Source organism: Allobosea sp. 05T438 (genome assembly GCF_056396025.1).
The window spans coordinates 833773-887450 of the sequence record NZ_JBFTKQ010000002.1 but is presented as its reverse complement, the minus strand read 5'-3'; the positions used below and the strand labels follow the sequence as shown (position 1 = coordinate 887450).

Below are 53678 nucleotides of genomic sequence, written 5' to 3'. Positions count from 1 at the left end.
TCCAGAACGAGGCCGGCTTCCGCTTGCAGCAGACCCGGCTCTCGGCCGCGGCCAGCGCCGATCAGGCGACCCAGTGCCGGGCTTTTCGCGAGCATGTCGGCTATCTCCAGAAGGCTCGCTCGGTCTTCGCCGCCTGCCAGAGCGGGGCGGAGCGCGAGCGCAATGTCGCGGAGATGGATTCCGAGTTGGTGAACTACCGCGCCCTCCTCGCCAATCGCTGCGGCGGGCGCTGAGGCCCTTTCGTATCGCTCGAACCGAAGGCTCTCCGATGACCGACCAGCCCGAAGCGCCGCTCCAGATCGCCGTCGTGCCGGTGACGGCGTTCCAGCAGAACTGCTCCATCCTCTGGGACACGAAGACCAAGCAGGCCGCCATCGTCGATCCCGGCGGCGACGCGCCGCGCTTGCAGGAAGCCCTTAAGGAGCTCGGCGTCACGCCGGTCGCGATCTGGCTGACGCATGGCCATCTCGACCATGCCGGCGGCGCCACCGAGCTCGCCGAGGCGCTCTCGCTGCCGATCATCGGCCCGCATGAGGCCGACCGGTTCCTGCTCGATGCCCTGCCGGAGCAGGGCCTGCGCTTCGATATCCTTGGCATGAAGGCGGTGAAGCCGACGCGCTGGCTGCAGGAGGGCGACGAAGTCTCGCTCGGCGGCCTGACCTTCTCGGTCCAGCACGTCCCCGGCCATACGCCGGGCCATGTCACCTTCTTCCAGAAGGATCTGCGCTTCCTGCTCGCCGGCGATACGGTCTTCGCCGGCTCCGTCGGCCGCACCGATTTCCCTTATGGCAATCACGAGACGCTGATCTCGGGGATCAGGGAAAAGCTCCTGCCGCTCGGTGACGACGTGCAGTTCCTGCCCGGACACGGCCAGGCCAGCACGTTGGGCGAGGAGCGGCTGAACAACCCCTTCCTGCAGGGCTAGAGCCGGATGCGATCAGGTTGAAACAACCTGATCGGCGCGTGCTCCAGCGTCTGTTTTGGAGTGTGGAGCCATCATCATTCGAGACGCCGTTCCTGCCGGAACGGCTCCTCAGGACGAGGGCTGAGCAGATCCTAGAGGCCGGGCGCTGCTTCAGGCTGCCGGGGCGGCGAACTGATCGAAGGCGCGCAGCGCATCCGCAGCATACATCAGGGCCGGGCCGCCGCCCATATAGACCGACATCGCCGCGACTTCGGCGATCTCCTGGCGCGAGGCGCCGAGCCCGGCCAAGGCTTTGGCATGGAAGCCGATGCAGCCGTCGCAGCGCTGCGTGATGCCGATGGCGAGCGCGATGAACTCCTTGCTCTTCTTGTCGAGCGCGCCATCGGCGCCGGCCGCCTGCGCGAGGGTGCTGAAGCCCTTCATCGCCTCCGGCTGGAGCCCACGCAGCTCGCGCATATAGGCGGAAATATCCTGGGTGATGGTGCGGTAGTCCTTGCTCATGGTGATGTCGATCCTTGACAGTTCATATTTTTCTAATATCATAAAAACATGAATTATGAAGCGAAGCAAGAGCCGGCGCTGGCCGAGGCGATGGCTGAGAAGGCCGAAGGCGTGGCGGGCTTCCTGAAGGGACTCGCCAATCCGCAGCGACTGCTGATCCTGTGCGCCTTGTCGAAGGGCGAGCGCAGCGTCGGCGAGCTGATCGCCGAAACCGCCATCGCGCAGACCTCGATGTCCCAGCATCTGGCGAAGCTGAAGGCGGAGGGCATCGTCGATTTCCGGCGTGACCACCGAACCCTGCACTATTTCATCGCCCATCCGGCCGTGATGGAGCTGATGGGGGTGCTCTACGTCCACTTCTGCGGAAGGCAGCCATCATGACCCGTTCCCTTTCCCCGCAAGAGGCGCAGCGTCAGCTGGCCGCTGGCGAAGCGCTCCTGATCGATGTGCGCGAGCCGGCCGAATTTGCCGCCAGCCATATCCCGCTCGCCGTCTCCCTGCCGCTGAGCGGTCTGCAGGGCGCGCTGGCGCAGCTGCCCCGTGACCGGACGCTGATCTTCCAGTGCCAGAGCGGTATGCGAAGTGCTCAGGCCTGCGCGCTTGCCGCCCAGCGGGCGGAGAGCGTCAGCCTCGATGGCGGCATCGTCGCCTGGCGGGCCGCTGGCTTGCCGATCGTCGGCAACGCCGGTCCTCGGCTGTCGATCTTCCGCCAGGTTCAGATGATCGTCGGAATGATGGTCGCGCTGCTGGTCCTCGCCGGCTTTGCCGGTCTGACTGTGGCTTTCGCCATTGCCGGGATCATGGGGGCGATGCTGGCCTTCGCCGGTGCGACGGGCTGGTGCGGACTGGCCATGCTGCTCGCGCGCATGCCCTGGAACCGCGCGGCGCCCACATCATAGCGGCGCCAAAACGCCAACGGCCATGCGGCGGGAACGGTGCACGTGCATCGGCGTCACATGTTCGGCTCATGGTCGTCGTCAATCGCGATGAGACGCCGCACGATCGCTTACTGCGAGCGTGACCGGCACATCCGCATCGCTTCGCGGCGGTGCGGGCCGCCGCGGCTGAAGCTGTCGCGCGCCGTGAAGGGCCGTGTCACTGGCAGACCAGCACGCGGCGAGCGACGACATAGCCCCACGGATCGAAACTGCGCCGCCACACATAGTAGCAGTCGTCGCCATAATAGCTGTTGTAGTAGTAGGGCGCTCCCACGCCGAACGCGAAGGCCGGACCGTAGAAGAAGCGATTATTGTAGAACCGCCGGTCATGGAAGAACACCGCCCGGTTGGCAAAGCCTGGCCGGACGAAGCCGGGGCCCACGAATGCCGGGCGCGCAAAACCCTGACGCGCGAACCCGCCGCCCCCGAAACCGCGCATCGGGACACCGCCGCCGCGGAAGGCCATGCCGCCACCATGAAAGCTGCCGCCGCCATGGAACGCCATGCCGCCACCGCCAAAGCCGCCGCCACCGAACCGCGCCTCGGCGGGGGCCGACCATGCGATGACGCCTATGGAGAGCGCTGCCGCGGCGAAAGCCGTGACAACCATCTTGTTGCTGCTGAAGGTTGAGATCATGACGAACCTCCCATCAAATGAGCCTCGCCTCATACTCAATCTGCGCTTTTTGATATGAACATACAATGAACATTGCGCGCGCTTCCGTCCCCGGGCGCAAGAAAAAGCCCGCAGCGCCAGGGCGCTACGGGCATTCTAAAAGCCAACGGCCATGTCCGGAACGGGCGCGCGTACATCCGGCGTCACACGTTCGGCTCATGGCCGTCTTCAACGAAGATGGAGAGCAGTGGAACGCCCTCGATACATCATCGTGACCCTGAGATGGGAAGGCTGGTCGCCGATTACAAGCCCTCGGTGGCCGACGATTTCCGCCACTCGTAAAGCGCGTCTGGCTCGCCCTCCTCGTTGCGCGTGCCGTCATTGAGATCGACGAGGCGGAAGCCATGGCGTTCATAGAAGGCCCGCGCGGCCGTATTCCGCTGGAAAGTGAACAGGCTGAGGCCGTCGGGGCTGCGTTCTCTGGCCTTGGCAAGCAGGAGCGAGCCGATGCCGCGCCTGAAATGCCCGGGCAGCAGATAGAGCTTGTCGAGTTCCCCGCCGTCGAGTGACAAGAAGCCGAGGATGCGCCCGGCCTCGCGTGCGACCCAGGTCTCGCCCGTGGGCAGCCTCACGGCCTCGATCCAGCCCCGTATCTCCTCGTCGCTATGGCAGCGGCGCAGATAGGGCAGGGCTTCAGCGCGTGAGGCCAGATAAAGCGCGGCAATCTCCCCGGCGTCCCGGGGAGAGGCGCGTTCGATCGTGATCGCAGGCGCCGCGGGCATGCCCCGGCCCGTTCTACCTCAGGCGTCGAAGACGCCGAGCAGGAAGTCCTGCTTGCCGATCTGGAAGCCGTTCTCGCGCAGGATGTCGTAGGCCGTCGTGGCGTGGAAATAGAAGTTCGGGATGGCGAAGCGGGTGAGATAGGCCTCGCCTGTCATCGTCACGGTTGCCGAGGGGCCACGCGGGAAGGTGACCTCACGGGAAAGCCCGGCATCGAGAGCGGCGCTGTCGGCGGCGGCGACGAAGGCCAGCGTCTTGGCGATGCGCTCCTTCAGCTCCGGGAAGCTCTTCTCCTCGTCGGGGAAGCGCGGGTTGTCGCCGCCCGAGAGCCGCGCCACCGCGTTCTTGGCGAAATCGCAGCAGAGCTGGATCTGGCGGGTGAAGGCCAGCATGTCGGGAGCGAGACGCGCCGTCAGCAGCACTTCGGGCTGGATCTTGCGGGTCTCGGCCTGCTCCAGGGCTTTGTCGAGAATGGCGTCGAGCGCCTTGAGCGTCTGCACGAAGCCGGAAAGGGCGGCGGCCTGGACTGTGAGTGGCATGGGAAACCTCGAAACGACAACGGGCCCGGAAAGGGCCCGCTGCGCATCGTTATAAAGAATATTCTTTCAGCTTGCTCTGCTCCAGCAGATCAATCCTTCGCGCGCTCGACATAGGAGCCGTCGGCCGTCATCACGACGATGCGGGTGCCGACGCCGACATGCGGCGGCACGGCGCTGCGCACGCCGTTGGAGAGGATCGCCGGCTTGTAGGAGGAGGAGGCCGTCTGGCCCTTGGTCACCGGCTCGGTCTCGACGACCTCGAGCGTCACGCGCTGCGGCAGCTCGATCGCCACGGCCTTGTCCTCGAACACCGAGAGCGAGACCTTCATGTTCTCCTGGAGATAAGGGGCCGCGTCGCCCACGACGTCCTTGTCGACATGGATCTGGTCGTAGGTCTCCGGGTTCATGAAGACGTACTGTTCGCCGTCCTGATAGAGATAGGTGAAGTCGCGGTCTTCGACATAGGCGCGCTCGACCTGCTCGGTCGTCTTGTAGCGCTGCGTCATCTTCACGCCGTCGGCGATGCGGCGCATGTCGATCTGCGTCGTCGGCGTGCCCTTGCCGGGGAAGAAGCTCTCGGCCGAAATGACGGTGCAGAGATGCCCGTCGAGCTCGAGGACGTTGCCCTTGCGGACGGAAGAGGCGATGACCTTGACCACGTGAATGTCCTTGCTGGTGCGCGGCGTTCTCGCGCGCTATGCGAATTCCTGTCGCCGCGCAACTACCGCATTCGCGCGCGAAACGGAAGCTTCCCGACGGTTCCGACGCGAGATTCGATGAGTTCGTCCCCCACGCCGTTCTGGCGGCCCGATGTTCATGCCGACCGCCGCCCGGCCCTGCTCGCCCGCGGGCGGATCAAGGCGGCGCTGCGGCGCTGGTTCGAGGCGCGCGACTTTACTGAGGTCGAGGCGGCGATCCTGCAGCGCTCGCCCGGCAACGAGACGCATCTGCACGGCTTCGGCACGACGCTGATCGACAATGCCGCGCAGTCGCATCCCTATTACCTGCATACCTCGCCGGAATTTGCGGCCAAGAAGCTGCTGGCGGCCGGCGAGACGCGCATCTTCGATTTCGCCCGCGTCTTCCGCAACCGCGAGCGCACGGCCCTGCACCACCCCGAATTTACGATGCTCGAATGGTATCGCGCCGGCGAGGATTACGCGGTGCTGATGCAGGATTGCGCCGCACTGATGGCCGAGGCGGCCCTCGCCGCCGGGGCGACCCTGCTGCGCTGGCGCGACAGCGAGGCTGATCCCTTCGCCGAGCCCGAGCGGCTCACGCTGCACGATGCGTTCGCGCGCCATGCCGGCATCGACCTGCTTGCGACCGTCTCGCTCAACGGCGCGACGGACCGCGCCGCGCTGGCCGCTCAGGCCGCCGCCGCCGGCATCCGGCTGGCTGACGACGATAGCTGGTCGGACATCTTCAGCCGTGTGCTGTCCGAGCGCGTCGAACCGCATCTCGGCCGCGGCCGTGCCACGATCCTCTGCGAATACCCGATCAGCGAGGCCGCGCTCGCCCGGCCGAAGCCCGGCGATCCGCGCGTGGCCGAGCGCTTCGAGTTCTATGCCTGCGGTGTCGAGCTCGCCAATGCCTTCGGCGAGCTCACCGACCCGGCCGAGCAGCGCCGCCGTTTCGAGGCCGACATGGACGAGAAGGAGCGCATCTATGGCGAGCGCTATCCGATCGATGCCGATTTCCTGGAAGCGCTGGCGCTGATGCCGGCGGCGTCCGGCATTGCGCTCGGCTTCGACCGGCTCGTCATGCTCTGCACGGCTGCGCGTCGGATCGAGGATGTGCTCTGGACGCCGGTTGCGGAACCGGGCAGGGGAGGCGCATGACCGTTCACCAGCCCCCCGGAGGCCAGCCGCTACGCAGCATCGACGCGCTCGTCGAGGCCCGCCTGACTGCGCCCGCGCGCCGCGAGGCGTTGCAGGCGGTGGCGGAGCGCTATGCCGTTTCGGTGACATCAGCAGTTGCCGGGCTGATCGATCCTGTCGATCCGGCAGACCCGATCGCGCGACAGTTTATCCCGGACGCGGCCGAACTCGTGACGCTGCCGCAGGAGCTGGCCGATCCGATCGGCGACGACGCCCATTCCCCGGTCGAGGGCGTGGTGCATCGCTACCCCGACCGCGCTTTGCTCAAGCTCGTCCATGCCTGCCCGGTCTATTGCCGCTTCTGCTTCCGCCGCGAGATGGTCGGCCCCGGCGGCGACGCGCTGACCGGCGCGAAGTTCGATGCTGCGCTCGCCTATCTCGCCTCCCGCCCCGAGATCTGGGAGGTGATCATGACGGGCGGCGACCCCTTCATCCTCTCCGCCCGCCGCGTCCGCGAGGTCGCCAAGCGCCTGGCCAGCATCTCGCATATCAAGGTCGCGCGCTGGCACACCCGCGTGCCCGTCGTCGATCCCGGCCGGATCACGCCGGACTATGCCAGGGCGCTGCGCATCCCCGGCAAGGCGAGCTATATCGCCATTCACGCCAACCATCCGCGCGAGTTCACCGAGGATGCCCGCGCCGCGATCGCGACGCTGGCCGATGCTGGTCACGTGCTGCTGAGTCAGTCCGTGCTGCTCAGGGGCGTCAACGCCGATGTCGAAACGCTCGGCGCCCTCATGCGGGCCTTCGTCGAGAACCGCATCAAGCCCTACTATCTGCATCATCCCGATCTCGCGCCCGGCACCTCGCATTTCCGGCTGACTCTGGAAGAGGGGCAGGCGCTGGTCAAAAGCCTGCGCGGACACCTTTCGGGGCTGTGCCAGCCGACCTATATCCTCGACATCCCCGGCGGCGCCGGCAAGATTCCGGTCGGCCCTTCCTTCCTCTCCGGTTGCGAGATGCCGGGTGCGGAAGCCATCGCCGAAGACCGACATGGCGGGCAGCATCGCTATCCGCCCGCCTGATACGAAGGACATCGACATGCAGGACAAGCTGCCGCTCGTGATCGTCTCGGACATTGCCTGTCCGTGGTGCTTCATCGGCAAGACGCGGCTGGAGACGGCGCTTGCCCGCCATGGGCTGACCGAGCGCTTCGCCATCACCTGGCTGCCCTATGAGCTCAACCCGGACATGCCCGAGGAGGGCGTGGACCGCACGCAGTATCTCGAGGCCAAGTTCGGCCCGGGCAAGCGCAAGGAAATCGAGCTGCGGCTGTCGGAAGCGGCGCTGGAGAGCGGCGTCACCTTCAACTGGGCGAAGGTGACGAAGAGCGTCAACACGCGCATGGCCCATATGCTGATCGCGGCTGCCTCGACGGTGCAGCGCGGCGGCGATATGGCAGCCGCCCTGTTCAAGGCCTATTGGCAGGATGGGCGTGACATTGGCGATATCGAGACGCTGGTCCAGATCGCCGTCGAACAGGGTTTCGACGAGCAGGCCGCCCGCGACGAACTCGCCAATGACGAGCTGCGCGAGACCGTGATCGGGCTGGAGGATCACGCCCGCAAGGTCGGCGTCAACGGCGTGCCCTTCTTCATCGTCGACGGCAAGCTCGCAATCTCGGGCGCGCAGCCGCCGGAGGTCTGGGCTCAGGCCTTCCAGCAGGTTCTGGCAGCGCAGCAGCAGCCGGAGATGCCGCAGTTCTGAGCGGCCGTGATCCTGGGGCGCGCCGTCAGGCGCGCGCCAGATGAACCAGGCCCGGCGCCGCGAGCGCGACGCCCGACAGGAACAGCAGGATGAAGACGATCCGCCGCAGCGCCGTTGGCGAGATGGCGGGTGGATAGCGCCGAGCGAGATGCGTCGCGGCCATGACGACCGGCACGGCCAGCAGCCCCGAGAGGACCGAGGGCGAGGGGATGTGGCCTGATGCAGCCACCAGCCCGGTGCGGCTGAGCGCATTGAGGGCGAACACCGTCACCAGCGTCTCGCGGATCGTCACCAGCGTCATCGGCTGCCGGTAGAAGTGGTAGACCAGCGGCGGGCCGGAGGTCGAGAACATCCCGCCCATCAGCCCGGCGACGCTGCCGAAGAACAGGAAGCTCGGCGCGCCGGACAGCCGCTCCCGCGGATGCGGCTTGCGCGCGAGCTGCAGGCTCGAGACGATGATGACGAAACCCAGGGCCAGCCTCAGCAGATCGGCCTGGCTGTCGGCCAGCCATTCGAGCAACCGGTAGCCGATGAAGAGCGCGGGCAGGCTCGCGGCCATCACCATCCAGAATTCGCGCCAGGCGACGTCGCGCCAGCCCTTCAGCAGCATTTGCGTCGCGTTGACCAGGGTCAGCAGGCTGACGAGCATCGCTGCGTCGGGCAGCGAGATCAGCCCGGACAGTCCGACGCCGCCCATGGTGATCAGGCCGAAGGCGAAGCCCGTCAGCGTCTGGGCATAGGCGGCAACGCCGGTCAGCAGCAGGAAGCCGATCAGCGCGGCCACGGACATCGTCGGCTGTCTCCAGAGAACGGAGCGCGAGCCCTAAAGCATCGGCGCCTCCGCCGGAATCCGTTTTCCGGCAAAGCTGATGTGCGCTGGCGGATCGCCATCGCCCTGTCATGGCGTTGTCGCGGTTGCGTTGCGATCAGGCCACGCCCGCGACCGTTCTGCCTCCCGCGAATGCGGCCAAAGGTTGACTCGACGGGGGCAGGGCGGGCACCATCGGCCCGCTCGCGATCAATCTACAGCAGGAGCGGCGAAGATGCTGTCGATCCCGAACCGCGCAGCCGTATGTATTTTCGGCTTTGCGCTTTCCGGCTGCATGCAGTCGATGCCGACCGCCGAGACGATCACTCGGCCGACTATGGAGGCCTTCACGCGGCTGAGTTCGTGGACGCCGTGGCGCGCGTCTCCCGAACAGCCTCCGCCGGCCGTCGTCACCGCGCAGAACCCGCCTCAGGTAACCGAGCCGGTCGAGGAGCCGCCGGTGCTGCCAGCGGTCCGGCCCCAACCGAAGCCCAAGCCCGTCCTCCACCACGCGCCGCAGCTGGCCTCGTCGCGCACCCGGCCTGCGACGCTGGCTCCGGTCCCCGTCATCATCCCAGCTGCCGTGGTGACTCCGGTCAAGACGGCCGCACCGACGGGATCGACGCCGACGGCCTCGCCGCTACTGCCGGCCAGGGTGAGCTGTCAGACAGCGAGCCAGCCCGGCGAGCGCGTGCGGATGGAGTGCACGCCGGTCGAGTGACGAGCTGATCGGCATTCGGCGTGGTCCAGCCTGCAGAGGTGTCTCCGATCGACGCATTGGCCAGTCGCAGGCAGTCCCTGCTGCGGCCTTCTGCCCGGGAAATCACTTGGTAAGGAACAACCCCTGCGATCCGGGCTTCCTAAGGTATGCCTCCTCGTAGGAAACCGCCTCTGGATTTTTGGCTTTGGCTCGCGGTCATCGGGCTCGTCGCGCTTGTGGGTGCGGTATCGCTGCAGTTTCCCGCGCGCATCGCGCCGCCGCTCCCGGCCGCGGCCGGCCAGGGCCAAGGGCGATAGATCGGAAAGTCCCCCATGGGCCGGGGCCTTCGATCGTCAGGTTGTGTGGCGATATCGCTCGACCGCGCGCCGCCTCAGATCGTCCTCGTCTTCTGCGACCGCGACCAGCGCTGCGACGATATAGGCCAGTCTGGTCCGCCCTCGCTCGTCAAACACGTCGACATTGGCCGGTTTGACGTCCTGCCAGGCAGCTTCCAGCGCTGCCTGCGCGCGAGCGAGGTCAACAGGATCATTCAGCGATGAGAATGGCACGTCCCCTGCTCCCCCAAGCCCTCGATGCCAACAGATTTAGGAGCCCGATCGCGGTCCGCAAGCATGAAAAAGGGACAGAGCGTCTCTTCGCGAAAAAGCGTGATCCACTACTCGTCGGACCCAAACAGGAAGCGGCCAGCGCGCCGACTTCGGAGAGAAGCCAGAGACCTGGCGGGACAGGAAGCTTCCGACCATCAGTTGCGGACCTAATGCCTGCATGCCTAAATGCTTGACATTAAAAGGGGGGCATATGCGGCTCATTACGGCTTTGGTCGGCGCTCTTGCTGTCCCGACTGCCTGTCTAGCGCAACAGAAACGCGACGTGATGCGGCCGAATGAGGCGGCTTTCCAGTGCGGGTCCGCGTTTGCGATTGTTGGACAGGCATACGCCGATGCGGGCAAGAGCAAAGAGTCAGCAAAATTCCAGGGCAAGGCGCAGAGGCTCTTTATCATGGCGGAGGCAGAGTTCGCACGACGAGGTAAGACAAAGCTCGAAGCAGAGGCGCATATGCAGAAGCATGTCGATTCTTTGGTCCGCATGGAGCCCGCCATGGACCCTCGTATGTTCGCCACCTATATTAAACACTGCGAGACGCGCTTTCCTGATTGACGTTTCTGATCCTTAAGCGACATTCGTCAAAACGGCTTGACACTCATGGCCCAATAGAAATGCCCCGCCTGCATGCGCGGGCGGGGCATCGATTTATCGGCAGGCCCTTCGCGGAGATCATCTCTCCGCGAAGGGCTGCTCAGCTCTTAGCTGCGATACCAGGCTGCGAGGTTCCAGGTGTCGACGTCCCAGCCGGAATGGTCGTGGGAGAGGTTGTTCGCCGCTGCGACGACCTTCTTGCGCGACAGGATCGGCAGGATGACGTTGGCCTCGCAGAAGATCTCGTTGACCTTGATCAGCAGCGCGGCGCGCTTGGCCGGATCGAGCTCCTTCTGGGCGGCCTTGTAGGCCTCGTCGGCAGCCGGATCGGTATAGCGCGAGACGTTGCGGCCCAGCCACTTGTTCTCCTTGTTGGCGACTTCCCAGGAGACGAACTGGTTGAGGAAGCGCTCCGGATCGGGCTGCGGCTGCGTGGTCGTGTACATCTCCATGTCGACATAGAGCTTGGTGTAGGTGTCGGGATTGGCGACGTCCGACGAGAAGAACACCGAAGCCGTGACCGACTTGAGCTCGAGGTCGATGCCGGCGCGCTGGCAGGCCTGCTTGATGATGGCCTGGACCTTCTGGCGCGGGGCGTTGATCGAGGTCTGGTAGACGTATTTGAGCTTCTTGCCGTCCTTCTCGCGGATGCCGTCCGAGCCCTTCTTCCAGCCGGCGTCGTCGAGGATCTTGTTGGCCTTGTCGATGCTGAACTCGTATTTCAGCTTCTGCGACTTGAACTGCTTGGGCTCGTTGACGAAGCTCGCCGTGGCGCTGCCGGCGCGGCCATAGATGAACTTCTGGATCGAGTCGCGGTCGATCAGCAGGTTGATCGCCTGGCGCACGGCCGGATCCGACAGCGTCGGGTGCTTGGTCTTGACGCTCGAGCGCTCGCCGTCGACCTCGGTCCACGGATCGGTCGTGTTCAGCGTGATGAACTCGATGTCGCCAGCCGCCGCTGCGCTGATCTTGCCGCGGCCACCGGTTTCCATGCGCTTGAGGACCTCGTCCTCGACCAGCGTGTCCCAGGCGTAGTCGTATTCGCCGGTCTGGAGCACGGCACGCGCTGCCGAGACCGCGTCACCGCCGCCCTTGATCTCGAACGTGTCGAAATGCGGCTGGTTCTTGACGTGGTAGTCGGGGTTCAGGGTGCCGGTGAGGATGTCGCCCGGCTTGAAGTCCGCGAACTTGTAGGGGCCGGTGCCGACCGGCTTCAGGTTCGCCGGCGCCTCGCGCGACTTGGCGCCCTTGTAGTCGCCGAAGTGATGCTTCGGAATGATCATGCCGGCGACGCCGACGAAGGGATCGGCCCAGAACGGCGTCGGCTTGGCGAAGATCACCTTGACGGTGAGGTCGTCGACCTTCTCGACCTTGATGTCCTTGTAGGCACCGGTGGTGTAGGCGGCCGTCGCCGGATCGGCAGCGTATTCCCAGGTGAAGACGACGTCGTCGGCGGTGAGCGGCTTGCCGTCATGCCACTTCACGCCCGGCTTCAGCTTCCAGGTGACGGTGGTGCCGTCCTCCGAGAGGCCGCCATTGGCGCGGGTCGGGACTTCAGCAGCAAGCTGCGGGGTGAGGTTGCCTTCCTTGTCCCAGCCGGCGAGCGGCTCGTAGAAAACGCGCGAGGCGATCTGATCCTTGGTGCCGGAGGCGAAATGCGGGTTGAGCAGGGTCGGGGCCTGCCAGAGCAGCATCTTCAGCGGACCGCCGCCGCCGGCCTTGGTCGGCTTGTATTCGAGCGTGGCGTTCGCCATCGCCACATCGTTCCATGCCAGGATCTGGCTCGCGATCGGGGCGGCGATGCCCAGCGCAGCCATCCGCTGCATGAAGGAGCGTCGCGACAGGCGGCCCTCTTTCAGATTATCGACCATTCCCTGGATATATTGACTGCTCATAACTGACCTTCGCATTACGCCGGCTAGATATCGACCAGAAATAGATCAGTATCAGCCTTGTTTTTACTGAGTCCAAGGCACGGTAATGCCTTGATCGCGACTCATCTCGTACGGGCCGCGACCTTAAGCCCATCTTAAGGCGTTTTGATGGGATGGTAGGGTTGCTTGCGGCGCATGGCAGTCGCCCGCGTTCCGTTGGGCGCCATGGCCAAGTGCGGTGCAGCACAGGCGTCGGGATGTCATTGTCTACGGAGGGAGCGACCGGCGGGAGAGGCAGGTGCGGGTATCCAGGGGGCCGCCGCAAGCTTCGCGTCCGGTACACCGGCGGAGGGCCGGTCAGCCCTCCGCTTTTGTCATGGAAGCTTAGCTCCAGAAGCCTTCTTGATAGGTGCGAGGCGAGAACTCCTTGTCGTCCCGCTGTTCCTCGCAATCCTCCCGACGCTCGCTTTGTGTCTCGCATGCGCAGTCGGAATCGTGCCGTTCCAGCATCAGATCTCTCCTTTCAGTTGTGAGGGAGGGTGCCTTGGGCTTCACGAATATGGGCATTTATGCTGCAGCGCACAAGGCGTGAGTGGCATGGGTGGGTTGCCAACAATGTTGGAACAATCCAGCTAGGACTACGTTGGTGCGGTTCGCCGCAACGCGGCCTGAGGATTGGATACCAGATGAAGCAAGCGACCTATTTTTTGACCATTGCCGGTGCTTTTGCGATCGCTGGCGCGGTGATCGCCTCGCCCATGGCGGCCAGCGCCCAGGATTTGCCTGCGGGCGTTGCCTCCGGCCTCGATAGGCAGCCGGTCGAGTACAGCATGACTGCCGCCAAGGAGCGCAGGCTGATGATCATGCAGGAAACCATGCGCCAGCAGCAGCACGGCCGCGGCAGGCCCGGATACGGGCGCGGCTACGGCCCGCGGCCTCACCCCGGCTACGGCCCCGGCTATGGTCCCCGTCCTGGCCCGCGTCCCGGTTATGGCTATGGGCGCGGCTACGAGCGTTGGTGATCGGTAGCCTCCAATTGGGGCTCCCGCGCGGAGGGAACTGATCCTCCGCGCCGCTTCCCGCGCGGCGCCGGCGCTCACCGGTGGCCTCGCTTGCATCCGGCTTCGAATCGTGCGCCTTCCCGCAAAACGCAGGGAGCCGGTGGATGATGCAGAAGATCAACGATGTCCGCGACCGCCTGATCGTCGCCCTCGACGTGCCCACCGTGTGGGATGCCTACCGCCTCGTCTCGACGCTCGGCGATGGCGTCACCTTCTACAAGATCGGCTATCGCCTCGCCTTCGCCGGCGGGCTCGATCTCGCACGCCAGCTCGTCGCCGAGGGCAAGCAGGTCTTCCTCGACCTCAAGCTCCACGACATCGGCAACACCGTGAGCGAAGGCGTGGAATCGCTGACCAAGCTCGGCGTCACCTTCCTCACCGTACACGCCTATCCGCAGACCATGCGCGGTGCCGTCGAGGGCCGCGGCGATGCGGCGCTCAAGCTGCTCGCGGTCACCGCGCTGACCTCCTATGACGACAGCGACCTGCGCGATGCCGGCTATGGGCTGGCGGTGCGCGATCTCGTGCGCCTGCGCGCCGAGCAGGCGCGGACAGCCGGCATCGACGGCATCGTCTGCTCGGCTGCGGAGACGGAGATCGTGCGAGAGGTCATCGGGCCCGACATGGTCATCGTCACGCCGGGCATCCGCCCCTCCGGCAGCGCCGCCGGCGACCAGAAGCGCACGCTCACCCCGGCCGAGGCGATCCGCGTCGGCGCCGACCATCTCGTGGTCGGGCGTCCCATCATCCGCGCGGCAGACCCGCGCGCCGCGGCTGGCGCGGTCATGGACGAGATCGTCGCAGCTTCGTAAGCTCCGGCCCGGAACCGATTCAGCCAACGGATTGCACCATGCCCAAGGGATATGTCATCGGCCGCGCCAAGGTCACCGACGCCACCAAATGGGGGGCCTATGCCGCTCGTTCCACCGAAGTGATCAAGCAGTTCGGCGGCGTGCCGGTCGTGCGCGGCGGGCAGATGACGGTCGGCGAGGGTGAGGGGCGCGCCCGCAACGTCGTCATCGAGTTCAAGGATTTCGAGACGGCCAGGGCCTATCTCTTCTCGCCGGAATATGCGGAGGCTCGCAAGTTGCGCGAGGGCGCCGGCGAGATCGATCTCGTCGCCGTCGAGGGGGTCTGAGCCATGGCCGCCAAGGGCTATTGGGTCGCGCGCGTCGATGTCGAGAACGAGGAGGCCTATGCCCGCTATCGTTCGCTGAACGCCGTAGCCTTCGCCAAATACGGCGCGAAGTTCCTCGTCCGCGGCGGCGAGTATAAGCTCGCCCGCGGCGAAGGCCGCAAGCACAACGTCGTCATCGAGTTCAAGGACGAGGCGACGGCGCGCGCCTGCTACGCCTCGCCGGAATACCAGGAGGCGATGAAGCATCTGAGCGCCGCCGGCAAGTCCGACCTCATCATCATCGGCGGCTATGAAGGCCCGCAGCCGGGCGAATGAGTTCGCCTGAACGCGATCTCGCACGCGAGACCCTGACCGCCATCGGCGTGATCAGCGGCACGTCGATGGACGCCATCGACGTGTCGCTGGTGACGAGCGACGGGCGCGATGCCGTCGCTTTCGGGGCGGGCGCCTCCTATCCCTATCGCGACGAGACGCGCCGCGCGCTGCAGGCCGTCATCGCCGATGCCGAGCGCGCCTCGGCCGAGCCGCTCGTCGCGCTCGAAGCCGCGGTGACGGCCGACCATCTCGCCGCCATCCGCAGTTACGTTGCCGACCAGAACCTCGGCTGGTCGGATCTCGATCTCGTCGGTCTGCATGGCCAGACGATCTACCATCGGCCGGAACGGCGCTTTACCCGGCAGCTCATCGACGGGCAGGCGGTGGCCGATGCGCTCGGCATTCCGGCCGTCGACCGCTTCCGCCATGCCGATGTTGCGGCCGGCGGCGAGGGGGCGCCCTTCGCGCCGCTCTATCACCGCGCCCTGGCGCAGCGGCTGGGGCAGCCGGTGATGGTGCTGAATCTCGGCGGCGTGGGGAACGTCACCTATATCGACGGCGAAACCGTCATCGCCTTCGATACCGGCCCGGCGAGCGCGATTCTCGATGATTTCGTCCTGCGCCGGCTCGGCCGCCCCTATGATGCCGACGGCATGCTGGCGGCGAGCGGGCGCATTCATGACGACCTGGTGGCCAGCTTCATGGCCAATCCCTTCTTCGACCGGCCGGCGCCGAAGTCGCTCGATCGCAACGATTTCCATCGCCGCGCCCAGGTTGTCGAGGGGCTCTCGGATGCCGATGGTGCAGCGACGCTGGCGGCCTTCACCGTCGAGAGCATCGTGGCGGCGCTGCGCCATGTGCCGCGCGCGCCCAAGCGCTGGCTCGTCGGCGGCGGCGGGCGGCTGAACCGGCATTTCATGGCGCGGCTCGGTCAGCGGCTCGGCGTGCCCGTCGACCCTGTCGAGGTTGTAGGGTGGGACGGCGATGCGCTCGAGGCGCAGATCTTCGCCTATTTCGCGATCCGTTCGGTCAAGGCGCTGCCACTCAGCCTGCCCTCCACGACAGGTGTGCCGCTGCCGATGACGGGAGGCGAGCTTCATCGGCCCATAGCGCGCAATTGAGCATGGCTGTCATGCCTCCGTCATTTGAAGGATGAGGCGCCGAGCGAGCTCTGCCTACATTTGCGCCGGGTGAGCGGCGAGAGGGAGCTTCGTCGCTCGGAGGGGCGTTGGCAGGTCGGCTCTGCCCGGTAGAGGCCGAACTCAGCGCGGCTGAAGGGGCAGGACCGCGCTGCGCAGCAGCGAGACGAGCTGGCTTTGCTGGCGGGTGTTGGTCTTCTGGAAGATCCGCGCCAAATGCGTGCGGGCGGTCGAGATTCGCACGCCTTGGGCTACGGCCGCTTCCGTCAGAGACAATCCGCTTGCCAGGGCGGACGCAAACTTGGCTTCGGTATCGGTCAAATCAAAGAGCTGGCGCGCGCAGGCGATGATGTCGGTCGCCGTCTCGAGGCGCCTGAGCGCGATCATGACCAGACCATGTTGCCGGTGGAGCGCCGGGGAGGGCGCCGCAGGCATGACGCAGGCCGAAAGCGAATGACCGCCGTCGCCGCCATGCAGGATCATGCTCGCCTGATGGTTTGCGAGCGGGTCGCGAGCGCAGTGCAGCGCGCCGTCGATCAGCTGCCGAAGCCGGCGCTGGTCGCCCGGCTGACGGGCGTAGAGGCGCCCCTGACGCAGCCCGATCGGCCCGTCCGGCTCGGCCAGGATTTCGTCGGCGCCCTCATTGGCATAGGAAATCCGCATCTCCACATCGAGGATCGCGATACCCAGGGCGAGGCGGTCGAGCGCGCCGCGCGCCTCGTCGCGCTGGATCGTGACGCGGCCGATATGGCGGCGCAGCTCCGCCACGCGCCGCAGCACCGGATAGAGCCGGCGGAGCAAGGACGCATCGGCGTCGTCGAAACGCTCCTGGCTGCTGTCGCGCCGGACATCGAAAAACCAGAAGGTCTGTCCTTTCTCCGCAAGGCGGCAGGACATGCCGTCATGAGCGTCACCCAGGGGGAACCAGCTCTGACCGGCCCGCGGGCGCCGCGGGGGGGCCGTGCCGGCGGCGTCGTGATCCCGATAGACGACGCCGAGCGGAATACCGCGCAAGATCTCGCCCATCTCGATCAGGCCCGGCGCCAGTTCGCTGCAGTACTCCTGCCAGGACGGGTTAGGGTTCGACGGGTTGGGGTTCGCCGGGTAGGCGATCCGATCCTCGGGGTAGGGGCCGAAGCTGGCGAAGCAGGCATCCGAGCCGTCGAAGAGCTGCCGCATCGTCTCTGCGGCGCTCGGCATCTGTTCCTCGTCAATCGCGCCGATCAGAAGTCGGTCGATCGCAGACATGACGGTATCGACATCCGGACGCGCCATGAAGGCCCCCGACGGTCATGGGCTGGACATGATCCTGAGATCGGAAGGGTAGCAGCATGGAGTGTCCGGGAAAAGTCCATAAACAATCCAATCCTTAACGGGTGCCGCCAGCTGCCTCAGCCGGATCGGTTCCGGGTCAGCGCGCTGATGTCCGCGGCCGTCGGGAGGGCATCGAAGACGCCGTGCCGCGTCGTCGTCAGCGCGCCCGCGGCTGCAGCGTCACGCAGCGCCTCGGAGAGCGTGGCGCCCTCGGCCAGGCGGACGCCGAGCGTCGCAGCGAAGGCATCGCCGGCGCCGAGGGCGTCGACCGTATCGACCGGGAAACTTGGCTGCACGACAGGCGGCTCATCTGCCGCGACCGCTATGGCGCCGGCTGCGCCGCGGGTCAGCACGGCGAGCCTTGGGCCGCGTTTCAGGATCGCCGGGCCGAGTTCCGCGACGAAGCGCTCCGGCGTGGCGATGTCCGCGTCCTGCCAGCCGAACGTCGCCGCCAGGCTGCGTGCCTCGGTTTCGTTGACGATCAGAACCGAGGTCGAGCCCAGAATGTCCTCCGGCACCGTCCGGAAAGGCGAGGGGTTGAGCAGGGTTGGCACGCCCGCCCGATGGGCCAGGGCGAAGGCCTCGCGGATGGGCGCGTCAGCGATCTCGAATTGCGCGGCGACGAGGGCGGCTCCTTCGATCGCGTTGGCCTTTGCCCGGACATGCGCCTCCGAAAGGGCGAGATTGGCCCCCGGAGCGATGGCGAGGCTGGTTTCGCCGGCCGCGTCGATGAAGGCGACGCCGCTCCCGGTCTGCCCGTCGATGCGCACGAGCATCGCCTCCGGCAGATCGGCGCGCACGAGGGCCGTCGGCGCGAAGCTGGCAGCCAGATCGTCGCCCACAGCAAGCAGTCCATCGACGGCGGTGCCTAGGCGGCGCGCCATGATCGCCTGGTTCAACCCCTTGCCGCCGGGTTCGATGGTGACGCGTTCGGCGGTCGTCGATTCCCCGGGCCGCGGAAAACGCCCGACTTTCGCCGAACATGCGAGGACGAAGCTTCCCAGGATAAAGATCGGCTTGCCGAGCATAGGGTTTGATTTTCCTATTCACGAACTGCTACGCGGGTTGTGTCACGATCATGCAACCGATGACTGCGCCTAAGCCTTCCTTTCCCAAGCCGTCGCCCAAGCCGCCGTTCCAGGAATTGCTGGAGCTGCGCAGCGACACCGCCAAGCCGCTCTATCAGCAGCTTGAGGATCAGCTGACGCGACTGATCGGCGACGGCGTCCTTCCACCCGGCACGACCCTTCCGGCGGAACGCGAATTGGCCGAGCGGCTCAGCATCAGCCGCACCACTGTACAACGCTCCTACAATACGCTGCGACAGCGAAAATTGCTGAGCGCGCAGGGGCGGCTCGGCTCGATCGTTCAGGGGCCGGGGCGTCGTCTGCACTCGGGCATGGACCGGCTCAAGGGCTTCACCGAGGAGATGCGCGAGCTCGGCCGGGTGCCGTCTTCCCGCATTCTCGAGCGCACGGTGGTCAACGACCGCTCGATTGCCTCGATTTTCGGCGAGACCTCGCATGCCAGCTTCCTCAAGCTGATCCGTGTTCGCGCCGGTGACGGCATCCCGATGTCACGCGAGTGCGCCTGGTACAATCTGGAGCGGGTGCCGGAGCTCGCCGGGGCAGATCTGACAGGCTCCGTCTATGCTGCTCTTGCCGGTTTCGGATGTCCGCTGGTGCGCTGCGACCAGACCATCGAGGCGGCGGCTCCGAGCGAGGAGGAATGCGCGATCTTCGGCTTCCGGAAGCCGGTGCCCTGCCTGCTGATCAAGCGGCGCAGCTACGGCGCGGATGGCGTCATGCTCGAATATGTCGAAGGCCTTTTCCGCGGTGACACCTATACCTACCGGCTGGCGCTGAAGGTCTGATTCGAGCGGGCGCGCAGCCGCCGGCATGAGGTCCAATCCCGGTCCATATCTGAGAGGCTTTGAACCGGTTTCATCCCCGGTGCGACGAATGGAAACCGAAGCACGTACTGGAACTGTCTCCATACGTATGCGCGGCGAGCCATGGATTGCAGGGATGGATGTTGCGATGTCATTCCATGTTTCGGTCATCGGCAGGGCGGGCTTTACGCCGTTGCCGTCACGACGGGTGGCTCCGGAAGCTGCGGATGCGGCGTCGAAACCCGTCTTCGTCATCGATGCCGGCCTGAACATGCGCTTCAGCAATCGCGGCGCGGCCGCTCTCGCCCGGAACGGGTTGGGTGACACGGATCGCTTCACCGCCTGCGACAAGGATTTCATGGCGCGGCTTCAGGTCTGGATGAAACGCTGCCGGGGCGGCAGCGCGGTCGGCGAGATGCGGCTGCCGCTAGCGCTGCGCTGCGGACGGCAGGTCGCGATCGATGCCGTGCATCTGGCGGGCATCGACCTCTTCGTCCTGACCGTCGACGACCCCGAAAGCGCCATGGAGCGGAACGTCGCTCAGGTCAGTGAAGCCTGCGGGCTGACGCCGACGGAAGAGCGCATGCTGGCGCTCATCGTCGAGGGGCTCGACACGATCGTAGCGGCGAGGAGGCTCGGCATCGCGCCGACGACGGCGCGCACGCACCTCCAGCGCCTCTTCACCAAGACCGGAACGGCCCGGCAGAGCGAGCTTGTCCGCTTCGTCGCCACCTATGTCGAGGATGCGCGCTGAGCGAGCCCCGCACCGCGTCGGCGGTTTGATCGTCACCGGATATTGACACCGCTCATCATCGTAAGCCCTGTGAAGCAGCGTGCGTATGCCCGCACTTTGCCGGGAGCGACCGCGGCCATGCCCGAGACCGTTGCAGCCTTCACCTTTTGCGCTCTGTTGAGCGCAAGCGCGATTCTCGGCATGAAATTGCGCGGCTGGTTGTCAGAGGAAAATCTCCCTGAGCGCACCATGGAGGCGCTGCGGCTGGTGACGAGCCTGCTCGTCACCTTTGCCGCGCTGGTGCTCAGCGTTCAGCTCTCGAACGTGAAGGCAAGCTTCGACAAGGCCTATCGCGACCGCAACGCCGACGCTGCCCAGCTCGCCCAACTCGGCGAGTGCCTGCGCAACTACGGGCCGGAGGCGGAGCCGATACACCTCGACCTGCGCAGCTACACTGCGGCGGTCATCGCCAGCACCTGGCCGCAGGAGCCGAAGCCCGCGGGCATGTCCTACCCCGACACGTCCGTCATGGCGCGCGAGGGTGCCGATCCTTCCCTCGGTGCCCTGCTCAACCGCATCGGGCGGGCGATCAACGGCTTGGCGTCTTCCGACACGCTCCGCGCCAACATCGCGGCCGAATGCCGCTCGGCCTTTTTGCAGTTGCAGCAGCGGCGCTGGGCCGTGATCGAGGACGTGCATGGGCCGGTCTCGCCGCTTTTCACGAGCGTTCTGACCTTCTGGCTGATGCTCGTGTTCCTGAGCTTCGGCCTGCAGACGCCGCGCAAGCGCGTGGCCGCGATCGTGCTGGGGATCGGGGTCATCTCGATCTCGACGGTGATGTTCGTGATCAGCGATCTCGAGACGCATTATGACGGCTTGTTCGGCATCCCGAGCGCGGCGATGCGCGATGCCCTGGCGGGAATGACCCGCTGACTCCGCGAGGCCGACCGCGAATTCGGTGAGCACGTGCTCTGGGGTGGGCTTGGCAAGCTGTGGCCGGCCCGCCATCGTCTTCGTCACACACGATCTGCGCGTCGCGGCCCAGATCCGCGACGGCATCACCGGGATGCAGCGCGGACGCATCGTCGGGAGCGGCCCGACGGCGGCGCCCTTCGCCGACCCGCAGCACGAGTATACGCGGCAGTTGCTGGCGGCAGTGCCGGGCGGCGGGCGCTTCGGGCACTAATTGACGCAGGTTGCGTCGCGTCTCGTATCGTCGGCCCTCATCCTGAGCGGTAGCCGTCAGGCTGCGTCTCGAAGGATCTTCCAGAATGCGCTGGAGCATCCTTCGAGACGCCGCGGCGCGGCTCCTCGGGAGGAGCGCTGAGCGTGACTGCCGACCTTGCCTTTGCTCGGAGCCTGCCCATGCCTCTCGACGCCGCCCTTCGCGACAAGATCCTCGCCGCCGTCGAGGCGGGCTTCGACAAGCAGGTCGCCTACACGCAGGACCTCGTCCGCTTCGGCTCGGTGCGCGGCCAGGAGCATACGGTCCAGGACTTCATCTTCCGCGCCATGAAGCAGCGGGGCCTGACCATGGACCGTTTCGCCATGGACCGCGAGGCGATCGCGGCCCATCCCGGTGGCGCGCCGTTCTCCGACACGCATTCCGATGCCCCCATCGTCGTCGGCATTCATCACCCACGCGCGGAGAAAGGGCGGTCGTTGATTCTCCAAGCCCATATCGACGTGGTGCCGACCGGCCCGGCCGACCAATGGACCCATCCGCCCTTCGATCCCGTGATCGACGGCGACTGGATGTATGGCCGTGGCGCCGCCGACATGAAGGCGGGGCACGCGGCGAACCTGGCCTGCCTCGATGCGCTCCGGCGCATCGGCATGCAGCCGGCCGCGACCGTCTACGTCCAGTCGGTGGTCGAGGAGGAATCCACCGGAAACGGCGCGTTGATGACGCATCTGCGCGGCTACAAGGCCGATGCCGTGCTGATCCCGGAGCCGGAAGAGGAGATGCTGGTGCGCGCCAATGTCGGCGTGCTCTGGTTCCAGGTCGAGGTGCGCGGCAAGCCGGTGCATGTGCGCGAGATGGGCGCCGGCGCCAATGCCATCGACGCGGCCTATCGCGTCGTCGGCGCCTTGCGAGGGCTCGAGGAGGAGCTCAACCGCGAGAAGGCAGGGCGGGCGCATTTCGAGGATATCGCGCACCCGATCAACCTCAATATCGGCAAGATCGAGGGCGGCGACTGGGCTTCCTCCGTTCCGTGCTGGTGCCGGCTCGATTGTCGCATCGGCATCTATCCCGGCGTTGGCGCCGAGGAGACGGCGAAGCGTATCGAGGCCTGCGTGCTGGCTTTCTCCCGCGGCGACAGGTTCCTAGCCAATAATCCGCCGCGCGTCAGCTTCAACGGCTTCTACGCGCAGGGCTATGTGCTGGAGCCCGGCAGCGATGCCGAGGGCGTGCTGGCGAACGCCCACACCGCCGCGACCGGCAAGCCGCTGAAGAGCTTCATGACTGCGGCCTATCTCGATACCCGCGTCTACGCGCTCTACGACAAGGTGCCGGCGCTCTGCTACGGCCCGGTTTCGGAGAACGTCCACGCCTTCGACGAGCGCGTCAGCCTCGCTTCGCTGAAGCGCATCACCGGCACCATGGCGCTCTTCGTCGCCGAATGGTGCGGCCTCGAAAGCATTGACGCTTGAGCGCGCCGGCGCTCGGAGCATCCGGCCGAAAAGTGGACACCGGCTTTCGGAGAATGCGATGCTGAAACAAGGAATTGGAGCGCCGGGCGTCCCGGAGGACGCCGTGCGGTCCAGCCGGGCGCTGCTGCTCGTCCCGCTGCTCGGGCTACTCTGGGGCTTCAACTGGCCCGCGGTTCGCATCTCGCTGACCGAGATCGCGCCCTGGACGCTGCGCGCCGCCGGCATGAGCTTCGCCGGACTCGTCCTCGTCGCGGTGGCGCTGGCGCGCGGCGTTCCGCTCGCCGTGCCGCGTGGACAGTGGCTGCGCCTCGTCGTTGCCGGCATCCTCTCGATCGCCGCCTTCAATGTGCTGCTCGCCTTCGCGCAGCTCGCGGCGCCGACCTCGCGTGCCGCGATCCTGACCTTCACCATGCCGATCTGGGCGACGCTGCTCGCCCGCCTCGTGCTGGGTGAGGCTTTCGACGGCCGGCGCCTCGTCGGTCTCGCTTTCGGCATAGCCGGCCTGCTCTGTCTCGGCCTGCCGCTGATCGCGGCCGGACAACTCTCCTTCGGCCTGATGCTGGCGCTCCTCGCGGCGGTGAGCTGGGCGCTCGGTACGATCGTGACCAAGCGCTGGCCGGTCTCGGCTCCGGCGCTCGCCATCGCCGCCTGGCAATTGCTGATCGGCGGGCTCGTGGCCGGCATCGGCATGCTCGCCTTCGAGGGGCTGCCCGCGCCGAAGTTGCTGTCGCCGCGCGTGGTGGCGGCTTTGAGCTTCCACATCATCGGCGCGCAGGCGCTCGCCTACTTCCTCTGGTTCACGGTGGTGGCGCGTCTGCCGGCGGGCATCGCCAGCCTCGGCACGCTGATGGTCCCTGCGGTCGGCGTGCTCGGCTCGGTGTTGCTGCTGGGCGAGCGGCCCACATCGACCGACTGGCTCGGCCTTGCTCTGGTGGTCGCGGCCTCGGGGGCGATCATGGTCCCCCGCCGGCAGCGCCTGACTGCCCATCGTGCTTGACGGCCCGCGTGTTCATTCGAAAGCCCACTGGAGAGCATCCGGATATTTCATTTTCGGATGGGCGACGCAGTTCCTATCTGAGGCATGGCACCAAGGAGGTCCGTGATTGTCCAGATCGTCGCCGATCATCGCCTTCATTCTTCTTCTGCTGGCCTTCTGCCCGCAGCGAACCTTCGGACAGACCATGACCGACACCAGCCTTCATGCCGCCGCGGCTCGTGACGACGTCGCCACGATCAAGCGCCTTCTCTCGGAAGGTGCTGCCATCGATACGCGCGATGCGCGCGGGCGCACTGCGCTGCTGGTCGCGGCCCATGAGAACCACGTCAGCGCGGCCCAGGCGCTGATCGAGGTCGGTGCAAATGTGAACGCCAAGGACGCGATCAACGACAGCCCCTATCTCTATGCCGGGGCGCGCGGCCACCTCGCCATCCTGAAGCTGACGCTGGTGCATGGCGCTGACCTCAGGAGCACCAACCGCTACGGCGGCACGGCCCTGATCCCGGCCTGCGAGCGCGGCCATGTCGAGACGGTCCGCACCCTGATCGCCGCCGGTGTCGACGTCGACCACGTCAACAATCTCGGCTGGACCGGGCTGCTCGAGGCGATCATCCTCAGCGACGGTGGGCAGGCGCATCAGCAGATCGTCAAGGATCTGATCGCCGCCGGGGCGAATGTGAACCTCGCCGATCGCGACGGCGTCACCCCGCTCCAGCACGCGCGCAGCCGCGGCTACGCCAAGATCGAGCAGATTCTGCGCACCGCCGGCGCCCGGTGAAGAGGTCGATCATGAGTCAGGCCCAGCGTTTCCTTTGCGAGGCGATCGAACTCGCCAGGGCCAATATCGAGAAAGGCGGCCGTCCGTTCGGAGCCGTCGTGGTGCGGGGCGGCGAGGTGGTTGCCACCGGAGTCAACGAGATCATCGCCACCAACGACCCCACCGCCCATGCCGAGCTGACGGCGCTGCGCGCGGCGAGCCGCAAGCTGGGCTCGCCGAATCTTGCGGGCTGCGCGGTCTATGCCAGCGGCCATCCCTGCCCGATGTGCATGGCGGCGATGCGGCTCGCCGGCGTCGGCGAAGTCTACTATGCCTATTCCAACGATGACGGGGCGCCGTTTGGGCTTTCCACGGCGGCAATCTATGCCGATCTGGCGAGGCCTTTCGCCGAGCAGTCGATGAAGATCAGCTATGTGCCCGTCCGTCTCGACGATGGGTCTGATCTCTATGCGGCGTGGAAGCGGCACCAGACCGCAGCGAGCTAGGCTGCATTGTTATCGCGCGGCCCCGCGCCGTCATCCCGGCTTGATCCGGGGTCCATGCCAGAGCGCTCCCGATCAAGGCGCAGAGCGCCTTGAACCGTTGTTCGCCTGCTGCCGGCAGCGTCAGACCTTGTCGCCGAGATAGGCGGTGGCGTCGATCTCGACGATGCAATCGGGCGAGCCGAGGCCGTTGACGATGCAGGAGACGCGGTGCGGCGAGGCCTCGGCGAAATTGGCGAAGTAGACCTCGTTCATCGGCTCCCAATAGGTCCGGTCGGTGACATAGACCGTACACTTCACGACATCGGCGAGGCTGCCGCCGGCTTCCTCCAGCAACGCCTTGATGTTGTCGATGCATTGCTGGGTCTGGCGCCGCGGATCGCCGATGGCGAGCTTGCCGTCCCGGTTGGTGCCGACGCAGCAGACGAACATGAAATCGCCGGCCACGGTCGCCTGCGCGAAGGGCAGCCTGCCCTTGTTGACTTTGTCCGATGAAATGATGCGCTTGGGCATGGCGGTCTCCTCCGTCTTGTCCCGCCATGTGGTGGCAAAAGGTGGAGATCATCTTTACGCGCCGGCCCGGAATTCCCCGGGCGGAAGGAACGAGAGACTTGGGGGCAGCGCGTTACTCGCGCGGGGCGATCGGTCAGAGCCGTAAAGTCGTGCAGGCGCGAGTCGCGCTTCGCGGCGAGCTGAGCTGCCGCCGAACGGGAATGTGGCGGTAGAGCCGCCACATCAAGCTGAAAATTCGAGGGAATTTGGAGCGGGCGATCGGGATCGAACCGACGACATTCAGCTTGGGAAGCTGACGTTCTACCACTGAACTACGCCCGCGTGCTGTCTTGCGGTCGAGACCCGACGCGTCGCAGCGAAGCGTTCTTAGCGTCTTGCAAACCCCGTGTCATCCCGCATTCTGCGGCACGGAGTCGCGCGCGCTCCAAACCGGGAAGAAATCAATAGCCGGCGCTGCAGTATCGTGGCTCATAGCGACAGATGCAGGTGCCTTGCTGGTCGGAAGGCCGCGCAGCAACACCGATCCGATTGAGCCATTCGACGGTTTCGGGCTAGCATCTTCCAACGAAGGGGAGTTTCCGACGCTCCCGTCCAAATGACCGCGCCATTGTCCAAGACGTCCGCCAGAAAGTGCCTTCGGATCCCCATGCGGGCGACGGACGGGATATCAAGCCACAACCGGACCCGGGCTTTTGAAAAGCGACACCGTTCTGGCGGAGGATCGCCGGCATGACCGGGCGGGGATTGCATCATGTCACGGCAATCGCCACGGATGCGTTGCGCAACCTGGATTTCTATACGCGGGTACTCGGCCTCCGCTTGGTAAAGCGGACGGTGACACACGAGGATCCGGGCGCCTATCACCTCATCTACGGCAACGCGGACGGCGCGCCGGGAAGCAGCCTCTCGTTTTTTGCTTGGTTGAGCGCGGCCGCGGCGAGCGAGCGGCCAGACGGCGGCGAGCATATATCCTTCGCCATTGCACCGGAGGCGGTCGCCTGGTGGGAAAGGCGCCTTATTGCCTCCGGCGTCTCGTTCCGGCGCGAGCGGGCGCCGGGCGGAGACCCCCAACTGAGCTTTGAGGATCCCGATCACACACCGCTGGCGCTGGTTGCTTCCGAGCTTGCATCCGCGGCGATCTGGTCGCTGCCTGATATCCCTCCGGCTTTCGCCCTCCGCGCGCTCCGCGGCGTGTCATTGAGCATCCGCGGGACGGAACTGATGACACGGATTCTCACCGAAGTTCTGGGTTTCGCCGAAATGCGCCGCGAAGCCGATTGGATCGAATTCTCCGCGCACGATGATGCGGGTGGGTGGATTTGTCTGCATCGGCGGAACGACCGGCAACGCCCCAGACTCGGAGCGGGAGCGATCCATCATGTCGCCTTCCGAGCGAGGGACGAGGCTGATCTGGCCGCCATGTCCGAAGCCCTCAAGGAGCGCGTCGGAATCAGCGCCAGCCCGATTAAGGACCGCCATTATTTTCGCTCGATCTACTTTCGCGGCCCTGACGGATTGCTGATCGAAGTCTCGACGGACAGTCCGGGCTTTCTGATCGACGAGACGCGCGAGAACCTGGGGACGCGACTGATCTTTCCCCCGGGCTTGCAGGATCGGCAGGAGGAGTTGCTCCGCATCCTGCCGCCGCTGGATCAGTTCAGCTAGCTCCGTTGGTCGGTGATGCCCGAACGAACGCGTGCCTTCGGCCAGCTCGCGGGTGTGAGATCCGGCATCTCGCGATGGCATTGCGGGTAGGGCTGACGCCGAAAGGCGGATTTTCCATCGCTCCGGTATCGTGTGGCGCCGCAGGCCACGATCCTGCCGGCGCATGTCGGGCCGACCCGTGCAGATCTTTCAGGAGCCGAAGCCGATTCCTGCTGCAATGCGCTGTTGCTTTGTGCGAGGAAGGGGCGCTGGCAACGGCCTCTTGTCATCGATCGGCGCCGCCGAAGCCGCTGGCGGAAAAGGACGGGGTCAGGCTGCATGAATCGAATTCAAACAAACGAATTCATCCCTGAAGAACGATCGCCCTGATATCAGCCCGGCCATGACGACATCCCAGACTCGCCGCTCCGAACGTCGACGGTTGGTGGAAACGGCCAAGATCCGGACAAGCAGCGGGGTCACCTACAGCTGCATCATCCGTGACATATCGGACGGAGGAGCCAAGCTCCGGGTACCGGCGGGTGTGGAGTTGGCAGGAGAGATTCGTTTGACCTCGGCGCTCACCGGGCCCGAACGCGTTGCGCAGGTGATGTGGCAGGATCACACCTCAATCGGGATCGCCTTCGCGAAGCTGGCTGCCAGCTAGAGTCGGACTGAAAGGTGAAATCCACTTTTCGGAGAAATCCGAAGCTTAAGCAAAGTGATGGATCGCCACTTCGCCCCGGTAGGACACGGCTGCGAGCCGGGCATGGCACCCGTTCACGCTGACCTCGCCCGCGCTCGCGTTGCGCGTATCCTTGGTCCGAAGCGATGCCTGAGGATTGGCCACGCGAAATGCCATGTGACCCGCCTCCGTGCGGCAGGGCGTGGCTGCCAACCCCGGCAGCGCAACGATTTTTCGAAATTTCAGATGCTTGAGACTGGTGCTGCGAGAGAGGATTGAACTCTCGACCTCTCCATTACCAATGGAGTGCTCTACCACTGAGCTACCGCAGCAGGTCCGGCGGCCGGTGCGCGTCGCGGTCGCTCTGAGGCGGTTGCGGGCGCTGGCGTCGTTCCGAAGCGGCGCCCTGATGCCACAAGCGCGGGGCGGGCGCAACCCGCTCTCTCAATCCGGCAGCAATAATCGTGGATCGATCTGGAAAACTCGGCCGTCGCCTAAGAGGTGGGCGCTCAGGCCCTCGCGGAACAGCGGCCGGAAGGCGACGTCGCGCAGATTGAGGCCGCCGGCATAGGCGCCCATTGCCGGCATCACGCAGCGGCGCGACGACAAGGCGAAGCAGCGGCGGCGCAAGGCCCGTCCACGCATCCGCACTTTCGCGGTCGGGTGGAGGTGGCCGGCGATTTCGAGCCCGGCCGCGGCGCTGTCCGGCTCATGGCGGAGTGTTACGCCGGACAGCATGATCGACTCGGCGCTCTCGCCGCCCATGGCGCGGCTGATCGCCGGGTCATGGTTGCCGGTGATCCAGAGCCAGTCGCGGCCCTGTTGCAATTCGCGCAGCGAGGCGAGCGTTGCGGGGGCGAGCCTGGCTTCGGCCTCGCGGTCGTGGAAGCTGTCACCGAGTGCGATGAGCCGCGCCGGCTGATGGCGCCGCACCACTGCGGCGAGGGCGGTCAGCGTCGCTGTCGAATCATAGGGCGGCAGCATCACGCCGCGCGCGGCATAGGCGGAGCCCTTCTCCAGATGCAGATCGGCGACGACCAGCGTGCGCTCGTCCGGCAGCCAGAGCGCGCCGGAGAGATCGGGCACGAGCGCGAGCCGGCCCAGCATGAAGGCTTCGTTCGCTTTCGACAGCGCTCGGTCCAGCCCTGTAGTGGCAGCCGTCACGCCATCGCCTCTTCGGTCAACATCGCCTCCGCCTCCGCCAGGATCTCGTCGGCCGCCTCGCCAAAAACCGCCTCGCGCCCGATCTCGAGCATCACCGAGACGCCGAGCGGCGAGACATGGTCGAGCGGCTGATGGACGATTCGGCCGCTGATTCGTGTCAGCATCTCACCCAGCCGGCGAATGTCGAGCAGGCCCGTCGCCGCATCGGCGCGTGCGGCCTTGAGCAGGATATGGTCGGGCTCGTGCCGGCGCAGCACGTCATAGACGAGGTCGGTCGAGATCGTCACCTGCCGGCCGCTCTTCTCCTGGCCCGGATAGCGCCGCTCGATCAGCCCGCCGATGATCGCGCAGGAACGGAAGGTACGCTTCATCAGCGCCGATTCCGCCATCCAGTCCTCGAGGTCGTCGCCGAGCATGTCCTGCGCGAAGAGCTCGTCGAGATCGAGCGCACCGCGCGCGATCGCCGCCGTCATGTCGCCGAGCGTCCAGCAGGCCATGCCGTAATCGTTGCAGACGAAGCCGAGCGGGCGCATGCGGGCGCGCTCCAGCCGCCGCGTCAGCAGCATGCCGAGGGTCTGATGGGCGAGGCGGCCCTCGAAGGGATAGGCGACGAGATAGAAGCGCCCGCCGCGCGGAAAGGTCTCCACCAGAAGCTCGCCCGGCTTGGGCAGGCGCGACTTCTGCTTCTGCGCATGCAGCCAGGCTGCAACCTCCTCCGGCAGGGTGTGCCAGAGGCCGGGCGAGGCCAGCATGGCGCGCACGCGGGCGGCCAGGAAGGTCGAGAGCGGGAACTTGCCGCCGTCATAGGACGGGATCTTGGGATCGGTCCCGGCGGCAGCGCGCGAGCAGACGGCCTCGTTCTCGACGATGCCCTCGAAGCGCAAGACCTCGCCGGCGAAGACGAAGGTGTCGCCCGGCACCATGGTCTCGGCGAAATACTCCTCGATCTCGCCGAGCACGCGCCCGCCACGCGTGATCATGCCGGGCTGGCCGGGCTTTCCGCCGCGTGCCCGGCCGAGCCGGACCTTCAGCATGGTGGCCTCGACGATGGTGCCGACATTCATGCGGTATTGCTGGATGACGCTGGCGTTGCTGGCGCGCCAGAGCCCGGCCTTGTCCTGCCGCAGCTTCGCGAAGCGCTCATAGCTCTTCAGCGCATAGCCGCCGGTCGCGACGAAATTGACGACGGCGTCGAAGTCTTCGCGGACGAGATCGGCGTAAGGGGAGGCGGTGCGAGCTTCTTCATAGAGCGCGTCGGCATCGAAGCCGTCCGAACATGCGACGCCGAGCACATGCTGGGCGAGGACATCGAGCGCGCCGATGCGCGGCGGTGGGGTGTCCTGGGCGGCTTCGTGGACGGCCTCCAATGCCGCGCGGCATTCCAGCAGCTCGAAGCGATTGGAAGGGACCAAAAGGGCTTCCGAGGGCTCGTCCATGCGGTGGTTGGAGCGGCCGATGCGCTGGATCAGTCGGCTCGCTCCTTTCGGTGCGCCGAGATTGACGACGAGGTCGACATCGCCCCAGTCGATGCCCAGATCGAGCGTCGCGGTGCAGACCACGGCCTTGAGCCGGCCTGCCGCCATCGCGGCCTCGACCTTGCGGCGCTGCTGCGCGTCGAGCGAGCCGTGATGCAGTGCGATCGGCAGATTGTCGTCGTTGAGATTCCACAGCGCCTGGAAGGCGAATTCCGCCTGCATGCGGGTGTTTACGAAGACGAGGGTCAGCTTGTGGCTGCGGATGGCGTCATAGACCTCGGCCATCGCATGCAGCGTGGTGTGGCCGGCGATCGGCAGGCGCCGCTGCGTATCGAGGATGCCGATGCGCGGCTTGGCGCCGCCTGCGACCGTCACGAGCCCGGCCGGTGTCTCGGTGCCGCCGAGATAGCGCTGCAGATCGGCGGGCTCGCGCACGGTCGCGGAGAGGCCGACGGCCGAGACCTGCGGCGCCAGCGCCTTCAGCCGTGCGAGGTCGAGCGAGAGCAGGTCGCCGCGCTTGGACGTGACGAGCGCGTGCAGTTCGTCGAGCACGATGCGGCGCAGGTTTGCGAAGAAGGGCACGGCATCGCGATGCGAGACCAGCAGCGCGAGCTGCTCCGGCGTCGTCAGCAGGATGTCGGGTGGGCGCTGGATCTGGCGCGTCCGCTTGGCGGCAGAGGTATCGCCGGTCCGGGTCTCGATCGTGATCGGCAACCCCATCTCGCGCACGGGAGCTTCGAGATTGCGGGCGATGTCGACCGCGAGCGCCTTCAGCGGCGAGATATAGAGCGTATGCAGCCCGTCATGCCTGCCCTCGCGCTCCGCTAGCTCGACCAGCGAGGGCAGGAAGCCGGCGAGCGTCTTGCCGGCGCCGGTCGGTGCGACCAGAAGCGTCGAGCGTCCGGCACGGGCCTCCTCCAGCAGCGCGAGCTGATGCGGACGCACGTTCCAGCCGCGCCCGGTGAACCAGGCCTCGAAGGTGGGAGGGAGCGGGGAGAGGGCGGCCATGCCGGCCGAAGATAGGGTGCGGCGCGAGAGAACGAAAGGGGAATAAAGAGGCCATCGCCGCTACTGGCAGCGAAGCTGGCGCTGGTTCACTTGGAGAGGCCGGAATGGCTGGTTCCGACCCGGAGCGGGCTCGGAGAAGGTCCAGTTACGGGCCGTTTGGCAGGCTGGCCGATTCTGGGCAGCGGGAGCATTTGTTTCCAAAGCGCTCGGCCACAGGAGGGTCAAGAATTCCTCGCCAGCCGCGTGCGGGCTCGTGAGCGCTGTTACAAGCGTGGTGACCCTGACGGCCGCAATTCCATTGCCAATCACCTTGTGATTGGCGTGACCGGGCAATTCTGGCAATTTGAGCCTTCGCAAACTCCGCCCGGGGTCAGAAGCCGCAGGGAGTTCGTCATGGATCGCTTGCGCTTGACGCTTGAAGCAATCATTGCAAATTCTCGTTGGTTCCTTGCTCCATTTCTCCTTGGCCTGATACTCACCCTCGCGGCGCTGCTCTTCAATTTCGCGCTCAAGCTGTTCGATTTTTTCATGCGAGCCCAGGTTTCAGACCCGTCCGAAATCATTGTTGGCAGTCTGAAGCTCGTCGACATCGCCCTGACGGCGAATCTGATCGTGATCGTGATTTGCTCAAGTTACGAGAATTTCTTGGCACCCATCAATATACAGCAACGTCCTGCCTGGCCGACCAGTCTGGCAAACGTAGGCTTCTCGGGCCTCAAGCAAAGGCTGCTTGCATCCATCGTAGCCATAGCGGCGGTGAATGTTCTGGAGTGGTTCCTGGATATTGAGAACAGCGCGGATAGTACAAAGCTCGGATGGCTCATTGCGATCATGTTGGGCTTTGCGCTCACCATGCTGCTCATGGCGATCGCGGACCGTGTCGGAGAGGTTGAGCCGCCAAGGCATTAGAGCCAGCGGTCCGCGAACGACCTATGGCGGACCTTCCTTTACCGCCGCTCCGCCACGACCAGCAGCCCCGGCACGGGCGCGCCGCGATCCTGCCGTGTGCTGGCGGGCTCGACGAGTAGGGGGACAAGCCCCGCCTCACCCAGTCTTTGCAGCAACCAGCTCTCCGCATGCGCGAACCGCCTGTCTTCACCGACGACCACGCCTTCGCCGGGATGCGTCTGCACCGTGAAGGCGAGCAGGCCGCCCGCCTCCAGCACGCGCGCGCTCTGGCTGAAGCAGGGCGCGAGCTCGCCGAGATAGACGAAGACGTCGGCAGCGACCACGAGATCTGCCGATGCGTCCGGCCGGCTGGCGAGGAAGCTCGTCAGCCCCGCGACCGCGAGCTTGTCGTAGAGCGGCATCCCGTCGGGCGCTGTCTTGGCTCGCGCCCGCTCGATCATGCGCGGCGAGAGATCGCAGCCAGCGAGGAAGCCGCTCTGCTCGTGGATCGCCTCGCCCATCAGTCCGGTGCCGCAGCCGAGATCGTAGACCGTGTCGAACCGGAAGGGGCGGCCGGCGTTGCTGCAGCAGCGGACCAGCGCCGCCTTCAGGAGGGCGGGCGCAGTGTATTGCAGGGTTTCGGTGAGATGGCTGTCGAAGCGGTCGGCATAGGCGTCGAAGAGCGCGCCGGAGAAGTTCTCCGAGGTCGCCTGCTCGGCCGGCATCGCGCCGATGCGGGCGAGGTCGAGCCGCGCTCCGAAATGATCGTTCGGGTCGAGATCGAGGCATTGCCGCCAGGCCGTGGCAGCGTCCTCCTTGTGGCCGAGCGCCTCCTGCGCCAGCCCGTAGAGATGCCAGGCGGCGGTGAAATGATAGGCCTGCGACAGCGTCTGGTCGAGAATCTCGACGGCCGCTTGCGCGTCCCCGTCCTTCAGCGCAGCCTCGGCCCAGCCATAGCGGCGGTCGAGCACGGGGTCGCCGGAGCTGGCGAAATGCGTGGTCGAGCCTGTATCGGTCATACCGACCGATGTAGCCGAGGAGTGTGACGCTGGCCAGACAAAGCGCCCGCTGGCGCCCCTCCGAGTTGCTGTTGCCGACGCCGGCCGGTCTCTACTGCCCGCCGGCCGACATCCATATCGACCCGGTCCGCCCGGTAGCGCGGGCGCTGATCACTCATGGCCATTCCGACCATGCCCGCGCCGGCCACGGCGCCGTGCTGGCGACGCGCGAGACGCTGGCCATCATGGCGCTGCGCTATGGCGAGGGCTTCGCCGGCACACAGCAGGTGGCGGCGCCCGGCGAAGCCATCCGCATCGGCGAGGTCGAGTTTCGCTTCGTGCCGGCCGGTCATGTCCTTGGCTCGGCCCAGATCGCGGTCGAGGGCCGCGGGCTGCGTATCGTTGCCTCCGGCGACTACAAGCGCGAGCGCGACCCCACCTGCGCGCCCTTCGAGGCCGTGCCTTGCGATGTCTTCATCACCGAGGCGACCTTCGGCCTGCCGGTCTTCCGCCACCCGCCGGCGGCGGGGGAGGTGGCCAAGCTGCTGGAATCGGTCAGGCTCTTCCCGGAGCGGACGCATATCGTCGGCGCCTATTCGCTGGGGAAGGCGCAGCGCGTCATGGCGCTGATCCGCGAGGCCGGCTACGAGCGGCCGATCTATATTCACGGCGCGGTCGAGAAGATCACCGCGTTCTATCAATCGGAAGGCATTCCGCTCGGCGAAATCAAGCTGGTCGCCGACACCGATCGCAAGACGCTGGGCGGCGAAATCGTCATCTGCCCGCCGAGCGCGACGCAGGATCTCTGGGCGCGCCGCTTCCCCGACCCGGTCACCGCCTTCGCCTCCGGCTGGATGCGCATCCGCGCCCGGGCGCGGCAGAAGGGCGTCGAGCTGCCGCTCGTCGTCTCCGACCATGCCGATTGGGACGATCTGCTGGCGACGATCAAGGAGGTTCAAGCCGGGGAGATCTGGGTCACCCATGGCGAGGCCGATGCCCTCGTCCACTGGTGCGGCACGGCGGAGTTGAAGGCCAAGCCGCTGCACCTCGTCGGCTATGGCGACGAGGGCGAGGCCGATCCGGTCGTGGAGGCGGCCGATGCGGCGGTTTGACGATACCAGCGCTCATCCTGAGGAGCCGCGCAGCGGCATCTCGAAGGATGCTCCAGGAGGCTCCAGCGATCTCTGGATCATCCTTCGAGACACGCTTCTCCGAAGCGCCTCTCAGGATGAGGGCCGGATGGAGGGTTTATCGCGACGACGCGACGACCGGGTGAGACGGCGCGGCCATGCCGACCATAGCGTTCGCCATGTCGCGGGCGAGGCAGTCATAGCCGGCATCGCTCATGTGGAAGCCATCCGTCCACAGCGCGGCCTTGAACGCCTCGGCGTCGGTGCGCTGCCATTCGCGCATCGCCGCATAGCGGGCGAAGACGGGCACGGCCTCGCGCCGGGCGACATCGCCGACCGCCTCGACATAGGCGCCATAGCGCTGCGGATCGCGGACGGAGGGGAAGAATTGCGGATCGAGGATGGCGAGCGCCGGGCCGGCATCGCGCACCATCGCGATGCCGTCGGCGACCATCGTCCTGAAGGCGTCGAGGTCACCGCCGGTGACGGCGTCGTTGGTGCCGACCTGCCAGATCACGAGGTCGTAGCGGCGTGCCGCCAGCGCGGCCTTGAGCCGCGCCAGCGTCTGCGGCGCGGTCTCTCCGCCGATGCCGGCATTGACGATTTCGATCTGGGACTTCGGCCAGGCGCTTGTCAGCAGCGCCTGCAGGCGCGCGGGATAGGTCTTGTCCTTGGCGCTGGCGCCCACGCCCTCGGTCGAGGAGGAGCCGATGGCGAGGATCGCGAGCGGCTGGCCCTGCGCGACCTTGGCGGAGAGCGGCACCAGCGTCGCGTTCGAGCGTACGATCGGCGTCTCGCGGCAGGAGAAGCTCGCCGCCTGTGCGGGGGCTCCGGTCGAAAGCGTTGCAGCGATGACAGGCAAGGCAAGGAACCGCATCGCGGCACGCATCGGCGTCTATCTCCTGGCTACCCTGCTGCCGTTAAGGTTTGCTTCATGAACGGTATCTGAACGATGCGCTGCAACAAATCCAAACGGGCGCAGTGTGGAGCGGGTGCGACAGCATGAACCGCTTCGCTTGGCTGCTTGATCGCCTCGCCTACGAGCCGCGCCGCAACGCGAAGCTGGCGCTGATCGCGGATTATTTGCGCACCACGCCCGATCCCGATCGCGGCTATGCGCTGGCGGCGATGACGGGCGGGCTCGTCTTCCGCAATGCCAAGGCGGGGCTGATCCGCGCACTGATCGCCGAGCGCACCGATCCCATCCTGTTCGCGCTATCCTATGATTATGTCGGCGACCTCTCGGAGACGGTCGCGCTGATGTGGCCGGCCCGGCATGGTGCCAATGCGGTGCCGCATCTGCCCGAGGTGGTCGAGAGCCTGCGCGAGGCCGGCAAGACCGATCTGCCGCGCCTCATTGCTTCCTGGCTCGACGCGCTCGACGAAACCGGCCGTTGGGCGCTGCTCAAGCTCATCACCGGCGCGCTCCGCATCGGCGTCTCGGCTCGCCTCGCCAAGACGGCGGCCGCGAGCCTCGGCGGCGCGCCGGCCGACGAAGTCGAGCAGGTCTGGCACGGGTTGGAGCCGCCCTATGCCGAGCTCTTCGCCTGGCTGGAGGGCAGGGGAGCGCGGCCGGAGGCGCGCGATCCGGCGCCGTTCCGCCCGGTCATGCTCTCGCACCCAATCGAGGACGGCGATTTCGACAAGCTCGACCCGGCCGAATTCTCAGCCGAATGGAAATGGGACGGCATCCGCGTCCAGGCGGTCAGCGGTCGCAAGGCGGACGGTGCGCGCGTCACGCGGCTCTATTCGCGCACCGGCGAGGATATCGCCGCCGCATTCCCTGATCTCGTCGAGGAGTTGACGCAGGACGGCACACTCGACGGCGAGTTGCTGGTGATGCGCGAGAGCGCGGTCCAGAGCTTCAACACGCTGCAGCAGCGGCTCAATCGCAAGACCGTCACCGCGAAGATGCTGGGCGAGTTCCCGGCGCATATCCGCGTCTACGATCTGCTCGTCGACGGCGAGGAGGACATCCGCCATCTGCCCTTCGAGGAGCGGCGGAAGCGCCTCGACGCCTTCCTATCGCGGCTCGCCAGCGTGCGCTTCGATCTTTCGCCGCTGATTGCCTTCGCTTCATGGGAAGAACTGACGGCGGCTCGTGCCGATCCAGCTTCGGCCGGCGCTGGTGCCGATGCCGCGGCGGTCGAGGGCTGCATGATCAAGCGCCTCGACTCCGCCTATCTGCCTGGCCGCCCCAAGGGCTACTGGTGGAAGTGGAAGCGCGATGCGCGGCTGGTCGATTGCGTGCTGATGTATGCCCAGCGCGGCCACGGCAAGCGCTCCTCCTTCTATTCGGACTACACTTTCGGCGTCTGGCGCGTGGGCGAGGAAGGCGGCGAGGAGCTGGTGCCGGTCGGCAAGGCCTATTTCGGCTTCACCGACGAGGAACTCATCGAACTCGACAAATATGTCCGCAAGAACACGGTGAACCGCTTCGGCCCCGTCCGCGAGGTCACGCATGAAGCGCAGGCCGGCCTCGTCTTCGAGGTTGCATTCGAGGGGCTGCAGCGCTCGACGCGCCACAAATCGGGGCTCGCCATGCGCTTTCCCCGGATCAGCCGCATCCGCTGGGACAAGCCGCCGCACGAGGCTGACCGTATCGAGGTGCTGGAAGCGCTGTTGCCGACCAATGACTGAGGCGCAATGGGTTGCGGCCTTGCGCTCAGGGTGCTTGTGATCCCTTCCTCGCCTGAGGCAAAATGTCCGGGCCGAAAAGAGCGTCGGCCGGAAACGTGGAATGCGATTTTCGGACAGACCGATGCGGGGGCTTAGGGAGTGGTGGCGATGAGCAAGCAGCCTTCGACGCGGATCGTCATCGCGGACGATCACCCGCTGTTTCGCGGCGCGCTGCGCCAGGCCGTCTCGCATGCGATCGGCGGCGCCGAGGTCAGCGAGGTCGGCTCCCTGGAAGCGCTGACCGAAACTCTGGCCAGCGGCGGCGATGCCGATCTCGTATTGCTCGACCTCACCATGCCGGGGGTGCAGGGCTTCTCGGGCCTGCTCTTCCTGCGTGCCGACCACCCCGAAATCCCGGTGATCGTCGTCTCTGCCAATGACGATCCGGCGGTGATTCGCCGCTGCATCGAGTTCGGCGCGCTCGGTTTCCTGCCCAAGACCGCCGATGTCGCGCAGATGGGCGAGGCGATCCGCGCTGTGCTCGACGGCGGGGTCTGGACCCCGCCGGGTGTCGACCTGTCGGCGCCGGTCGATGCCGAGGTCGCCGACATGGTCCGCCGTCTCTCGACGCTGACGCCCCAGCAAGTGCGGGTGCTGATGATGCTGTCCGAGGGGCTTCTCAACAAGCAGATCGCCTATGAGCTCGGCGTCTCCGAGGCGACGGTGAAGGCCCATGTCTCGGCGATCCTGACCAAGCTCGATGTCGACAGCCGCACTCAGGCGGTCATCGCCGCCTCGAAGATCGCCGGCACCGCCTGGGCGACGGCCGGGGCGTCGGCCACGGCTTGATGATCGCTTCCTGATAGGCTGAGCTGCCTTCGAGAATCCGCCGGGGTCATCCCGGGCGACCGGAGGGAGACCCGGGATCCATTCCGGAGCGCTTCCGATCAAGGTTCAGGCATGGATCCCGGATCTCCGCTTTGCTGCGTCCGGGATGACCCGTGTTTTATGCCGACAAGTATGGTCTCCGAGAAATCGAGGACAGCGTTCAGACACCGTTCAAGCGCGGCGGATTTCAGGTTAAGACGATGACGAAGCGCCCTGGAGATGTGCGGGGCGCAAGAGGATGGCCAGCGCTTCCATGGAACGGTTTCTCGGCGGTTCGCCGCTCAGCGTGCTCGTCCGCCTGATCTTCATTTCGCTGCTGGTCGGGGCGGCGATGGCCTTCCTCGGCCTCTCGCCGCAGAGCCTCTACGAGGCGGCGGCACGCTTCGTCCGCTCGATCACTGGGCTAGGCTTCGGCGCGGTGCGAGAGGTCGGGCAGTGGATCATCGCCGGCGCCCTGATCGTCGTGCCGCTGTGGCTGCTGATACGGCTCTTCGCGGCGCGGAAGTAAGCTGCCGTCATCCTCGGGCGAAGCGACGCTTCGACCCGAGAAACGCATGATGAGAAGTCAGGGGTTTCCGAGATGCTCGGGTCAAGCCCGAGCATGACGTCTGGTTACAGCCCTTCGCCGCGGGCGATCGCAGCCGCGTCGCGCCCGATCAGGGCGGTGAGGCGGGTGAGGCCGGCACGTCGCGCCTGGGTCGCAAGCCCGGCCTTGACCTCCTTCGCCAGCCCCGGCCCCTTGAAGACCATCGCCGAGTAGAACTGCACCAGCGTCGCGCCGGCGCGGATCTTGGCGAAGGCCGTCTGGGCCGAGTCGACGCCGCCGACGCCGATCAGCGGGAACTGTCCTTCGGCGCGCAGGAAGGCTTCGGCCAGGATGCGGGTCGAGGCGGTGAAGAGGGGCTTGCCGGAGAGACCGCCCGTTTCGCCCTTGGCGGCGCTGCGCAGGCTCGCCGGGCGCGTGACCGTGGTGTTGGAGACGATCATCCCGTCGATGCCGCGCTTGCGGGCCACCGCGATCATGCCGTCGAGTTCGGGCATGGTCAGGTCCGGCGCGATCTTGACGAGGACCGGCGTGCGCCGGCCGCTGCCGGCAACGTCGTCCCGTGCTGCAAGCGTACGCGCCACGAGGTCGTCGAGCGCGGCCTCGGCCTGAAGGTCGCGCAGGCCGGGCGTGTTCGGCGAGGAGACGTTGATCGTCAGGAAATCGGCGAGCGGCGCCAGCCTGCGAGCGAGCGTGGCGTAGTCGGCGGCACGGTCGGCAGACTCCTTGTTGGCGCCGAGATTGACGCCGACCAGCCCGCCGCGGCTGCGCCGGGCCGCAAGCCGGGCGGCGACCGCCTCCATGCCCTCGCTGTTGAGGCCGTAGCGATTGATGACGGCTTCGTCCTCGATCAGTCGGAAGACACGCGGCCGCGGATTGCCGGGTTGCGGCAGCGGCGTCACCCCGCCGACCTCGACGAAGCCGAAGCCCAGGCCCAGCGCGCCGTCGATCGCCTCGGCATTCTTGTCGAAGCCGGCTGCGAGCCCGACGGGGTTCGGGAAGGTCAGGCCAAAGGCTTCCGTCGCGAGTACAGGGTCGTCTGACCCCGGCTTCAGCGCGGGGGCCGTGGCCAGCGCCGTGACGGCGAGCCGGTGCGCCGTCTCCGCATCCATGCGGTGGATCAGCGGCCGGGCGATGTTGAACAGGCTGCCGATCATGCCAGATCCTCCGGGACGGTGTGTATGCCGTCGGTCCCGAGTGGCAGCGGCGCTATCCAGCGCACGGCCTTCGGATCGAGGGCAGCGTAAAGATGCGGGAACAGCGCACCGCCGCGAGAGGGCTCGTAGCGCAATGCCGGGCCGAGGCGCGAATCATCCACGGCGATAAGCAGGAGCCCGTCCTGCCCGGCGAAGTGCTTCGCCGCGGTTTCGGCGAGCTGGGCTGCCGTCGAGAAATGGATGTAGCCATCCGCGAGGTCGACTGGCGCGCCATCGAAGCGTCCATTCCGCTCCGCTTCACGCCAGAGCGGGGCGGGGCATATCTTGTAGATCAGAGGCACCGGCAGTCTCACGGGAACAGGTTGGGCCCCGGCTTAATCCCTGGCAGGAGGATTCCGCAAGCGCTAGCCGGATTGCGGTGAGAACTGGATTGAAATCTTAGATGATAGGGGATATTTCCTATATTCAATCCCCGCCCGGCGACAAAAGCAATGCGAGGCCTGCGCGATGCTGTCACATGACCAGATCTGGGGGGCGATCGATATGCTCGCCCAGCGCTACGGTTTCACCGCCTCGGGGCTGGCGCGCAAGGCCGGCCTCGACGCCACCACCTTCAACCGCTCCAAGCGCGTGGCGCCGGACGGGCGCGAACGCTGGCCCTCGACCGAGTCGATCGCCAAGATTCTCGCCGCCACGGGCGCTTCCCTCGACGAATTCATGAGTGCCGTATTGCGGCGGGAGCCCGCGCCGACGCGCACCATTCCACTGATCGGCTTCGCCCAGGCAGGTTCCGGCGGCTTCTTCGACGATGGCGGCTTTCCGGCCGGCACGGGCTGGGAGGAGGTCGCCTTTCCCGGCGTGGCCGATGAGAAGGCCTACGCGCTCGAGATTTCCGGCGATTCGATGCTGCCGCTCTATCGCGACGGCGACACCATCATCGTCTCGCCGACCGCGACGGTGAGGCGCGGCGACCGCGTCGTCGTCAAGACGGTGGAGGGGGAGGTGCTGGCCAAGCAGCTCAAGCGCCAGACCGCTAAGACGATCGAACTCGCCTCTCTCAATCCCGAACATCCCGACCGCGTGCTGAATCACGCCGATATCGCCTTCATGGCACGCGTGATCTGGGCGAGCCAATAGGCGCCCAGCCTGCTCAAACAATTATTCCGGAGGTGGATCCGATCAGGTTGAATCAACCTGATCGGCGCGTGCTCTCGTGGCCGTTGCTCCGCCGCAGCGGCAGGGTGACCCGGAACACGGCGCCGGCGAGGGAGGGTTCGAGCTCGATCGTGCCGCCATGCAGCCGGACCAGCTCGGCTGCGACGGCAAGGCCGAGGCCGGTGCCCCCCGGCGTCACCGAGCCACGGAAGGCCTGAAAGAGATTGGCCCGCGCGCGCTCCGGCACGCCCGGCCCGTTGTCGATGACACGCAGTGCCACCGAGCCGTTCACGGGTCCTGCCGTCACCGCCAAGAGGGGCTGGGCGTCGGCTTCTGCCCCGGCCTGGGTCAGAGCCTGGACGGAATTGCGCATCAGGTTCGTCAGCACCCGCGCCATCTGGTCGGGATCGCAGGGTGCGATCAGCTCGGCAGGGACGCGGTTCTCGAAGCGCAGTCGCCCGTCACCCGGCAAGCCAAGCATCTCCGCCTGCTCTGTGACGAGCTGCCGCAGGGCGACCTCGCGGAGGACCGGCGTTGCCTCGGCCGCGCGGCCATAGGCGAGGGTGGCCTGGCAGAATTCGATGGCGCGCCCCAGCGTCGCGATCAGCCGTGGTGCGAAGCGGCGGATCTTGGCGTCGCGGGTCTCTATCAACTGGTCCGACATGAGCTGCGCAGCCGCCAGCATGTTGCGCAGGTCGTGGTTGATCTTGGAGACGGCGAGGCCGAGCTCGGCGAGGTGCTTCTTCGTGCGAAGCTCGTCGGCGAGCGTTGCCTCCATGCGGGCGAGCGCGCGCTCCGCCTCGCCGATCTCGTCGGCGCGCAATGTCGGTTCGATGATGCGTTGCGGATTCTCCGGGTCGGCCTCGAATTCCATCACGTTCGCCGCCAGACGCCGGATCGGACCGATGATCAGCGCGTTGAGGGCGATATAGACCGCGAGCGCCGTCAGCCCGGTGATCAGCAGCGAGATCAGCAGCAGGCTCCAGGAGAATTTGAGCATTGCCCGGCGCAGCGGCGCCTCGTCGATGACGATCTCGACGAAATCGGCCCCGCCAACCGCCTCGCCGACCACCCGGATTGGCAGGGTGGCGGGGGAGACCAGAACGGCGACCGCTTCCTCGATCGCATTGATCCAGGAGAGATTGCGTAGATCGATCGAGCGGGAGACTTCCGGCGGGGGCATCGAGTCGAGGCTGAGCAGCCGGCGTGCGCCGCCGACACGGGCAGCGATCGACCGGGCGCCGACGCCCATCAACAGCCGGTTCTCGCTGCCCTCCGGCAGCCCGTCCTCGGGCGCGCCCTCCAGCACCAGCGCGGCGACCTGCGCGGCGGCGATCCTGTCATGCAGCCAGTTGCGCCGGAAATTCGCGATGGAGGGCAGGTAGATCAGCACTTCCGCCAGCATGACGAAGAGCACGGTGACGAGCAGCAATTTGGCCGACAGGCCGAGACGGGTCAGACCGCGCGGCTGACTGATCGACAGATCGTTCCTGGGCAAGCCGGGTTGAAGCATCGACGCCAATCTTAACCGAAGCGCCGCAGAAAGCCGATCAACCGGCGCAGGCGAGGGTTCGTGGCCGACGGGACATGGAACGAGAGCGCCACCCTGCGCGAGGTGTCAGAGCGAGCAAGCGCCGGCGTAACCACCCCGGCCATGTCGGCGATCGTCAGTCCGGCCTTGGTGGCGACGCACCACGGCGCCATCAGCTCGCCGGCGCCTTTCCCAACGATGGTGACGCCGAGGATGCTGCCCTTCCTGTCGGTGACGAGCTTGACGAAGCCCTCGCTCTCGTCGGCAGCTCGCGCCCCAGGAATCTCGGCGAAGGGCCAGCGCAGGACCTGGATCGTGCCGGCCTTGGCGCGCGCCGCGGCTTCCGAAAGGCCGATCGCGGCGATTTCCGGCTGGCACCAGGCGACGCGCGGGAAATTTGTCGCGTCGGTCCGCACGGGCTGACGAAACAGAATGCTGCGCAGGATCAGGCCGACATGGTCGTCGCCGGCCTGGTCGGTCATTGGCGCCGCGGTTCCGCCGGCGCAGGCACCCAGCGCATAGACGCGGCGGTTGCTGGTGCGCAGGCCCTTGTCGGTGACGATGCCGGTGGCGTCATGGCGGATACCGCCCAGATCGAGATCAAGTGCTGCGATCTCCGGCCTGCGCGGCCCGGCCAGCAGCAGATGCGAGCCCTCGACGACGGTTTCTTTCCCCTCGCCAGCGAGAACCAGGCGGAAGCCGGTCCGGCTGCGTTCCAGCCGGACCGGAGCGTTGCTCTCGTGCAGGGCCAGCCCCTCACGCAGCAGGCGCCGGCGAACCAGAAGCGCCGCTTCCGCATCATGGTCCGGCAGCAATCCTTCCGGGGCGACGAGGCTCGCCGAGCTTCCGAGGCGCTGCAGGGCCTGCGCCAGTGCCGTACCGTTTGCGCCACCGCCGAGGACGACAGGGCGTTCGGGCAGGCGGGTCAGTTCGGAAAGCTCGTCCACGTCGATCACCTGCACCGTCTCGAGGCCGGGCAGTTCGGGGCGAGGCGCCCACGCGCCGGTGGCGATGACGAAACGTCGGGCCTTGATCGCTTGTGCGCCCACGCGGACCGTGCTGCGGCTGGCGAAGTGCGCCTCACCTCGCACGATGACGATCCCGAGGGCCTTCAGGCGTTCCTCGGCGTGATTCGCGGCCTCCGCTGCCAACGCGCGCTGGATGTGATCGTGAAGCTGGGCCGGGTTGGCCTGCGGATCGCCAGCCTTGAGACCGAACCGGCCGGCTTCGCGCATCGTGTGCGCGGCCGCTCCCGCCTCGATCAGTGCCTTCATGGCGAGCGGGCCGGAACTGCCACCCAGCGCGCCTCTCTCGACGAGAACCACGGAAACGCCGAAGGCGGCGGCAGCCGTCGACAGCGCGATGCCGTTGCCGCCCGCGCCGATCACGCAGATGTCGGGTGTCAACGCGGCGGGGTTCGCCGCCTTGGCCGTGCCGTCGCTCACCGGATGTCCCGCTTCGCTCTCGTTCTCAATCGCTGATGCGTTGTCGGGCGGACGGAATCAAGGCCTACACGCTCCCCACCGTGCGGGATCACCCTCATGGCCTTCAAGCGACGCTGCGGTTGCCGCCTCTGCTCTTGATGGTCGTGAGAGGTTCGGGCCGGCCGAACAGGAAGCCTTGGGCACGGTGGGCCCCGAGAAGCTGGACGGCGATGCGCTGCTGCTCGGTTTCGATGCCCTCGACCACGACGTTCATATGGAGCCGGCGGGCGAGCTGGCACACGGCTTCGATGACGGCCTTGGAAGCCTCGTTGGTGTGCACCTCGCGGGCGAAGCTCTGGTCGATCTTCACCTGCGCGAACGGGTAGGTCGAGAGATAGGCGAGCGAGGAGTAGCCGGTTCCGAAATCGTCGAGCGCGAAGGTCACGCCCAGTGCCCGCAACTCGTCGAGGACCGAAAGCGCCAGCTTGTTGTCCTCGATCAGCAGCGATTCCGTGACTTCGAGCATCAGCCGCCGCGATTCGAAATGGGAGGTCAGCAGCGCACTCTTGACCGTCTCGACGATGCGGCGAGGCTCGCGGAACTGCAGCGGCGAGACGTTCACCGAGACGCTGATGCCCGGCTCCCAACTCGCCGCATCCTTGCAGGCCTGACGGATCGCCCAATCGCCCATCGCCGCGATCAGGCCGGACTGCTCGGCGATCGGAATGAAGATGCCGGGTGGCACCATGCCCCGGGTCGGATGGCGCCAGCGCATCAGCGCCTCGCGCGAGACGATCTCCTGCGTTTTCAGGTCGATGATCGGCTGATAGTAAAGTTCGAGCGTGCCATCCGCGCAGGCCTTGCGCAGATCGACCTCGATCTCATGCCGCTCGAGCATCTCCTCGGCCATGGTCGGGTTGAAGAACATCAGGGTGTTCCGACCAGCCGATTTGGCTTTGTAAAGGGCGGTATCGGCATGGCGCAGCAAGTCCGCCGGGTTGGTGCCGTCGTGCGGCGCCATGGCAATGCCGACACTCGCTGTCACATAGACCGTCTTGCCCTCGACATCGAAGGCACGGGTCATCGCATTGATCATGCGCTGCGCGATCGCCGTGACGATGGTGTGTTCGGCTGAGGGCAGGATCAGCAGGAACTCGTCGCCGCCGAAGCGGGCCAGCATGTCGTTGCTGCGGATCGCGCCGCGCAGGCGGCTCGCAGTCTCCATCAGCACATGGTCGCCGATATCGTGGCCCAGGCTGTCATTGACCTGCTTGAAGCCGTCGAGGTCGAGATAGAGCAGTGCGAAGGCTTCGCCGGTGCGCTCGAGCCGTGCAAATGCCTCGGCGATCTGCGTGTTGTACTCGAACCTGTTGGCGAGCCCTGTCAGTTCGTCGAAGCGCGCCATCTGCTCGATGCGCGCCTCGGTCGCCTTCCGCTCCGTCGCATCCTCGGTCAGCATGAGGATGCCACCCTCGGCCGCCGGCGCGAAGGTCACGACCAGCACGAGCCCGCTGCGCGTCACAACCTCGTGGCTCGCAGCCTGCTGGGTGCTCTGGACCGTCGTCAGGGCCATCCGGATGTCGCGCAGCTGCTCCTGGCTGATCACCTGCCGCTCGACCAGGAAGCGCGCGATCGCCGTCAGCGGCGTGCCGGGCAGGGCGAGCGTCTCGGGCAGGCCGTAAAGCGTGCTGTGCGGCGTGTTGCTGACCGCCAGCTTGAGGTTGCGGTCGAACATCGCCAGCCCGTCGATCATCGTGTTCAGGGCGGCGTCGAGCGTCAGGTTTTGCGAATGCAGCGCCGAGGCGAGCGCCTTTGAATGCTTCGTCGCATCGCTGAGAGCCAGCAGGTTCCGATGCAGCGAGTTGGTGATCGCGATGTTCGCGGCCACGTAGAGGAAGGCGAAATAGCCGATATAGCGGTAATAGGGGTTCTGCGCGGCGATCAACCCGATCGCCATCGGGATGCAGAAGGTCATGAGCTGCACCGCGACGAACTTCGGGCGGCCCGCATTGCGTGCGACGTAGCCGGACGCCAGGGCGATGGTGGACGCGACCGACGTGATATGCGCGGCCGGGTCGTTGGTGTGAACCAGCGCGACATAGCAGCTGTAGCCCAGCACGGCGCTGAAAACGGTGGCGCCGAGGAAGTAGTCGCGATCCCAGCGGCGCGTCTGCGCGTAACTGTCGTTGGCGTGGTTCCGTCGGCGATAGGCCATGACGGTCAGGAGGCGCAGGATGACGATGAACGTCACCAGCAGGGTGAGGCCCATGAAGATCGCCATGCCGGTCGAAAGCCAGCACAGGAACGGGGTGAGAATACCGGCGATACCGCCCGGGATGATCGACGCTGGCGACGAGAAAAGCGAGCTGACCAGCAGCGTGTAGCCGGTCAGGTCGACATCGTCGGCCTTCTCGCGCCCGCCAGCGGCCATCAATCGCTTCAGCGTGCCCGACATCTACTCCTGCCTTTGCCGCGAGCGCGATCATGCACGCTAGGTCCAAACCTAGCGTATCATCAAAGGTTTGTATGGGAGCAGAGGTAAATGCTTCGTGTGACTCTAGTGCCGTACGGGACCATCCCGTCGGATTCAGACCGGCGCCAGGTGTCTTTGGTAAACGCGCGCTAACATGCGGTCCTGCGTCTGCGCGATACGCTGCAGCTTCGAGATCGCGCTCGGGCTCAGCCGCAGCATGCAGTCGGTCCAGATCTGGCCGAGATGGCCGAGTTCTTCGCGCAGGTCGCCGGAGCGGCGATTGAAGGCCGAGAAGAGCGCCGTCTTGGCTGCGTGGATCGGCAGGGCATCGGAGCAATACTTGCGGATCCAGGCTTCGCCGGTGCCGGTCGGGACGACCGCCTCGAGCCCACCCGCCGCCATGAACTCCTGCGCGCTCATTTCCTCGCCGGAGAGCAGCATCTGCTCCGCCGCGCGCTGGCCCATCCGGCGCGACAGGATCGCGACGGCAGTAATCGGGAAATGGTTGAACTTGATCTCGGGGTAGACGAACGAGGCCTGCTCCTCGGCGATCATCACGTTGCACGAGCGCGGCGCGTCGATGCCGCCGCCGATCGCCTTGGCGTGGATGGTCGAGAGGGTGATGACCAGCCCGTTGAGGCCGCCCGAATTCCAGATCGCCCCTTCCGCTGACAGACGCGCATATTCGGCGAGCGCGGCGCGGTCGTTCTTGGCCAGGCAGTCAAGATAGAAATCCAGGTCGCCGCCGAGCGTGAAGAACGGGCCGGCGCCGCGGAAGGCGAGGAAGCGCACCGGAGCGCGGTGATATTGGTCCGGCGCTCCCCAGAGGGCCACGATCGCGCTCTGAATCTTCACCAGGCTGTCGAGCAGCTGCAGCGTGAAGACCGGTTTCAGCTCGGGCCGGATCGTGACCCAGAGCGTCTTGATGTCCGGCTCGTATGCGATCTCCACCTCCGGCAGGAAGCCGGCCTTGTAGCGGATCGCGTCGATGACCTCGCAGCTTTCGAGCAGGGCCGGCGAAACGGTTTCTGCTCCGATCTTCAAGGACTGCAACACGACGCCACCCCCGGAACTGCCTGATGTCGTGCAGACTAAACGAGCTTAACAAACTGTAAACGGAAACTCCCGGAAATGGTTAATAGCGTTAAGCTTTTTCGGATGACCAAGCGTCATGCCACCGATCTCGGGGCCGTGCAGGCCCCCTCGAGGCAAGAGCCGGGCCCTTGCGGAAGGGAGCGGGGAGGGGCAGGAAATTTCGAGGGGGCGCGATATCGGGAAAGAAATCGCCGGGATCGGCGGCGCCTGCGGGATGATCAATTCAGGGATTTCCGAGCCCGGCCTTGCCTGATCCGGAATGGCACAGTGCTTTGCCGCATCCTGGAACGGCGCGCTGGTTCAGCGGCGCTTGTCCGAAACCCGCTGTGGGGATAACCATGGCGCCGCGAATTCGCCGCGTTCCCGCGTTCAAACAGCCAAGTTGCAAAACCCACCGAGCTGATGCCGTGACCCGCCAGACAGCCGAGGACGAGAAGCAGGCGCGCCTTGCCGCCGCGCTCCGCGAGAACCTGAAGCGCCGAAAGGCCCAGGCTCGCGCTCGCCGCTCGGAGGAGGTGGGTTCTCAGAAGCCGGTGCCGCCCACTCAGGCCGAACCTCCCCGGTCCTGACTTCCCTCACTCATTTGGGCTGCCGGGTTTCCGTGCGGCCGAGCAGGACCTGACGATGGACAAGATCCGCATCACCGGCGGCCAGCGCCTCAATGGCGCTATTCCGATTTCGGGCGCCAAGAACGCCGCCTTGCCGCTGATGATCGCGAGCCTTCTGACCGACGAGACCCTGACGCTGACCAATGTGCCGCGTCTCTCGGACGTCACCGCGCTCTCGCGCATCCTGTCCAACCACGGCGTCGACCGCACCGTCGCCGGCAAGCGTATCGGCCAGTCGACAGAGACCGGCCAGAACATCTCGCTGACCGCGCGCCAGATCGTCGATACCTGCGCGCCCTACGAACTGGTCTCGACCATGCGGGCGAGCTTCTGGGTGATCGCGCCGATCCTGGCCCGCATGGGCGAGGCGAAGGTCTCGCTCCCGGGGGGCTGCGCCATCGGCACGCGCCCGGTCGACCTGCTGCTGATGGCGCTGGAGAAGCTCGGAGCCGAGATCACGATCGAGAACGGCTACGCGCTGGCGCGTGCGCCCAAGGGGCTGAAGGGTGGTGAGATCGTCTTCCCGAAGGTCACGGTCGGCGGCACGCACACGGCCTTGATGGCCGCGGTCCTTGCTGACGGCACCACTGTGATCGAGAACGCCGCCCGCGAGCCCGAAGTCACCGATCTTGCCGCCTGCCTCGTCAAGATGGGCGCCAAGATCGAGGGCGCCGGCACCTCGCAGATCGTCGTGACGGGTGTGTCCCGCCTCGGTGGCGCGCATCACGCCGTGCTGCCGGACAGGATCGAGACCGGCACCTATGCGATGGCGGTTGCCATGACCGGCGGCGATGTCGTGCTGGAAGGCGCGCGCGCCGATCTGCTTCAGTCCGCGCTCGACGTGCTGACCAGGGCCGGCGTCGATATCGATGAGACCAATGAAGGCATTCGCGTGCGTCGCAACGGCCGTGGCATCGAGGCGGTCGATGTTGACACCGATCCCTTCCCCGGCTTCCCGACCGATCTGCAGGCGCAGTTCATGGCGCTGATGACGAAGGCAAAAGGCACTTCGCGCATTCGCGAGACCATCTTCGAAAACCGCTTCATGCATGTGCAGGAACTCGCCCGGCTCGGCGCGAAGATCCGGCTCGACGGCGACGTCGCCCATGTCGAGGGCGTCGAGAAGCTCACCGGCGCTCCGGTGATGGCGACCGATCTGCGGGCTTCGGTCTCGCTCGTCATCGGCGGTCTCGCCGCCGAGGGCGACACCACCATCAACCGCGTTTATCATCTCGACCGCGGCTTCGAGTCGTTGGAGGCGAAGCTCACGCGCTGCGGCGCGGTGGTGGAACGCATCAGCAGTTGATTCTGGACTGTTGATTTTCTTGAGGCGGCTCGTCAGAACACGATTATGTCAGACGATGCCGCCGATCCACTTAAGCTCATCGCGCTCGATGCCGACGACCTCGCGGTCGTCTCGGCACATCTTCAGGATGCGGTGCTGAAAGCCGCCGATCTCCGTTATCTGCCGGCTGAGAAGCGCTTTGCGCTTGCCCTGCGCCGCTTCGACTGGGAGGGCGCACAGCACGGCAAGCGCCGCCGCCGGCTTGCGGCGTTGCATTTCGACCGGGTGCTCTCGGTCCGCAGCGCCAAGCTCGACAAGAACGATCCGGACAAGGTGCTGAACCTGCTCGCCATCACCTTCGACCAAGGCGATGATCCCGCCGGCAACGTGACGCTGAATTTTTCCGAAGGCGCCGCGATCCGCCTCTCGGTCGAATGCGTCGAGGCCCAGATGAAGGATCTGGGGCCGGTGTGGGAAGCCGTGGCGACGCCCGGCCATCCCAACGGCGCCTGACGAGGCGGCTCGCTCTCCAGTTTTCCGGCTGTGCCGGCTTCAAGCCGCGACACCCGTCGTCTAAGAACGCGCCGTCATCCCGGACAAGCCGCGAAGCGGCGCTGATCCGGGAACCATCGAAGGCCTTTGGCGCCTGATGGTGGATTCCGGGTCGTCGCTGCGCTACGCCCGGAAGGACGGCTATAAATTCGGATACGCCCGAGGATGCCAATGCCGATCAGGCTCGACGACAGGGACGCACGTTTCGCAGAAGGCTTCGCCGCTCTGCTGTCCGCCAAGCGTGAGGTCTCGGAGGAGGTCGATCGGATCGCGGCCGACATCATCGCCGCGGTGCGCGAGCAAGGCGACTCCGCGCTTATCGGCTATACCAGCCGCTTCGACTCCCTCGACCTCGCGCCGACGGCGCTGCGCGTCAGCGAAACCGAGATCGATGCTGCGGTTGCCGCCTGCTCCGCGGAGCTGCTCGCCGCACTGGAGACGGCGCGGGATCGTATCGCCGTCTATCACGAGCGTCAGAAGCCCGCGGATTCATGGGTCAAAGATGCCATGGGTGTCGAAGCCGGCTGGCGCTGGAGTGCGATCGAGGCCGTCGGCCTTTACGTGCCCGGCGGAACCGCGAGCTACCCGTCCTCGGTGCTGATGAACGCGATTCCGGCGAAAGTCGCCGGCGTGCCGCGCATCGTCATGGTCGCCCCGACGCCACGTGGCGAGACCAATCCGCTGGTGCTCGCGGCCGCGCGGCTCGCCGGTGTCGACGAGGTCTATCGTATTGGCGGTGCCCAGGCCGTCGCGGCGCTGGCCTATGGCACGGAAACCATCGCGCCGGTCGCCAAGATCGTCGGCCCCGGCAACGCCTATGTTGCGGCGGCCAAGCGCCGCGTCTTCGGCCAGGTCGGTATCGACATGATCGCCGGCCCCTCTGAAGTGCTCGTGATCGCCGATCGGACCGCCAATCCGGACTGGATCGCCGCCGATCTGCTGGCGCAGGCCGAGCACGACGTCTCGGCCCAGTCGATCCTGATGACGGATGATGCCGCGCTCGCTGCCGAGGTCGAGAAGGCGATCATGGCCCAGCTCGCGACGCTGCCGCGTGCCGAGATCGCCGGCAGGAGCTGGCAGGAGTTCGGCGCGATCGTGCTGGTAGCCGATCTCGAAGCGGCGGTGCCGCTGGTCGATCGCATCGCGCCGGAGCATCTCGAGATCATGACGGCGGAGCCCGAGCGTCTGGCCGGCCTCATCCGCAATGCCGGGGCGATCTTCCTCGGCGGCCATACGCCGGAGGCGATCGGCGACTATGTCGGAGGCCCCAACCATGTGCTGCCGACGGCGCGCTCGGCCCGCTTCTCCTCCGGCCTCGGCGTCGGCGACTTCATGAAGCGGACCTCGCTGTTGAAGTGTGGCCCCGATGGCCTGCGGGCACTGGCCTCGGCCGCGACGCAACTCGCCGAATCGGAGGGGTTGCAGGCGCATGGCCGATCCGTGACGATCAGGCTCAATCTCTGAGCGTCGGTCACCGAGCGGCGCTGCGGCGGGAGGAGCGATGTCCGACGTTTCGACTTCCAAGAAGCAGTGTCTTGTCGGCGTAACACTTGACGAGAACTCGCTGGGGCGCGGCTCGCCCGATCAGGAGCATGAGCGCGCTGTCGCCATCTACGACCTGATCGAGCGCAACCGCTTCGTCGTGCCGGAGCATGATGGCGGCCCCTATCTTGCCCATCTGGCCATGGTCGAGCGGCGCCTCGTCTTCGAGGTCAAGGAAGCGGACGGCTCGGCGGTCGTGACGCACCATCTCTCGCTCAGCCCGTTCCGGCGCATCATCAAGGACTACGAGCTGATCTGCGAGAGCTACTACGCTGCGATCCGCACGGCGACGCCGACGCAAATCGAGGCGATCGACATGGGCCGGCGCGGCCTCCACGACGAGGCGGCCGGCATCCTGGCCGAGCGGCTCGCCAACAAGGTCGAGATCGACTTCGACACGGCTCGCCGTCTCTTCACACTGATCTATGCCCTCCATTGGAAGGGCTGACGGGCTTGGAGCGCAAAATATCTTCAAGCGAGGTGGAAGCCGGTTCGCGTGAAGAAGATGCGGCGCAGGCTCTGCCGCGCAAGATCCAGAGCGTGCTTTTCATGTGTGCGATGAACGCCGTGCGCTCGCCGATGGCCGAGGCGCTGGCCAAGCACTTCTTCGGCAAGTCGATCTATGTCCAGTCGGCCGGTGCCCGCAAAGGCGAGCCCGATGGTTTCGCGCTCGCAGTCCTCGACGAGATCGGCATCGATCTGAGCCGGCACAAGCCGAAATCGGTCGAGGAGCTGGAGGAATGGGAAGGCCTCAACTTCGATCTGATCATCTCGCTCTCACCCGAGGCGCATCACAAGGCGCTGGAGCTCACCCGCACCCACGCTGCCGAGGTCGAATACTGGCCGACCGTCGATCCGACGGTGTTCCAGGTCTCGCGCGAGCAGAAGCTCGATGCCTATCGCGAAGTCCGCGACACGCTGATCAAGCGGATCAAGCAGCGCCTGCAGCGCTGAAGGCGCCTGCCGCTCCGGCGCAGCCTGTGCCGTTGACCCGGCTGTCCGCCTGACCGAGTTCCATGTCGAGGTGCCGCCGTGCATTGAGCCTGCACGCGGATGACGCGCTTAAGTGAAATTTTACGCGGAGCGGCTTGGGTGTCGGCGAGCGGCCATCGTCCCACCGGTTCCTGCCTATGCCTTCAATCCCCGTCTTGGAGCCTTGCGCGGCGCGCGAGGAGAGGCTGTCGTTTTCCGATGGCCTCCTGGTTGCTTGCCTTTGCCTGATCGTCAGCTTCGGAGCCATGGCAAGCCTGCCGCGCGCGCCGGACGGCAGCGTGCCGGCAGCGATCGTCTTCCCGCCCTGGGTGGGCGCGGCCGAAGCCATTTCCCTTAGCCTTGCAACCGGTCATCGCGTGCTGCGCAGCGGGCGATTGCCTTCTATCGTCGTGGTCGCGCCTGCAGGCCCGGCAAACGCGGCGGCGCTGCCGCATGGCGCCTGGTTCTCCCTGGTCCTGACCGGTCTCGCCGGCTGCCTCGATGCGGCCGCGGCGGTGGAAGCCTCGCGATGATCTGGTCACTCCCCGCCGTTCGCCGCAGGGTGGCGCAGGTCCTGCTCGCGCTTGGGCTCCTGCATGTGCCGCTGCTGGCGCTGGTCTTTCGGGCTCATGGCGATAACGGGTTCGTGCCGGTCACCATCGCGGCGCTGTCAGCCTTGCTGGCGTTGGCGTCCTACCGCCTGAACGGGCCGGCGATCGTGACCCAGCTCGTCATCGCGACGATGCTGATCGGGCAGGTCTCGATCCTGGTCTTCAGCTTTGCCGGCCATCTCTGGCAGCCGGACATGCACATGTACTATTTCGCGATCCTGGCGCTGCTCGCAGGGTTCTGCGACTGGCGGCCGATCGTGCTGGGCGCCTTGCTGACGGCGCTGCATCATCTCGTCCTGCAATATGCGCTGCCGGCCGCCGTGTTCTATCAGGGCGGCAGCTTGCTCAGKGTTCTGCTGCATGCGGTGATCGTCATCATCGAAACCGCCTTCCTCGCCGTGTTCGCTGTGATCCTGCAGCGCATGTTCACGATGAACGAGGCCAATCTCGCGCGGGCCGAGGCTGTGGCCGAGCGCGAGCGCGTCGCAGGCGAGAAGGAACGCAATCTGGCAGAGGAGCTGGGTCGCCGGGCCGCAAAGTTGCGCGATGTCGTATCCGGTTTTCATGTCCAGATGGTGCAGGCCATGGCTGTGCTCGATCAGTCCGCCATGACGATGAAGGCGGAGGCTGGCGCCTTGACGATCACCTCCGATCAGGTGCGCCGCCAGACGGCCCTGGTCTCGGCCTCGGCGGCGGGTACGATGGAGAGCATCGAGCATCTCTCGGCG

The 53678-nt window shown here is 66.3% G+C and carries 60 protein-coding genes and 2 tRNA genes (2 of these 62 only partly in view); 38 read left to right on the top strand and 24 right to left on the bottom strand.

Annotated elements, in window-relative coordinates:
* Together AC1DIN_RS08070 and AC1DIN_RS08065 are read left to right on the top strand one after the other, a co-directional pair.
* A protein-coding gene (locus tag AC1DIN_RS08070) for a hypothetical protein (RefSeq protein WP_476766822.1) crosses the window boundary here: on the top strand, positions 1 to 233 show its 3' portion. 97 nt of this gene lie to the left of the window's left edge; only the last 233 of its 330 coding nucleotides appear in the window; its start codon lies beyond the left edge, outside the window; its stop codon occupies positions 231 to 233.
* A 35-nt stretch (positions 234 to 268) separates the two neighbouring features.
* Positions 269 to 925 carry an MBL fold metallo-hydrolase gene (locus tag AC1DIN_RS08065; RefSeq protein WP_476766821.1) on the top strand — a complete coding sequence of 219 codons (657 nt, stop codon included), beginning with the start codon at positions 269 to 271 and terminating at the stop codon, positions 923 to 925.
* Positions 926 to 1075: 150 nt separating this feature from the next.
* Here AC1DIN_RS08065 and AC1DIN_RS08060 read toward each other — a convergent pair whose 3' ends face one another.
* Complete coding sequence (locus AC1DIN_RS08060) at positions 1076 to 1426, bottom strand: carboxymuconolactone decarboxylase family protein (protein WP_441471512.1); 351 nt, start codon at positions 1424 to 1426, stop codon at positions 1076 to 1078.
* A 48-nt stretch (positions 1427 to 1474) separates the two neighbouring features.
* Between AC1DIN_RS08060 and AC1DIN_RS08055 the strand changes: the two genes are divergently transcribed.
* Both AC1DIN_RS08055 and AC1DIN_RS08050 read left to right on the top strand, forming a co-directional pair.
* A complete protein-coding gene (locus tag AC1DIN_RS08055) occupies positions 1475 to 1807 on the top strand; it encodes an ArsR/SmtB family transcription factor (protein ID WP_476809318.1) in 333 nt (110 codons plus the stop codon).
* Positions 1804 to 2325 (top strand): rhodanese-like domain-containing protein, encoded by a 522-nt coding sequence (locus AC1DIN_RS08050; protein WP_476809317.1) that lies wholly within the window; start codon positions 1804 to 1806, stop codon positions 2323 to 2325. The genes AC1DIN_RS08055 and AC1DIN_RS08050 overlap by 4 nt, the downstream gene beginning before the upstream one ends.
* A gap of 196 nt (positions 2326 to 2521) precedes the next feature.
* On the opposite strand, the gene AC1DIN_RS08045 is transcribed toward AC1DIN_RS08050, so the two are convergent.
* From AC1DIN_RS08045 to efp, 4 genes are all read right to left on the bottom strand, one after another.
* Positions 2522 to 3001, bottom strand: a complete 480-nt coding sequence (locus AC1DIN_RS08045) for a hypothetical protein (protein WP_476809316.1) — start codon at positions 2999 to 3001, stop codon at positions 2522 to 2524.
* A 281-nt stretch (positions 3002 to 3282) separates the two neighbouring features.
* Positions 3283 to 3762 carry an N-acetyltransferase family protein gene (locus AC1DIN_RS08040; protein ID WP_476809315.1) on the bottom strand — a complete coding sequence of 160 codons (480 nt, stop codon included), beginning with the start codon at positions 3760 to 3762 and terminating at the stop codon, positions 3283 to 3285.
* 18 nt (positions 3763 to 3780) lie between these two features.
* Positions 3781 to 4299, bottom strand: a complete 519-nt coding sequence (locus tag AC1DIN_RS08035; protein ID WP_441471507.1) for a DUF1993 domain-containing protein — start codon at positions 4297 to 4299, stop codon at positions 3781 to 3783.
* Between the two features lie 89 nt (positions 4300 to 4388).
* A complete protein-coding gene (gene efp, locus AC1DIN_RS08030) occupies positions 4389 to 4958 on the bottom strand; it encodes an elongation factor P (RefSeq protein WP_441471506.1) in 570 nt (189 codons plus the stop codon).
* A gap of 117 nt (positions 4959 to 5075) precedes the next feature.
* On the opposite strand from efp, the gene epmA reads away from it, so the two are divergent.
* From epmA to AC1DIN_RS08015, 3 genes are read left to right on the top strand one after another with little or no spacing between them, the layout of a single operon-like run.
* The gene (gene epmA / locus AC1DIN_RS08025) at positions 5076 to 6140 is read left to right on the top strand and encodes an EF-P lysine aminoacylase EpmA (protein WP_476809314.1); all 1065 of its coding nucleotides are present in this window, start codon (positions 5076 to 5078) and stop codon (positions 6138 to 6140) included.
* Positions 6137 to 7204 (top strand): lysine-2,3-aminomutase-like protein, encoded by a 1068-nt coding sequence (locus AC1DIN_RS08020; protein WP_476809313.1) that lies wholly within the window; start codon positions 6137 to 6139, stop codon positions 7202 to 7204. Before epmA ends, AC1DIN_RS08020 begins: the two co-directional genes overlap by 4 nt.
* Positions 7173 to 7886 carry a DsbA family oxidoreductase gene (locus tag AC1DIN_RS08015; protein WP_476809312.1) on the top strand — a complete coding sequence of 238 codons (714 nt, stop codon included), beginning with the start codon at positions 7173 to 7175 and terminating at the stop codon, positions 7884 to 7886. The genes AC1DIN_RS08020 and AC1DIN_RS08015 overlap by 32 nt, the downstream gene beginning before the upstream one ends.
* A gap of 25 nt (positions 7887 to 7911) precedes the next feature.
* Here the strand turns inward: AC1DIN_RS08015 and AC1DIN_RS08010 are convergent, their stop codons facing one another.
* Entirely contained in the window at positions 7912 to 8676 is a 765-nt protein-coding gene (locus tag AC1DIN_RS08010; RefSeq protein WP_476809311.1) for a TSUP family transporter, read from the bottom strand.
* 253 nt (positions 8677 to 8929) lie between these two features.
* Between AC1DIN_RS08010 and AC1DIN_RS08005 the strand changes: the two genes are divergently transcribed.
* Positions 8930 to 9415, top strand: a complete 486-nt coding sequence (locus AC1DIN_RS08005) for a hypothetical protein (protein ID WP_476766817.1) — start codon at positions 8930 to 8932, stop codon at positions 9413 to 9415.
* Positions 9416 to 9747: 332 nt separating this feature from the next.
* On the opposite strand, the gene AC1DIN_RS08000 is transcribed toward AC1DIN_RS08005, so the two are convergent.
* Positions 9748 to 9963, bottom strand: a complete 216-nt coding sequence (locus AC1DIN_RS08000; RefSeq protein WP_476809310.1) for a hypothetical protein — start codon at positions 9961 to 9963, stop codon at positions 9748 to 9750.
* Positions 9964 to 10213: 250 nt separating this feature from the next.
* Between AC1DIN_RS08000 and AC1DIN_RS07995 the strand changes: the two genes are divergently transcribed.
* Positions 10214 to 10573 carry a hypothetical protein gene (locus AC1DIN_RS07995; RefSeq protein WP_476809309.1) on the top strand — a complete coding sequence of 120 codons (360 nt, stop codon included), beginning with the start codon at positions 10214 to 10216 and terminating at the stop codon, positions 10571 to 10573.
* Between the two features lie 146 nt (positions 10574 to 10719).
* Here the strand turns inward: AC1DIN_RS07995 and AC1DIN_RS07990 are convergent, their stop codons facing one another.
* Entirely contained in the window at positions 10720 to 12507 is a 1788-nt protein-coding gene (locus tag AC1DIN_RS07990) for a peptide ABC transporter substrate-binding protein (RefSeq protein ID WP_441471498.1), read from the bottom strand.
* A 665-nt stretch (positions 12508 to 13172) separates the two neighbouring features.
* On the opposite strand from AC1DIN_RS07990, the gene AC1DIN_RS07985 reads away from it, so the two are divergent.
* The 5 genes from AC1DIN_RS07985 (at position 13173) to AC1DIN_RS07965 (ending at position 16121) form a co-directional block, all read left to right on the top strand.
* A complete protein-coding gene (locus tag AC1DIN_RS07985; protein ID WP_441471497.1) occupies positions 13173 to 13508 on the top strand; it encodes a hypothetical protein in 336 nt (111 codons plus the stop codon).
* 143 nt (positions 13509 to 13651) lie between these two features.
* A complete protein-coding gene (gene pyrF, locus AC1DIN_RS07980; RefSeq protein ID WP_476809308.1) occupies positions 13652 to 14359 on the top strand; it encodes an orotidine-5'-phosphate decarboxylase in 708 nt (235 codons plus the stop codon).
* Positions 14360 to 14397: 38 nt separating this feature from the next.
* The gene (locus AC1DIN_RS07975; protein ID WP_476809307.1) at positions 14398 to 14685 is read left to right on the top strand and encodes a DUF1330 domain-containing protein; all 288 of its coding nucleotides are present in this window, start codon (positions 14398 to 14400) and stop codon (positions 14683 to 14685) included.
* A 3-nt stretch (positions 14686 to 14688) separates the two neighbouring features.
* Positions 14689 to 15000, top strand: a complete 312-nt coding sequence (locus tag AC1DIN_RS07970; protein ID WP_441471494.1) for a DUF1330 domain-containing protein — start codon at positions 14689 to 14691, stop codon at positions 14998 to 15000.
* Entirely contained in the window at positions 14997 to 16121 is a 1125-nt protein-coding gene (locus tag AC1DIN_RS07965; RefSeq protein WP_476809306.1) for an anhydro-N-acetylmuramic acid kinase, read from the top strand. The genes AC1DIN_RS07970 and AC1DIN_RS07965 overlap by 4 nt, the downstream gene beginning before the upstream one ends.
* Positions 16122 to 16262: 141 nt before the next feature.
* Here AC1DIN_RS07965 and AC1DIN_RS07960 read toward each other — a convergent pair whose 3' ends face one another.
* Both AC1DIN_RS07960 and AC1DIN_RS07955 read right to left on the bottom strand, forming a co-directional pair.
* Complete coding sequence (locus AC1DIN_RS07960) at positions 16263 to 17387, bottom strand: helix-turn-helix transcriptional regulator (protein WP_476809305.1); 1125 nt, start codon at positions 17385 to 17387, stop codon at positions 16263 to 16265.
* Between the two features lie 143 nt (positions 17388 to 17530).
* The gene (locus tag AC1DIN_RS07955; RefSeq protein ID WP_476809304.1) at positions 17531 to 18481 is read right to left on the bottom strand and encodes a PfkB family carbohydrate kinase; all 951 of its coding nucleotides are present in this window, start codon (positions 18479 to 18481) and stop codon (positions 17531 to 17533) included.
* Positions 18482 to 18540: 59 nt separating this feature from the next.
* Between AC1DIN_RS07955 and AC1DIN_RS07950 the strand changes: the two genes are divergently transcribed.
* The 8 genes from AC1DIN_RS07950 (at position 18541) to AC1DIN_RS07915 (ending at position 24992) form a co-directional block, all read left to right on the top strand.
* Positions 18541 to 19326: a GntR family transcriptional regulator gene (locus AC1DIN_RS07950; protein ID WP_476766132.1), complete on the top strand. Its 786-nt coding sequence runs from the start codon at positions 18541 to 18543 to the stop codon at positions 19324 to 19326.
* 166 nt (positions 19327 to 19492) lie between these two features.
* Positions 19493 to 20098, top strand: a complete 606-nt coding sequence (locus AC1DIN_RS07945; protein ID WP_476809303.1) for a helix-turn-helix transcriptional regulator — start codon at positions 19493 to 19495, stop codon at positions 20096 to 20098.
* Positions 20099 to 20215: 117 nt separating this feature from the next.
* A complete protein-coding gene (locus AC1DIN_RS07940; RefSeq protein ID WP_441471489.1) occupies positions 20216 to 21010 on the top strand; it encodes a bestrophin-like domain in 795 nt (264 codons plus the stop codon).
* Between the two features lie 49 nt (positions 21011 to 21059).
* Positions 21060 to 21263, top strand: a complete 204-nt coding sequence (locus AC1DIN_RS07935) for a hypothetical protein (RefSeq protein WP_476809302.1) — start codon at positions 21060 to 21062, stop codon at positions 21261 to 21263.
* 179 nt (positions 21264 to 21442) lie between these two features.
* Positions 21443 to 22732 (top strand): ArgE/DapE family deacylase, encoded by a 1290-nt coding sequence (locus AC1DIN_RS07930; protein ID WP_476809301.1) that lies wholly within the window; start codon positions 21443 to 21445, stop codon positions 22730 to 22732.
* A gap of 58 nt (positions 22733 to 22790) precedes the next feature.
* Positions 22791 to 23729, top strand: a complete 939-nt coding sequence (locus AC1DIN_RS07925; protein WP_476809300.1) for a DMT family transporter — start codon at positions 22791 to 22793, stop codon at positions 23727 to 23729.
* Between the two features lie 184 nt (positions 23730 to 23913).
* Positions 23914 to 24507 carry an ankyrin repeat domain-containing protein gene (locus tag AC1DIN_RS07920; protein WP_476809388.1) on the top strand — a complete coding sequence of 198 codons (594 nt, stop codon included), beginning with the start codon at positions 23914 to 23916 and terminating at the stop codon, positions 24505 to 24507.
* Positions 24508 to 24518: 11 nt separating this feature from the next.
* Positions 24519 to 24992 (top strand): nucleoside deaminase, encoded by a 474-nt coding sequence (locus tag AC1DIN_RS07915; protein WP_476809299.1) that lies wholly within the window; start codon positions 24519 to 24521, stop codon positions 24990 to 24992.
* A gap of 120 nt (positions 24993 to 25112) precedes the next feature.
* Here the strand turns inward: AC1DIN_RS07915 and AC1DIN_RS07910 are convergent, their stop codons facing one another.
* Positions 25113 to 25502 (bottom strand): RidA family protein, encoded by a 390-nt coding sequence (locus AC1DIN_RS07910; protein ID WP_476809298.1) that lies wholly within the window; start codon positions 25500 to 25502, stop codon positions 25113 to 25115.
* A 246-nt stretch (positions 25503 to 25748) separates the two neighbouring features.
* Positions 25749 to 25823 (bottom strand) — tRNA-Gly (locus AC1DIN_RS07905).
* Between the two features lie 408 nt (positions 25824 to 26231).
* Here AC1DIN_RS07905 and AC1DIN_RS07900 point away from each other — a divergent pair.
* Together AC1DIN_RS07900 and AC1DIN_RS07895 are read left to right on the top strand one after the other, a co-directional pair.
* Positions 26232 to 27167, top strand: a complete 936-nt coding sequence (locus AC1DIN_RS07900; protein ID WP_476809297.1) for a VOC family protein — start codon at positions 26232 to 26234, stop codon at positions 27165 to 27167.
* Between the two features lie 382 nt (positions 27168 to 27549).
* Positions 27550 to 27813: a PilZ domain-containing protein gene (locus AC1DIN_RS07895; RefSeq protein ID WP_476809296.1), complete on the top strand. Its 264-nt coding sequence runs from the start codon at positions 27550 to 27552 to the stop codon at positions 27811 to 27813.
* Between the two features lie 45 nt (positions 27814 to 27858).
* On the opposite strand, the gene AC1DIN_RS07890 is transcribed toward AC1DIN_RS07895, so the two are convergent.
* The 4 genes from AC1DIN_RS07890 to AC1DIN_RS07875 all read right to left on the bottom strand — a co-directional run bounded on the left by AC1DIN_RS07890 (position 27859) and on the right by AC1DIN_RS07875 (position 31478).
* Entirely contained in the window at positions 27859 to 28008 is a 150-nt protein-coding gene (locus AC1DIN_RS07890) for a hypothetical protein (protein WP_476809295.1), read from the bottom strand.
* An 80-nt stretch (positions 28009 to 28088) separates the two neighbouring features.
* Positions 28089 to 28163 (bottom strand) — tRNA-Thr (locus AC1DIN_RS07885).
* A gap of 112 nt (positions 28164 to 28275) precedes the next feature.
* Positions 28276 to 28938, bottom strand: coding sequence for a ligase-associated DNA damage response endonuclease PdeM (gene pdeM, locus AC1DIN_RS07880; protein WP_476809387.1), 663 nt, complete (start codon positions 28936 to 28938; stop codon positions 28276 to 28278).
* A gap of 53 nt (positions 28939 to 28991) precedes the next feature.
* Positions 28992 to 31478 carry a ligase-associated DNA damage response DEXH box helicase gene (locus AC1DIN_RS07875; protein ID WP_476809294.1) on the bottom strand — a complete coding sequence of 829 codons (2487 nt, stop codon included), beginning with the start codon at positions 31476 to 31478 and terminating at the stop codon, positions 28992 to 28994.
* Positions 31479 to 31871: 393 nt separating this feature from the next.
* Between AC1DIN_RS07875 and AC1DIN_RS07870 the strand changes: the two genes are divergently transcribed.
* Positions 31872 to 32387 carry a YqhA family protein gene (locus AC1DIN_RS07870; protein ID WP_476809293.1) on the top strand — a complete coding sequence of 172 codons (516 nt, stop codon included), beginning with the start codon at positions 31872 to 31874 and terminating at the stop codon, positions 32385 to 32387.
* A gap of 38 nt (positions 32388 to 32425) precedes the next feature.
* Here the strand turns inward: AC1DIN_RS07870 and AC1DIN_RS07865 are convergent, their stop codons facing one another.
* Positions 32426 to 33385: a class I SAM-dependent methyltransferase gene (locus tag AC1DIN_RS07865; protein WP_476809292.1), complete on the bottom strand. Its 960-nt coding sequence runs from the start codon at positions 33383 to 33385 to the stop codon at positions 32426 to 32428.
* A 71-nt stretch (positions 33386 to 33456) separates the two neighbouring features.
* Here AC1DIN_RS07865 and AC1DIN_RS07860 point away from each other — a divergent pair, with 71 nt between their 5' ends.
* Positions 33457 to 34476 (top strand): ligase-associated DNA damage response exonuclease, encoded by a 1020-nt coding sequence (locus tag AC1DIN_RS07860; RefSeq protein ID WP_476809291.1) that lies wholly within the window; start codon positions 33457 to 33459, stop codon positions 34474 to 34476.
* A 136-nt stretch (positions 34477 to 34612) separates the two neighbouring features.
* Here AC1DIN_RS07860 and AC1DIN_RS07855 read toward each other — a convergent pair whose 3' ends face one another.
* A complete protein-coding gene (locus tag AC1DIN_RS07855) occupies positions 34613 to 35383 on the bottom strand; it encodes an SGNH/GDSL hydrolase family protein (protein WP_476766127.1) in 771 nt (256 codons plus the stop codon).
* Between the two features lie 113 nt (positions 35384 to 35496).
* Between AC1DIN_RS07855 and AC1DIN_RS07850 the strand changes: the two genes are divergently transcribed.
* The 3 genes from AC1DIN_RS07850 to AC1DIN_RS07840 all read left to right on the top strand — a co-directional run bounded on the left by AC1DIN_RS07850 (position 35497) and on the right by AC1DIN_RS07840 (position 38509).
* The gene (locus AC1DIN_RS07850) at positions 35497 to 37134 is read left to right on the top strand and encodes a cisplatin damage response ATP-dependent DNA ligase (protein ID WP_476809290.1); all 1638 of its coding nucleotides are present in this window, start codon (positions 35497 to 35499) and stop codon (positions 37132 to 37134) included.
* A 147-nt stretch (positions 37135 to 37281) separates the two neighbouring features.
* On the top strand, positions 37282 to 37962 hold the full coding sequence (locus tag AC1DIN_RS07845) for a response regulator (RefSeq protein ID WP_476809289.1): 681 nt from the start codon (positions 37282 to 37284) through the stop codon (positions 37960 to 37962).
* A gap of 292 nt (positions 37963 to 38254) precedes the next feature.
* Positions 38255 to 38509 (top strand): DUF6460 domain-containing protein, encoded by a 255-nt coding sequence (locus tag AC1DIN_RS07840; protein ID WP_441471475.1) that lies wholly within the window; start codon positions 38255 to 38257, stop codon positions 38507 to 38509.
* A gap of 104 nt (positions 38510 to 38613) precedes the next feature.
* Here the strand turns inward: AC1DIN_RS07840 and AC1DIN_RS07835 are convergent, their stop codons facing one another.
* Positions 38614 to 39702 carry a quinone-dependent dihydroorotate dehydrogenase gene (locus AC1DIN_RS07835; protein WP_476809288.1) on the bottom strand — a complete coding sequence of 363 codons (1089 nt, stop codon included), beginning with the start codon at positions 39700 to 39702 and terminating at the stop codon, positions 38614 to 38616.
* On the bottom strand, positions 39699 to 40043 hold the full coding sequence (locus tag AC1DIN_RS07830; RefSeq protein ID WP_476809287.1) for a DUF952 domain-containing protein: 345 nt from the start codon (positions 40041 to 40043) through the stop codon (positions 39699 to 39701). The genes AC1DIN_RS07835 and AC1DIN_RS07830 overlap by 4 nt, the downstream gene beginning before the upstream one ends.
* A gap of 166 nt (positions 40044 to 40209) precedes the next feature.
* Here AC1DIN_RS07830 and AC1DIN_RS07825 point away from each other — a divergent pair, with 166 nt between their 5' ends.
* Positions 40210 to 40839, top strand: coding sequence for a S24 family peptidase (locus AC1DIN_RS07825; RefSeq protein ID WP_441471472.1), 630 nt, complete (start codon positions 40210 to 40212; stop codon positions 40837 to 40839).
* Between the two features lie 52 nt (positions 40840 to 40891).
* Here AC1DIN_RS07825 and AC1DIN_RS07820 read toward each other — a convergent pair whose 3' ends face one another.
* From AC1DIN_RS07820 to AC1DIN_RS07805, 4 genes are all read right to left on the bottom strand, one after another.
* Entirely contained in the window at positions 40892 to 42370 is a 1479-nt protein-coding gene (locus tag AC1DIN_RS07820; RefSeq protein ID WP_441471471.1) for a sensor histidine kinase, read from the bottom strand.
* 11 nt (positions 42371 to 42381) lie between these two features.
* Positions 42382 to 43833 (bottom strand): FAD-dependent oxidoreductase, encoded by a 1452-nt coding sequence (locus tag AC1DIN_RS07815; protein ID WP_476809286.1) that lies wholly within the window; start codon positions 43831 to 43833, stop codon positions 42382 to 42384.
* A gap of 103 nt (positions 43834 to 43936) precedes the next feature.
* On the bottom strand, positions 43937 to 46267 hold the full coding sequence (locus AC1DIN_RS07810; protein ID WP_476766121.1) for a putative bifunctional diguanylate cyclase/phosphodiesterase: 2331 nt from the start codon (positions 46265 to 46267) through the stop codon (positions 43937 to 43939).
* 132 nt (positions 46268 to 46399) lie between these two features.
* Positions 46400 to 47341, bottom strand: a complete 942-nt coding sequence (locus tag AC1DIN_RS07805) for an enoyl-CoA hydratase-related protein (protein WP_441513680.1) — start codon at positions 47339 to 47341, stop codon at positions 46400 to 46402.
* A 446-nt stretch (positions 47342 to 47787) separates the two neighbouring features.
* Here AC1DIN_RS07805 and AC1DIN_RS07800 point away from each other — a divergent pair, with 446 nt between their 5' ends.
* The 8 genes from AC1DIN_RS07800 to AC1DIN_RS07765 form a co-directional block, all read left to right on the top strand.
* Positions 47788 to 47949: a hypothetical protein gene (locus tag AC1DIN_RS07800; protein WP_441471467.1), complete on the top strand. Its 162-nt coding sequence runs from the start codon at positions 47788 to 47790 to the stop codon at positions 47947 to 47949.
* Positions 47950 to 48004: 55 nt separating this feature from the next.
* The gene (murA, locus tag AC1DIN_RS07795) at positions 48005 to 49294 is read left to right on the top strand and encodes a UDP-N-acetylglucosamine 1-carboxyvinyltransferase (RefSeq protein ID WP_476809285.1); all 1290 of its coding nucleotides are present in this window, start codon (positions 48005 to 48007) and stop codon (positions 49292 to 49294) included.
* Positions 49295 to 49339: 45 nt separating this feature from the next.
* Positions 49340 to 49786 carry a DUF2948 family protein gene (locus tag AC1DIN_RS07790; RefSeq protein ID WP_441471465.1) on the top strand — a complete coding sequence of 149 codons (447 nt, stop codon included), beginning with the start codon at positions 49340 to 49342 and terminating at the stop codon, positions 49784 to 49786.
* A gap of 210 nt (positions 49787 to 49996) precedes the next feature.
* Positions 49997 to 51289: a histidinol dehydrogenase gene (gene hisD / locus AC1DIN_RS07785; RefSeq protein ID WP_476809284.1), complete on the top strand. Its 1293-nt coding sequence runs from the start codon at positions 49997 to 49999 to the stop codon at positions 51287 to 51289.
* Between the two features lie 37 nt (positions 51290 to 51326).
* The gene (locus tag AC1DIN_RS07780) at positions 51327 to 51815 is read left to right on the top strand and encodes a UPF0262 family protein (RefSeq protein WP_441471463.1); all 489 of its coding nucleotides are present in this window, start codon (positions 51327 to 51329) and stop codon (positions 51813 to 51815) included.
* Positions 51816 to 51916: 101 nt separating this feature from the next.
* Entirely contained in the window at positions 51917 to 52321 is a 405-nt protein-coding gene (locus AC1DIN_RS07775) for an arsenate-mycothiol transferase ArsC (protein WP_441471462.1), read from the top strand.
* Positions 52322 to 52455: 134 nt separating this feature from the next.
* On the top strand, positions 52456 to 52872 hold the full coding sequence (locus AC1DIN_RS07770) for a hypothetical protein (RefSeq protein ID WP_476809283.1): 417 nt from the start codon (positions 52456 to 52458) through the stop codon (positions 52870 to 52872).
* Positions 52869 to 53678: the 5' portion of a methyl-accepting chemotaxis protein gene (locus AC1DIN_RS07765; RefSeq protein ID WP_476809282.1), read on the top strand. It continues 648 nt past the right edge of the window; 810 of the gene's 1458 nt are visible here — the first part of the coding sequence; it begins with the start codon at positions 52869 to 52871; the stop codon falls past the right edge of the window. The genes AC1DIN_RS07770 and AC1DIN_RS07765 overlap by 4 nt, the downstream gene beginning before the upstream one ends.

Coding starts and splice junctions, on each gene's coding strand:
- AC1DIN_RS08065 (WP_476766821.1), top strand. CDS start 269: ATGACCGACCAGCCCGAAGCGCCGCTCCAGATCGCCGTCGTGCCGGTG.
- AC1DIN_RS08060 (WP_441471512.1), bottom strand. CDS start 1,426: ATGAGCAAGGACTACCGCACCATCACCCAGGATATTTCCGCCTATATG.
- AC1DIN_RS08055 (WP_476809318.1), top strand. CDS start 1,475: ATGAATTATGAAGCGAAGCAAGAGCCGGCGCTGGCCGAGGCGATGGCT.
- AC1DIN_RS08050 (WP_476809317.1), top strand. CDS start 1,804: ATGACCCGTTCCCTTTCCCCGCAAGAGGCGCAGCGTCAGCTGGCCGCT.
- AC1DIN_RS08045 (WP_476809316.1), bottom strand. CDS start 3,001: ATGATCTCAACCTTCAGCAGCAACAAGATGGTTGTCACGGCTTTCGCC.
- AC1DIN_RS08040 (WP_476809315.1), bottom strand. CDS start 3,762: ATGCCCGCGGCGCCTGCGATCACGATCGAACGCGCCTCTCCCCGGGAC.
- AC1DIN_RS08035 (WP_441471507.1), bottom strand. CDS start 4,299: ATGCCACTCACAGTCCAGGCCGCCGCCCTTTCCGGCTTCGTGCAGACG.
- epmA (WP_476809314.1), top strand. CDS start 5,076: ATGAGTTCGTCCCCCACGCCGTTCTGGCGGCCCGATGTTCATGCCGAC.
- AC1DIN_RS08020 (WP_476809313.1), top strand. CDS start 6,137: ATGACCGTTCACCAGCCCCCCGGAGGCCAGCCGCTACGCAGCATCGAC.
- AC1DIN_RS08015 (WP_476809312.1), top strand. CDS start 7,173: ATGGCGGGCAGCATCGCTATCCGCCCGCCTGATACGAAGGACATCGAC.
- AC1DIN_RS08010 (WP_476809311.1), bottom strand. CDS start 8,676: ATGTCCGTGGCCGCGCTGATCGGCTTCCTGCTGCTGACCGGCGTTGCC.
- AC1DIN_RS08005 (WP_476766817.1), top strand. CDS start 8,930: ATGCTGTCGATCCCGAACCGCGCAGCCGTATGTATTTTCGGCTTTGCG.
- AC1DIN_RS07995 (WP_476809309.1), top strand. CDS start 10,214: ATGCGGCTCATTACGGCTTTGGTCGGCGCTCTTGCTGTCCCGACTGCC.
- AC1DIN_RS07990 (WP_441471498.1), bottom strand. CDS start 12,507: ATGAGCAGTCAATATATCCAGGGAATGGTCGATAATCTGAAAGAGGGC.
- AC1DIN_RS07985 (WP_441471497.1), top strand. CDS start 13,173: ATGAAGCAAGCGACCTATTTTTTGACCATTGCCGGTGCTTTTGCGATC.
- pyrF (WP_476809308.1), top strand. CDS start 13,652: ATGATGCAGAAGATCAACGATGTCCGCGACCGCCTGATCGTCGCCCTC.
- AC1DIN_RS07975 (WP_476809307.1), top strand. CDS start 14,398: ATGCCCAAGGGATATGTCATCGGCCGCGCCAAGGTCACCGACGCCACC.
- AC1DIN_RS07970 (WP_441471494.1), top strand. CDS start 14,689: ATGGCCGCCAAGGGCTATTGGGTCGCGCGCGTCGATGTCGAGAACGAG.
- AC1DIN_RS07965 (WP_476809306.1), top strand. CDS start 14,997: ATGAGTTCGCCTGAACGCGATCTCGCACGCGAGACCCTGACCGCCATC.
- AC1DIN_RS07960 (WP_476809305.1), bottom strand. CDS start 17,387: ATGTCTGCGATCGACCGACTTCTGATCGGCGCGATTGACGAGGAACAG.
- AC1DIN_RS07955 (WP_476809304.1), bottom strand. CDS start 18,481: ATGCTCGGCAAGCCGATCTTTATCCTGGGAAGCTTCGTCCTCGCATGT.
- AC1DIN_RS07950 (WP_476766132.1), top strand. CDS start 18,541: ATGACTGCGCCTAAGCCTTCCTTTCCCAAGCCGTCGCCCAAGCCGCCG.
- AC1DIN_RS07945 (WP_476809303.1), top strand. CDS start 19,493: ATGTCATTCCATGTTTCGGTCATCGGCAGGGCGGGCTTTACGCCGTTG.
- AC1DIN_RS07940 (WP_441471489.1), top strand. CDS start 20,216: ATGCCCGAGACCGTTGCAGCCTTCACCTTTTGCGCTCTGTTGAGCGCA.
- AC1DIN_RS07930 (WP_476809301.1), top strand. CDS start 21,443: ATGCCTCTCGACGCCGCCCTTCGCGACAAGATCCTCGCCGCCGTCGAG.
- AC1DIN_RS07925 (WP_476809300.1), top strand. CDS start 22,791: ATGCTGAAACAAGGAATTGGAGCGCCGGGCGTCCCGGAGGACGCCGTG.
- AC1DIN_RS07920 (WP_476809388.1), top strand. CDS start 23,914: ATGACCGACACCAGCCTTCATGCCGCCGCGGCTCGTGACGACGTCGCC.
- AC1DIN_RS07915 (WP_476809299.1), top strand. CDS start 24,519: ATGAGTCAGGCCCAGCGTTTCCTTTGCGAGGCGATCGAACTCGCCAGG.
- AC1DIN_RS07910 (WP_476809298.1), bottom strand. CDS start 25,502: ATGCCCAAGCGCATCATTTCATCGGACAAAGTCAACAAGGGCAGGCTG.
- AC1DIN_RS07900 (WP_476809297.1), top strand. CDS start 26,232: ATGACCGGGCGGGGATTGCATCATGTCACGGCAATCGCCACGGATGCG.
- AC1DIN_RS07895 (WP_476809296.1), top strand. CDS start 27,550: ATGACGACATCCCAGACTCGCCGCTCCGAACGTCGACGGTTGGTGGAA.
- AC1DIN_RS07890 (WP_476809295.1), bottom strand. CDS start 28,008: ATGGCATTTCGCGTGGCCAATCCTCAGGCATCGCTTCGGACCAAGGAT.
- pdeM (WP_476809387.1), bottom strand. CDS start 28,938: ATGCTGGGCCGGCTCGCGCTCGTGCCCGATCTCTCCGGCGCGCTCTGG.
- AC1DIN_RS07875 (WP_476809294.1), bottom strand. CDS start 31,478: ATGGCCGCCCTCTCCCCGCTCCCTCCCACCTTCGAGGCCTGGTTCACC.
- AC1DIN_RS07870 (WP_476809293.1), top strand. CDS start 31,872: ATGGATCGCTTGCGCTTGACGCTTGAAGCAATCATTGCAAATTCTCGT.
- AC1DIN_RS07865 (WP_476809292.1), bottom strand. CDS start 33,385: ATGACCGATACAGGCTCGACCACGCATTTCGCCAGCTCCGGCGACCCC.
- AC1DIN_RS07855 (WP_476766127.1), bottom strand. CDS start 35,383: ATGCGTGCCGCGATGCGGTTCCTTGCCTTGCCTGTCATCGCTGCAACG.
- AC1DIN_RS07850 (WP_476809290.1), top strand. CDS start 35,497: ATGAACCGCTTCGCTTGGCTGCTTGATCGCCTCGCCTACGAGCCGCGC.
- AC1DIN_RS07845 (WP_476809289.1), top strand. CDS start 37,282: ATGAGCAAGCAGCCTTCGACGCGGATCGTCATCGCGGACGATCACCCG.
- AC1DIN_RS07840 (WP_441471475.1), top strand. CDS start 38,255: ATGGAACGGTTTCTCGGCGGTTCGCCGCTCAGCGTGCTCGTCCGCCTG.
- AC1DIN_RS07835 (WP_476809288.1), bottom strand. CDS start 39,702: ATGATCGGCAGCCTGTTCAACATCGCCCGGCCGCTGATCCACCGCATG.
- AC1DIN_RS07825 (WP_441471472.1), top strand. CDS start 40,210: ATGCTGTCACATGACCAGATCTGGGGGGCGATCGATATGCTCGCCCAG.
- AC1DIN_RS07820 (WP_441471471.1), bottom strand. CDS start 42,370: ATGCTTCAACCCGGCTTGCCCAGGAACGATCTGTCGATCAGTCAGCCG.
- AC1DIN_RS07810 (WP_476766121.1), bottom strand. CDS start 46,267: ATGTCGGGCACGCTGAAGCGATTGATGGCCGCTGGCGGGCGCGAGAAG.
- murA (WP_476809285.1), top strand. CDS start 48,005: ATGGACAAGATCCGCATCACCGGCGGCCAGCGCCTCAATGGCGCTATT.
- AC1DIN_RS07790 (WP_441471465.1), top strand. CDS start 49,340: ATGTCAGACGATGCCGCCGATCCACTTAAGCTCATCGCGCTCGATGCC.
- hisD (WP_476809284.1), top strand. CDS start 49,997: ATGCCGATCAGGCTCGACGACAGGGACGCACGTTTCGCAGAAGGCTTC.
- AC1DIN_RS07780 (WP_441471463.1), top strand. CDS start 51,327: ATGTCCGACGTTTCGACTTCCAAGAAGCAGTGTCTTGTCGGCGTAACA.
- AC1DIN_RS07775 (WP_441471462.1), top strand. CDS start 51,917: ATGTGTGCGATGAACGCCGTGCGCTCGCCGATGGCCGAGGCGCTGGCC.